The following is a 57,671-nucleotide window of genomic DNA, read 5'->3' on the forward strand; positions in this document are numbered from 1 at the left end:
ACATATGACTTGTCATCGTCCATTATGACAGACTTTCTGCCGCGACCCGGATTGTCACTAAGCGCAGTCTCCAAGCCTGATTCAAGATATTTGTCGAGGCATAGTTCAACCGACTTACGGTTGAGGTCAAGCTTATCTGCTATGGCAGTAACTGAAATACCTTCTGCTGTAAGTAGTATAATCTTTGCCCTTTGAACAGTGCGCACCATTTCTGTTCTTGAGCTTGTTATATCGGTCAATCTGCTGACCTCATCGGCACTGAGATTGATACAGGAATATTTTGATGGTCTTGCCATAACTTGCACCTCCAACGTTTATGGTACAAGTATAGCACAAAAAGTCATGTTTTACCAGCTAATTTGAAAACGATATACTAGTAATTATATTATTATAAAACCAATTGCCTTTCAGTCAATGTGTTTATGTAAATACATTGATTTATTTTTATTATAATCCATCTAAGAGGTCTTAATTTGAAAAAAAATTTATTAATTACATTATTTTTACTGATATTAGCTTTTAGTATATCAGGATGTAGTAATGAAAATAAAAAAAGTTCAGTCTATAAATATGGAATTCAACCACCTATGGAAAAACTTTATTGGGGTATGACAGTCTCTGAAGTTGAGAAAGCTCTATCAATTAAAGATGGGGTCGATGGTGTCTCCTATAAGAAAGAAGGCTTGGGTACCATTATTATTTTACCCAATCAACTAGATTTATTCGGGTACCATGTATCAGCACGCTTAGAAATAAATGATCCACCTCAACAAGATTGGATGCCATTTAAAACTGAATCTTTGTATTCAATAAAATTATTATTTACAGATATAAGCAAACAAGATTTAAAAGATAAATTAAATGATAAATTCGAAATCCAAGGACGTGACTGGACCAGTTTAAAAAATAATTCTTGCACAACTTGGGAAAGTAAGGATAAAGTAAGCGACCTCAGCTCAAATGAATTGGATAAATTAAAAAGCTATTGGAATACATTATCAGAGCATACTGACAAATTCTCTCCTGCAAAAGAAAACTCAGTTGATGATAGTATTAATTCAGTAGTTTTGTCAATTAATCCAGCTGGAACAGATGCTAGTTTAACTTATAATGCTGATACTGCTTTAATCATAAATAAATTATGTTTATCTAAGAATTATAATTAATGTGAATTTTCTAATTTAACAACAAGGTAACCGGTATAACTCTACCTGTTACCTTATCTTTCTATTAATGAGCGTTTTTACAAACATATTTTACCAGTATTTAGATATACTGTGCCCTAAGCAATCTTAAGGATTTTAAAAACATCCTCAAGTGTACAGCCTCTCCTGGATCGCCAGGCCAGGTCCCTGAAGCATCCGTCGCTGTACAGTATGACAGGTGAGCCGGATAATACAACTTCCAAATATTTTCATCAATACTTTCGTAAAAAAGGAGCCCCTCCATATACCATGAGGCCCCTTTTCATATTCAACAAACAGCTTTTATAAGCTGCTATACTTTTTAATCCCACTGGGCATCGTCAACAAAGGCAATTCCCTTCACAGAATTCATCTCAAAGGTCAGCTTCCCGTGTGCCTTATACCCTGCTAATGCTACTATTGTATCTCCTTTTGGCAGCTCGTATTCGTATTCACCTTTATTAACAGGAAGTTCAACTAATTTATCTCCATTTACAACCAATACTATTTTATAGGAAGCTGTATCCATTGTTGAATGATATTTGAAAGTTACTTTTCCTTTATTTTTGGCATGAATTACCTTGCTGTAGTCGACCCCTGTAAATTTACCGGAGTTTATTACAAAGCCATTGTCAGTCAGATTCGAACTATATCCAACTGCTTGAAAACCGGCTTCTTTCTTAAGTATCATTTTATCGGTGATATCTTTTAAGGAAGTAATGTCTTTTGTATCAGTGACGGCTTCCTCCTTATCCCATTCGGAATCATCTGTAAATTTCACTCCTTCTGCAGATTTCATCTGAAAAGTTAATTTACCATGTGCTTTATAACCTGCTAATGCAACCACGGTATCTCCCTTTGGAATTTCATAAGTAAATTTGCTTTTATCTGCCGGTATTTCGACCACCCTCTTATCATTCAGTAGTAATACCAGCCTGTATGCTCCATGCTCTATGGTAGAGTTATACCGAAAGGTCACCTTACTCCTTTGATCTGCATGTATTACTTTACTGTAATCTACGCCAGTAAATTTATCGGTATGAATGGTAAACCCATTCTCTTTATAATCAGAACTATAACCAATTGCCTGAAAACCGGCTTCTTTCTTTATAATCATCGTATCTGTTATATCCTTTAAAGAGGTAATATTCTGATTATCCAAAGAAATTTTTATTTTTGTGTTTTCAGCCTTTACATTATAATTTTTAGTGGATAATATAAATACTGTGAATATACTTGCAAAAATAATGATTACACCAATATACGTTTTTGTCCGTTTCATAATAATCCTCCACAAATTATTAAAGTAGCTGACATTGTATACAGCGGGACTGTATTGTCCAGAACCTATCAGCCCATTATCAGTCCCAATGACTTTACATTACAGCAATTTGTATCACAATTTGAGGATGCGAAAAAAAATATAACCATACCGGATTTTGTTGCTACTTTACTGGAACATGAAAAGGATGAGGCTCAGCGGATCGAAGAACTGGAAGCTTTATTGGAAGAACGCAAAAGAAAGCTGAAATCCAAAGAGAAATAGGAAAATATATACTATTTGATTATATGATTCTGGAAAGAGGTTACGATGGATTTCTCATTTACAGTATTATTGACCTTAACATTTTTTAGCGGTATCCTCATAATCCTGCTGTGGATTATGCTGCATAATAATCAAATTATACAAAAGGCCGGAATCAGCAGTTTATTTATTGGATTGCTTCTTGTTTTATTTCGGCTGCTGATGCCTGTTGAATTTCCTTTTGCCCGTAATGTACCTATTCGTCATATTCTTCCCGATATTACCCTGTTCATGGAAAATAAAATCCTATACATAGGCACATTAAAATTAAGTATCCTTCAACTTATGCATATTATCTGGGCACTTGGCATCATTATCCTGTTAATTAAATTTCTTTTTGAATACCTCTTATTTAAAAGAAAGGTTGGCCTTTTACCGCCTGCCGAAGATATCGAGTTACACTCTGCATTACAGGAAGTACTGGCCGATTTCAGATCTCATAAGAATTTCCGAATAGTTATTATGAAGAACGTAACAACACCAATGCTTTTTGGAATTCAAAAGCCTTATATCATTATACCATCACTTAATCTCACGAAGGATGAATGGTATTACGTGCTAAAACATGAAATCACTCATTATTGTAAGGGTGATTTATGGATTAAGCTGTTAGTGGAATACTTATGCATCTTCTATTGGTGGAACCCTTTTATCTATCTCCTTAAAAAACAGGCAGCCAAAGCAATTGAACTGCATACGGACTATAAAATAACGGACTCCTTTGATGACATCCGGAAAATTGAATATTTTGAGTGTATTTTAAAAATCGCTAAAAATCAGGCAAAGGATAAATCAAATAAAGCACTTTTGACATTAACCGGAAACAATGCCTCTGTACTTTCCCAGAGGCTGCATGTCACCCTTACAGATTACTCTGATATTTCTAAATTCACCTTTAAACACTTAGCAGTCTTTCTTACATTTTTATTTTTAACGGCATCTTCTTTTTTATTTGTATTTGAACCTTATGCCATATCTCCTTATGATGAATCAACTACCTTTGAATTAAATGAACAAAATGCTTATTTAGTGGTAAACCCTGACGGAGGCTATGATTTGTATTATAAAAAGAACTACTTTGTTACTGTTCATGAAATCGAGAACTCTTATTCAGGCTTACATATTTACAATAACATAGACGAGGTAAAGAATAATGAGAAAAACAAATAAGAAGACATTACTTTTGTTAATGCTTGCCTGCTTCTGCATTAATATGTCTATGACTGCCAAAGCTGCTGTTATCGAGGAGAATATGGATTCTTCCCCTTGCCAGTTACCAATGGTAAGCGGGCAGCAAAGCTTAGCTACCATTATATCCCCTTTATCTGACATTATTGACTGGCGTTATAAACGGGAAAATAATCAGCTATACAAACGCCAATATAATTATACGAAAAAGCAGTGGATTGGTGAATGGGAGCTATGCCGATGATATAAGCGAGTAAAAATTAATTTGGTATAAAAGCAAAGGTAACTGGCATGAACTCTGCCAGTTACCTTACTATTTATCGAAATATACTGTTGAATATAAGAAATAAACGCTTCTTTGTCAATGGGCAGCATAAATTCTACAAATTACTGTAGCCCATTAAATGTTCATCCACTGCCTGTGCTACTTCTCTGCCTTCCCGGATTGCCCATACAACCAGCGACTGTCCCCGGTGCATATCACCTGTAACAAAGACTTTCTCTGCGCTGGTCTGATATTTGCCTTCTTCCGTGGCTACATTGGTTCTGGCGTTCAGTTCCACGCCAAAGGCCTTTGCCACGTACTCTTGAGTTCCTAAGAAGCCTGCTGCAATAAAAACGTAATCGGCATCTACCACATATTCGCTTCCCGGAATTTCCTCCATCTGAAAGCGTTTCGTCTCAGCATTGAACTTACTGCAAAGCTTAACGATCTTAACCTTTGTGAGGTTGCCATCCTTATCTGCAATAAATTCCTTTACCGTAGATTCGTACACTCTGGGGTCATGGCCAAATACGGCAATCGCTTCCTCCTGGCCATAGTCTGTCTTTATGACCTTGGGCCATTCGGGCCAGGGATTGTCTTCGGTTCTGTTTTCCGGAGGCTTTGGCATCATTTCAATCTGAAGGACGGATTTTGCTCCCTGCCTTATACTGGTGCCGACACAGTCATTTCCCGTATCACCGCCGCCAATTACGATGACGTTCTTACCCTTTGTGTTCACGCAGGCGCCGTCTTCAAAGTCAGAGTCAAGGAGGCTCTTGGTAACACCCTTCAAGAAATCCACTGCAAAATAGATTCCCTTGGCTTCCCTGCCGGGTGCTTTAATATCTCTTGGCTTTGAGGCTCCGCAGGCAAGGATGATACTGTCAAATTCCTTCCTGATGTCAGATACCTTATAATTTTTGCCCACATCCGCTTTCGTTATAAAGGTCACTCCTTCTTCCTTCATAAGCTCCACTCTGCGGTTTATGATATGCTTCTCCAGCTTCATGTTCGGAATGCCATACATCAATAGCCCGCCGATGCGGTCAGAGCGTTCGAATACCGTTACCTGATGACCTCTTTTATTTAACTGGTCCGCTGCCGCAAGACCGGAAGGACCGGAGCCTATGACAGCGACCTTTTTACCGGTTCTTACCTTGGGAGGCTGTGCTGTTACAAAGCCTGCTTTATATCCGTTTTCGATGATGCTTAATTCATTTTCCTTTATTGCCACCGGATTGGTCGCCACGTTACAGGTACAGGCCGGTTCGCAGGGTGCGGGACATACACGTCCTGTAAATTCCGGAAAATTATTCGTCCGAAACAGGCGCTTTAAGGCCTGATTCATATTTCCATTGTATAACAGGTCATTCCATTCCGGCACCAGGTTGTTCAAAGGACAGCCCGAAGTCATACCATTTAAGATAACGCCTGACTGGCAAAAAGGTACGCCGCAGTCCATACATCTTGCTCCCTGAATCTTTTGCTCTTCCTTCGGCAGAGGAATGTGAAATTCATTAAAGTTCTTTATACGTTCAAGAGGAGCCAGCCCTTTGCTTAACTTCCTGTCATATTCCATAAATCCTGTTGGTTTTCCCATTGCTTCTTACCTCCTAGTCTTCATCCTTCCTCTACACACCTCAAGCTTGTGCCGAGGATTTCACAGGCACATTTTGTGAATTATGCTTCTCAATAATTCACATTATCTCCATGCCCTCCCAACGCGCCGCAAGATTGTGCCGAGGATTTCGCAGGCACAATCTTGTGTATGAAAATTGCCTTTTAATTTTCATACTATCCTCTAGTGTTAGCAAAGAATGCCTCTATCTGTGCCTGCTCGCTGCTTAAGCCTTTTTCCTCCATCTGGACGATGGTCATAAGCATACGGCTGTAATCATAGGGTATGATTTTCTTAAACTTCGGCAGATAATCCATGAAGTTCTCCAGGATATCCTTACCCTTTACGGAACCGGTCAGCTTAACATGCTCGGTAATCATACTCTTTAATTCCAGTACATCATACTTCTCCGACACAGACTCCATGGATACCATTTCCTTATTCAGCTTCTTATAAAGGTTACTGCCATCATCCAGTACATAAGCAATACCGCCGCTCATACCTGCTGCAAAGTTCTTTCCTGTGGTACCGAGAACTACAACTCTTCCGCCTGTCATATACTCACAGCCGTGGTCGCCTACGCCTTCCACCACCGCGCTGGCACCGGAGTTACGTACGCAGAAGCGTTCTCCTGCCACACCGTTTATGAATACCTTGCCGCTGGTAGCGCCGTAAAGGGCAACATTTCCGATAATGATGTTCTTATCCGCTTCGAATTTCGTACCCTTGGGAGGATATACCACCAGCTTTCCGCCGGAAAGACCTTTTCCGAAGTAGTCATTGCTGTCACCGGAAAGGGTGAGGGTAAGTCCCTTGGGAATAAAAGCACCAAAGCTCTGTCCGCCGCTTCCATGGCATTTGATGACATAGGTATCATCCTCCAGGGATGTGCCGTGAGCCTTTGTAATTTCAGAACCCAGGATAGTTCCAAAGGTACGGTCGATATTGGATACCTCTGTCTCGATAGTCTTAGACTGGCCGGAAGCGATGGAGCCCTTCAGTTTCTTTAACAATATCTTTTCATCAATGGTATTTTCCAATTCGAAATTATAGATTTTCTTGGGGTCAAAATGAGCTTCTTCGGTATTTCCGGCAAAAGGATTGTTAAGAATCTTTGAAAGGTCGATTCGTGCGGCCCTTCCTGCCTTTGAAGCTTCCTTTGCCTTTAACAGGTCGCTTCTTCCTACTAAATCCTCAAGCTTTCTGATACCAAGCTTCGCCATATATTCTCTTACTTCTTCCGCAATAAAGCGCATGAAGTTTACTACATATTCCGGTTTTCCTTTAAAATTCTTTCTCAGCTCCGGATTCTGGGTGGCAACACCTACCGGACAGGTATCCAGGTTGCACACACGCATCATGACGCAGCCTAAGGTTACCAGGGGAGCTGTTGCAAAACCAAATTCCTCCGCTCCAAGGAGCGCTGCAATTACAACATCCCTGCCTGTCATCAGCTTACCATCCGTCTCCACCATTACCCTGGAACGCAGACCGTTCATAATAAGGGTCTGATGGGTTTCCGCAAGGCCCAGTTCCCAGGGAAGTCCGGCATTGTGAATGGAATTTCTGGGTGCCGCACCGGTACCGCCGTCAAAGCCTGATATCAGGATAACCTGTGCTCCGGCCTTTGCCACACCGGCAGCAACGGTACCAACACCTGCTTCCGATACCAGCTTTACCGATATCCTGGCATCTGTATTGGAATTCTTAAGGTCATAGATCAGCTGCGCCAAATCCTCTATGGAGTAGATATCATGATGAGGCGGCGGAGAGATTAAGCCTACACCAGGAGTCGAATGTCTTGTTTTGGCTACCCAGGGATAAACCTTTCCCGCAGGCAGCTGGCCTCCTTCACCGGGCTTTGCTCCCTGTGCCATCTTAATCTGGATTTCCTTGGCACTCACCAGGTACTGGCTGGTAACACCGAAACGTCCGGAAGCTACCTGCTTGATAGCGGAACATCTATTAAAGCCGTCTTTTCCAACTGTAAGACGCTCCAGGCTTTCACCGCCTTCCCCGCTGTTGGACTTACCGCCCAGCATATTCATGGCAAGGGCAAGGGTCTCATGTGCTTCCTGTGAGATGGAACCATAGGACATGGCCCCAGTCTTAAAGCGCTTTACAAGGGAGTCCACACTTTCTACTTCTTCAATGGGGATACCGGCTTCCGGGAAGTCAAATTCAAGAAGGCCTCTTAAATTAATGCCCTCCTCTTCCTTTTCAATAAGCTTCGTATATTCCTTAAAGGCTTCATAATCCCCTGTTCTGGCAGCCTTTTGCAGCTGATGGATGGTCTGGGGATTGTAAAGGTGCTCGTCTTTTCCGCTTCTTAGCTTATGATTGCCGCTGTTTTCAAGGGTCAGATCCGTATTGAGGCCCAGAGGGTCAAAAGCCTTGGAATGAAGCTCATCCACCTGCTTTTCAATATCCTTGATGGTAACGCCGCCGATACGGCTTACGGTATCGGTAAAGTATTTTTCAATCACCTGGGTGTTGATACCGATGGCTTCAAAAATCTTGGAGCCCTGATAGGACTGTATCGTTGAAATACCCATCTTGGAAGCAATCTTTACGATTCCCTTTAAAATAGCCTTATTATAATCGTTTACCGCCGCATAATAATCCTTATCCAGCATATCGTTTACAATCAGCTGTTTGATGGATTCCTGGGCAAGATATGGATTTACGGCACAGGCACCATAGCCTAAAAGAGTTGCAAAATGGTGTACTTCTCTGGGTTCCGCGCTCTCTAATATCATTGCCACTGCTGTTCTTTTCTTGGTTCTTACCAAATGCTGCTGCATAGCGGATACGGCAAGGAGGGAAGGAATTGCTACGTGGTTTTCGTCCACTCCCCTGTCAGAAAGAATCAGGATATTGGCTCCTTCCTTATAGGCACGGTCCGCCTCTACAAATATATGGTCAATTGCCCTTTCCAGGGAGGTGTTCTTATAATATATAATTGAAATTGTCTCCACCTTAAAGCCCGGTATCTTCATGGACTTTATCTTTAACAGGTCCGTACTGGTAAGGATGGGGTTGTGTATTTTAAGTACTTTACAGTTCTCCGCACATTCCTCCAGAAGATTTCCGTCCTCTCCGATATAGACATCGGTGGAGGTAACGATTTCTTCCCTGATGGCATCAATAGGAGGATTGGTTACCTGGGCAAAAAGCTGTCTGAAATAGCTGAAAAGAGGAGGATTGCTCTTTGACAGGATGGGAAGGGGACTGTCGGCACCCATGGCTGCAACGGGCTCTGCTCCGGTTCTTGCCATAGGAAGAATCGTGGTTCTGTAATCCTCGTAGGTATAACCAAAGGCCTTTTGAAGCCTTGCTCTTTCCTCATCGTTGTATTCCACTACCTTCTTATTGGGAATATGAAGGTCCTTCAGCTTCACCAGGTTGCTGTCCAGCCATTCGCCGTAAGGACTGCGGTCAGCATAGCTGTTCTTCAGGTCTTCATCATCAATAACACGGCCCTTTACGGTATCTACTAAAAGCATCTTACCGGGACGGAGCCTTTCCTTCTTCACGATCTTTTCGGGTGCAATATCAAGTACTCCGACCTCGGAAGAGAGGATTACATGGTCATCGTCGGTTATATAATAGCGGGAAGGTCTTAAGCCGTTACGGTCAAGCACCGCTCCCATAATATCGCCGTCACTGAAGAGAATGGAAGCCGGGCCGTCCCAGGGCTCCATCATCGTTGCATAATACTGGTAGAAATCCTTCTTCTCCTGGCTCATATTCTGGTCATTGCTCCAGGGCTCCGGTATGGTTATCATAACGGCAAGAGGCAAAGCCATTCCGCTCATGATCAGGAATTCCAATGCATTGTCCAGCATGGCAGAATCAGAGCCTTCCGTATTGACAACCGGAAGAATCTTATGAAGCTCTTTGTTCAGATACTTGGACTGCATGGTCTCTTCTCTGGCAAGCATCTTATCCACATTGCCCCGGATGGTATTGATTTCACCGTTGTGCACGATCAGCCTGTTAGGATGGGCTCTCTGCCAGCTGGGATTGGTATTGGTACTGAAACGGGAGTGGACAATGGCAATGGCAGATTCATAGGCTTCATCCTGAAGGTCCATGAAAAACCTGCGAAGCTGCTTGACTAAGAACATACCCTTATATACAATGGTACGGCTGGATAAGGATACCACATAGGTGTTATCATTGCTCTGCTCAAATACTCTTCTGGCAATGTAGAGCTTGCGGTCAAATTCAAGTCCCTTCTTCACATCATGGGGTCTCTTCACAAAGCCCTGCATGATATAGGGCATACATTCTACCGCTTTATGACCAAGAATATCGGGAACGATAGGAACCTCTCTCCAACCGAGGAACTCCATTCCTTCCTTTTCTACGATAATCTCAAACATCTTCTTTGCCTGGTTCCTGCAAAGCTCTTCCTGAGGAAAGAAGAACATACCGATTCCGTAGTCTCTCTCTCCGCCAAGGCTGATGTTAAGAGCCTCCGCCTCCTTGGAAAAAAACTTATGGGATATCTGAAGCAGGATTCCAACGCCGTCTCCGGTCTTTCCCTCCGCATCCTTTCCGGCACGGTGTTCCAGATTCTCAACAATCTTTAACGCATTGGCTACTGTTTCATGGGTTTTTACACCTTTGATATTGACAACTGCTCCGATACCGCAGTTATCATGTTCAAATCTTGGGTCATATAAGCCCGTCTGGGTACGTTTTGTCTCTTCTACGCCATATCTGTCCATTCGCACGCCTCTCTTCTTCTTAATTTGCCTGTTTTCAAAACAAAATGCCTGTTTAAATTAACTCCTGTCTTGTTTAAAAAGGAGCTATTCACAATTCTGCATACAAAAAAGGCATTCTTGAAATTGATTTTCTTCAAGAACACCTTCGTTCTGAAACCGATTATAATATATACTGCAAAAAAAAGCAATCTTTTTTTAAAAAATAATTTATATTATAAGTTTTTTTATCGATATAACATTATTTTATTAAGTGGTGTTTGGAATGCAAGGGTATCATCCGATATAAATAGAGAATAATTCACACTAACTGCTATGCCTTCCCAGCACGCCGCAAGATTGGGCTGAGGATTTCGCAGGCACAATCTTGTATGTGAATTATGCTTTTCAATAATTCACACTAACTGCCATGCCTTCCCAGCACGCCGCAAGATTGGGCTGAGGATTTCGCAGGCACAATCTTGTATGTGAATTATGCTTTTCAATAATTCACACTAACTGCTTTAATAGGAAGTAAAAATTGCTTTATCATTTTTACTTCACCACCCGGAAGATAAAAGGAGGCTTTCCATGCTCAGTAATAATAATATAACCAATACCAACATCCCAAACAATATTACACAAACAAATTCCCAGTCAAATTCCGTATCCTCCTCTTCTTCCTCCCATGCCTCCCAGAGTGTTTCCGGCTCCAATTCCCAGACCGGTATCGTTTCCCCTTATGGGCTGGAAAAAGGCCAGGTGGTAAAAGGAGAAATTATCGATTTAAAGAACAACGAAGTCAGCGTTAAATTAGATGACGGCCAAGTAATCAGGGGAAGACTCGCAGCGGATGTAAATGAACTATCCATTGGGAGCAAGGTAACCCTGCGTGTGGAGAATGCCTCCTCTCAGAACCTGACTCTTAAGCTCATCCCCTCTGATTCCTCCGCCTATCTGGAATCCACCATTGACCATGCACTGGAGGCAGCTAACTTAAGTAAGACCGGCAGGAACAAAAGCCTGGTAGCGGAACTGTTAAATGCCAACATGTCCATTGATAAAAATACTCTGACAAGCCTGTCAAAGCAGATGCTGCAATTTCCGGACATTTCTTTAAAGACCCTGGTATTTTTAAACCGCAATAACCTCCCGGTAAACACTGCCAACGTGACCTTTATGGAAAACTTCTTAAATTCCACCGGAAAGGTCCTCTCCCAGCTTACCTCCCTTTCAGACAGTATCTCCCAGGCTCTGCAAAATGGAGATGACACGTCTGCAAAGTATAAGCTCCTGTCCCTTCTCCTTCCTTCCGGTGATGCCGCGGCGGCTTCCTCAAGCAGTCAGGCTGCCGCTGCTGCAGATTCAAAAGCCGCATTTGCGCTTTCCGGTATTCTGAGCCAGGAAGAAAGAAATGCGCTTGTTGAAAATATGAAAACTTCAAACCTTTATGCAGCGGCTTCTACGAATATGGAGGGTATCCTGACGGGTACGGCAAGTCTTTCGGAAACACTGAACCTCCTTGGGGGCAATTCTGCACTGCTAAAGGGTACTGATTTACCTGCACAGACAGCAGCCCTTACCTCACCCGAAGCAGGCGGGCTGCCTGACGGGCAGGCTGCTGCCGGGCAAACCGGGCTGCTGCCAGAGGCAATCCAGAGTAAGCTTCCTGCTCTTAACCCTTCCATTCTCCAAAAGCTGCTTGCCGCCGCTGAAGGATCTGTGGATGGGGCTGTAAACATCCCCGACAGTGTCGATAAGCTTCTCACCCCTGAGGAGAGACTTCAATTCCTGAGCCTGCTAAAGGAGAATTTATCACCAAAAGAACTGCCGGAGACCATAACCCGGGGACTGACCCAGGGAGACATTTCCTCCACTGAACTGCTTGCCGGACTAAAGCCCTTCTTGTCAGAGACTTTTGAATTTTCAAAGGGCAGCGCTGAAAAAATTATTTCCTCCAGGGAGTTCAACCGCCTCCTTTCCTCTTCCCTTTTATCCCAGTGGTCCTTATCACCGGAGGATTTGGAAAAGCCTTCTTCTATAAGTGCACATTATGAAAGCCTGTTAAAGCAATTAAATGATATCAGAGCGCTTACGGAAAGCACTCCCTTTAAGGATGCTCCTGCCCTGCAGAGCCAGGCAGCCCAGGTAACAGATACCCTGAATTTCATGAACACCTTGAACCACCTCTTTACTTACCTGCAGGTTCCTGTAAAGCTGAAGAACCAGTATACGGACAGCGAGCTTTATATTTACTCCAATAAGAAATCGGAGCTGGACATTACCGAGGGTGTACGGGTTGTCCTTCATCTTAAAATGGATAGCTTAGGTCCCTTGGATGTAGCAATAGACTTAAGACAGAACCAGCTTAAGAATTCCTTCTATCTGGAGAACAGGGAAATAAAGGACCTTCTCTCCTCCCATATGGAAAACCTTGAAGCAAGGCTTGAGAACCTGGGATATCAGGTAAAGACAGAATTCTACGACAGGCAGAAGGAAATCAACAATCCAGCCGATGCAGCCAGAGACCACCTTCTGTCATTAAATCATGGTCCTTCTGTCCATCCTATGGAAAAGAAACGCTACCACTTTGATATCCGGGCATAAAATAACCGCAGTAATACACAGGTAATTACTCCTTTGTATTACTGCGGTTTTTATTAAAAAATCAATTACATTTTTAAACTTTCTAATAGGAGCATTACAGGCAAATCCGCTATATGTACGGGTAACGGGTATTTGCAATCAAATAGACAGCTCTTTTCTATTTATATAATATTCATCGCCCTGCATATCAGATAGAGTATAAACAAATGAACCGGATAGAAGGCATAAAATATGTATTTCAGCCTGAGTCCTCTTTCACCATTATAAAGACCTATGGGTATAATGGCAAATATCGCTGTCAGCTCCGATAAAGACATGATATTTAATACAAGGTAGCCTCCAAGCCCCGACAGTGCCGGCTTTCTCCTAAGAGCATACATAACTGCTATGGTAAGGACTCCAAAGCCCGAATAATCCGTAATCAAAAGGTTAGCGAGAAGGATTCCGGCGACCAGTACCGTACAGTCTGCCAGGAAAATTTCTAATTCTCTATCCTCCTTGTTCTTTTTCAGATAGGCAATCAAAAGTACGATGCCGGCAACAACTGCCATTCCGATAAACAGCAATCTCTGATAGGGCACTGCCGGTGTAATATCCCTGCCCGTAAAACCTAACAAAATGCTATTCACCGTAAACATAATACTCTGAGCAGAAGTAAAGACGATAAAACCAACTCCGGCGGCTCCGGCAATGGAAAGTATGGGAAGCCATTTTTTATCCTTTAATCGTTCACCGACCAGCTGAAAGCCCCACATCACCAGAAAGCCTATCAGCAGAGTAAAGAATACATTCTGATATCCAAAATTAAAAACCTTTCCGCTAAAAGCAAGGTCAAAGGGTATTTCCGAGATTAATGCAAATATCCCCAGCCTTATAGCATATTTTCTCTTATTGCTTGTATGAACAAAGCCCTCGACCAGCAAAAAGCAAAAGAGCGGAAATCCAAGCCTGCCAATCATTCTCATAATACCATCAATCATATTTAATAGATTGCTTGCTGCAGCGTTTCCTTCTGTTCCCATGCCCATATTGTAAAACCCTCTGGTTATCAGAGTCCGGTCCAATATAGTCGCAGCAATATGATCAATCAGCATAACAAATATTGCAATCAGCTTTAAAGTGCTTCCCGGTATTCCTCTTTTCTTAATCCTTTCCTCCGGGAAAGAAGGTACTGCTGTGATATCTTCCATAATTCCTCCCAATCAGGTTAATGTTGCAGAATGCCATGGCAAACTGCATTTCCTAAATTATACCATTTTTGAAAGTAAATAACAATGCCTTAGCTGCTATATAAGATGAATTAAGCTTTCTGACCTTTTCCAGATATAAATATGCCATATATCCCAGCCTTTTTACACCCTGAAATGAGACAACCTGATACATCACGTTGTTTCTTTTAATATTCAGTTGTAAATGAATTTACCCTTGTGAAGTGAATCTACTTGATTATAACCTATTTAGAAAAATTCCAGGGGCTTATTCCCCTTTAGAATGGATTTAATAAGCCCCTGTTCAAATAGTCTTATTCCCTGCTCCTATGCCATTAATTCCTTCAGAAGCTTATTAATCATGCCCGGATCTGCTTTTCCCTTCATTTCCTTCATGGTCTGCCCCACTAAGAAGCCAATCGCTTTCTCCTTACCGCTTCGGTAATCATTTACCGAGGCAGGGTTTTCCGCAAGGATTCTCTCTATGGTAGACTTTAGCACCCCTTCGTCGCTAACCATGGAAAGCCCTTTTTCCTCCACGTATTTAACAGGGTCTGCGTTATCCTTGAATATCTTTTCAAACACTTCCTTGGCAACCGTTCTGTTAATCTTATTGTCTCCGATAAGCTTTATAAGTCCTGCAAGGTGCTCTGCGCTGAAGGCGATATCCTCTGCTTCCTTTTCCTCTTCCTTTAACAGGCGCATGGTTTCTACCATCAGCCAGTTGGATACTTCCTTGGGCTTTTCGCAGAGGGCAACGGTTTCTTCAAAAAGGTCTGCCAGGTGCTTGGAGCCTGTTATGATTCCCGCATCATAGGCAGGTATATCATATTCCTTCTCATAACGAATCATCTTCTCATCCCGAAGCTCCGGCTGGCGGTTTTTGATTTTCACCAGCCATTCATCACTGATTACGATTGGAACCAGGTCCGGTTCCGGGAAATAGCGGTAATCCTGGGCATCCTCCTTGGAACGCATGGCAAAGCTGTTATCCTTATTATCATCCCAGCGTCTGGTTTCCTGAATGACTGCCTTGCCGTATTCCAATACCTCTATCTGACGTTTTCTCTCTCCTTCAATGGCTCTTGCAATAGCCTTAAAGGAGTTCATGTTCTTCATTTCCGTTCTGGTACCGAACTCCTTTGCTCCCATTTCCCTGATGGAAAGATTGATATCCGCTCTCAGGGAACCCTCCTGCATCTTACAGTCAGAGACTCCAAGGTACTGCAGGATAAGCTTAAGCTTCTCCAGATAGGCAATGACCTCTTCGGCACTTCTCATATCCGGCTCGCTTACAATTTCAATAAGGGGCACGCCGCAGCGGTTGTAATCCACCAGGGTACAGTCTTCCCACGGGTCATGTATCAGCTTTCCGGCATCCTCTTCCATGTGGATTTCATGGATTCCGACCACCTTCCTGCCCGATGAGGTCTCAATCTCAATTCCTCCGTCATGGCAAATGGGAAGGTACAGCTGTGATACCTGATAGGCCTTTGGAAGATCGGGATAGAAATAATTCTTACGGTCAAATTTACAGTTCTGATTTATTTCACAGTTCATGGCAAGTCCTGCCGCAATGGCATATTCCACGACCTTTCCGTTTAATACGGGCAGGGTTCCCGGCATACCGGTACACACCGGACAGCAATGGGTATTGGGCTCTCCTCCGAACTGGGTGGTGCAGCCGCAGAATATTTTCGTCTTCGTCGCCAGCTCTACATGGACTTCCAGACCAATGACGGTTTCGTATGTTTTCATAGTAACTCCTTTCGTGAATATCAGGTCATTCATTTGATATTCCTGAATACCTAGTAGAAAAATCTATCTTGTTTGTTCAAAGCGATAAGCCGCTTTTAAGATATCCTTTTCCCCAAAGTGCTTTCCGATTAACTGAAGGCCGATGGGAAGCCCCTGCTTATCCACTCCGCAGGGAAGGCTGATAGCCGGAAGCCCTGTCAGGTTAACGGATACGGTATAGATATCTCCCAGATACATCTGCAGGGGGTCGGACAGGCTCTCTCCGATTTTCGGAGCCGTTGCCGGCGCAGTCGGTCCAAGGATAATGTCAAATTTATCAAAGGCCCTGTCAAAGCCCTCTTTTATCAGAGCTTTTACTCTTAAGGCCTTATTATAGTAAGCGTCATAATAGCCGGAGCTGAGAACGAAAGCACCAATCATCATTCTGCGTTTTACCTCATTACCAAAGCCCTCGCTTCTGGTCTTCTTATAGACCTCCTGAAGCCCTTCAAAATCCTCCGTACGGTATCCGTATTTGATGCCGTCATATCTGGACAGGTTGGAACTGGCTTCTGCAGATGCGATAACATAATAAGCAGGTATGGCATATTCCACTGCATCCAGGTCAAATTCTTCTATTGAGGCACCCTGTCTTTCCAGTACTCTGGCCGCCTCTAAAATACTTGTCTTGATTTCCTCTGACAGGCCGCTTCCCAGATACCCTTTGGGAATTCCTATCTTCATTCCCTTAACATCCCCGCCTAATGCCTTGCTGTAATCATAGCTTTCTGTCGGAACGCTGGTGGAATCCCTTTTATCATGGCCTGAGATAATATCAAGCGCTGCCGCACAATCTGCCACATTCCTTCCGATGGGACCTATCTGGTCCAGGGAAGAGGCATAGGCAACCAGTCCGTAGCGGGATACGGTGCCATAGGTAGGCTTTATGCCGGTTACTCCGCAGAAAGCACTTGGCTGTCGGATGGAACCGCCGGTGTCAGAGCCCAATGCATAAAAGGCTTCCTCCGCCGCAACTGCAGCTGCGGAACCACCGCTGGAACCACCCGGCACACGCTCTGTGTTTCTGGGGTTTTTCGTAATTCCAAAATAGGAAGTCTCTGTAGTACTTCCCATGGCGAACTCATCCATGTTTGTCTTTCCGATGATAACAGCACCCTGGGCTCTCAATCTCTCCACTACCGTAGCATTGTAGGGGGGTATGAAGTTATGCAATATTTTAGAGCCGCAGGTGGTCTTTATTCCTTTGGTGCAGATATTATCCTTCACTGCAACGGGCACCCCTGCTAAAGGAGCATCTGCCAGCTCACCGCTGTCGATTCTTTTCTGCACTTCTTCTGCTTCCGACAGTGCGCTCTCTTCCAGAACTGAGATATAGCAGTTATACTCTCCATCCCGTTCCTTGATTTTATCTATCTGAAGGCTGACTGCTTCTGCAACTGATATTTCTTTCTCTTTGATTTTTTTCCCCAATTCCAGGGCTGATAATTTGGTTATATCCATGCTGACCTCTTTTCTTTCAACATCTTCCGATGGTTTGTAATCCAGGACAGGCATTTTGCCGCATTATGCCGCATTTTACCGCTTTCTGCTTATGTCCAGTTTACTTATCCGTTACTCAACCGTTTTAGGTACCATAAAGCACCCATCCTTTTTAGCCGGTGCATTCTGTAAAAGAATATCCCTGTCAGGGCCGTTTTCCACCACATCTTCCCTAAATACATTATGGATGGGGAAAACATGGGACATAGGCTTTACTCCCTCCGTATCCAGTTCATTCATCGTTGTGATATATCCCAAGATGCTTCCCATGTCGGTCTTGGCCTTTTCTTTTTCCTCTTCCGTCAGCTCAAGCTTTGCAAGGGCTGCTACATACTCAATGGTCTTATCTGTAATCTCCACTCTTTTCCTCCTGTCCGTCCCAAAGTACATTATCAGGACTTTTTTTCTCTATTTCTGCCTATAACCAGATTTTTGATTTTATAACTTTTATTTGGGCTACCCCTATCTATTGGGACAGCTTATCAAGTAAATTTGCAAAATGAATGGGATTAAAATATGTCAGCTCCGTGAAAATCGCTTCACTGTATTTTTATACCCCATATATACAAAGCCGAAAACTAAAATTAACTTATGACACCCGAATCAACTATCTAATCTCACTTGTAAGCTTTATTTCTTTCCAATACTCTCTGTATACCTTATATCTTTCCTTAAGGCTCCAGTCTTGATACGTCTCTAGGAAAGAGAGTTGTTTCCCTTACGTTCTGTTCATCCAATATCTTCATGGTCAGACGTTCCAGTCCGATTCCAAGTCCGCCGTGAGGAGGCATGCCATGCTTGAATATCATAAGATAGTCTGTAAAATCTGCCGGGTCCATTCCCTTTTTCAGCATCTTTTCCACCTGCTCCTCGTAGCTATGAAGTCTCTGTCCTCCCGTGGTTACTTCCATCCCCTTAAATAACAGGTCAAAGCTTAAGGTGAATTTATTATCTGCCGGGTCATCCATGGCATAAAAGGGCCTCTTCTTGGATGGATAATGGGTTACGAATACAAAATCGCTGCCGTATTCCTCTTTAAAATACCTTCCAATCAGAATTTCTTCCTCCGGCTCCAAATCATAGGGGTTTTTAATCTTACGGTTGTATTTTTCAGCTACCAGCTGCTTTGCTTCGTCAAATCTTACTGCCGGTATATTTTCCGTAGAAGAAAGTTCTACGTTTAAGAGCTTAAGCTCTTTCTGGTATTCCTTTTTCAGTAGGGCAAAGGTATGGGTGAGCATTGCCGCTTCCATATTCATTATGTCTTCAAAGCCGTCAATATATCCCATTTCAAAATCAAGGCTGGTATATTCATTCAGATGCCTGGTAGTATTGTGCTTTTCCGCACGGAATACCGGGGCCGCTTCAAATACCCTGTCATATACTCCTACCATGGTCTGCTTGTAGAACTGTGGACTCTGGGCTAAGAAGGCCTTCTTTCCAAAATACTCAAGCTTGAATACATTGGCCCCGCCCTCTGCATTTCCGGCTACTATCTTAGGAGTTCTGATTTCGGTAAAATGATTCTGAAAGAGGAAATCCCGAAAGCCTCTTACAATTCCCTCCTGAATCTTAAAAATAGCTCTTTCCCTTATATTTCTTAAAGCTATGGGACGCAGGGAAAGCTTTGTCTCCAATGAGGTATTCAGCTTCCATTTACTGATGGGAATGGGCATTACGGAATCCTTTGCAGGCTCTGAAAGCACCTTGACTTCAGAAACCCTTAATTCAAATCCACCGGGAGCCCTTTCTTCCTTGGAGACGGTTCCTTTTACTTCAATGGTCATTCCCTCTCTTAAGGATTTATCTTCCATTCCTTTTACCTTGCCGTCCTCAAAAACGCACTGCACCAGGCCTTCATATTTACGAAGAACTACAAAGGAGAATTCCCCCATATCCCTAACCGTATGAACGGCACCTTTTACAGCTACCTCCCTGTCAAATAAGCCGCCGGCAAGTATATCACTGATTTCTATTGCTGTGTTTTCCTTGATTCCTTTTACGAACTCCATTGTGTTCCTCCTTCTTATTCATTTGCCAGGCAGTTGTCCTCCGCTGCAAATTCCGTTTTAATAAAAAAATAAGTCCCGGATATTTATGTGAAAAAACACATAAATATCCGGGACGGGAATTCAACAGCAACTGCAAAAGGCAATCGTCTTACGTTAAGAGAATAACCCGCGGTACCACCCGCGTTGAAAGCCGAAGCTTTCCTCTCATAGCACATAACGCGTGCCGCGCATAAACCTACTTTGTCCCTGCCGCAGCTTTTCAGTAAATACTGCTGTCTGCATGGGGATGAAAACCTCTTCAGCTTACGGGCTCCGGAGTGTTCCTTCCAATGGCTATCATCCAAGGTATGCTCTCAGTCGGTGGCACACCATTCCTGTCAATCAATGAAATCCCCAAAGGTCAGTCTCTTTCTCAGCCTTTATAAATATACAATTATTACTTTTAAGCTATATTATCACAGAAAATATTATATGGCAAGAGGTATTTTATTATTTATAGTTTAAACCTGTTTATTAAGGAATGCAGTTTAATCGCAATTTCCGATAAATCATCACTGGCACTTGCGATTTCTTCCACTGATGCGGTCTGCTCTTCGGTGGATGCCGATGCTTCCTCAGATGCAGCCGCATTTTCCTCTGCGATGGCAGACAGGTTCTCCAGCACTTCCAGAATGCCCTGCCTCATAGCATCCATTTCCACTCCGGAAGAGCTTAATTTGTTAACGGCTTCTGCCGCTAATTTCATTGATTCTGCTATCATTTCATATTTCTTTTTGCTGCTGTCCACATTCCCCGACTGCTCTTTCGAAATACCGTATACCTTCTTGATTGTCTCTACGGCATCCTCCGTATTATTCTGAAGCTCCTGGACCATATCATTAATCACCCGTGTTGAACCGGAGGACTGCTCTGCAAGCTTTCTGATTTCTTCTGCCACAACAGCAAAGCCCTTTCCGGCTTCACCGGCTCTTGCCGCCTCTATGGCTGCATTCAGTGACAGCAGATTGGTCTGTGCCGCAATAGCCTCGATCATATTGCTGGCTTCTCCGATTTTACCGGAGCTTTCATTAGTCTGCATGATAACCTGGTATACCTTCTCTATTTCCGATGTGCTTTCCTTCGTTATCCGGCTCAATGCTTCTATTTCCAGCAATCCTGTTTCCACTACCTCTGTTACCTTTCCGGAGGATTCGCTGACGCCTGCAATATATCCGCTTACTTTTTCTATGGTTTCCCCAATACGGAAAGCCTCATGAGAGCCAGACTCCGTTTGCTTTGCCTGCTCCGATGCCCCCTGGGCAATTTCTTCAATTGTTTTTGCAATTTCCTCGGAGGATATGGAGGTCTGCTGTGCCACCGTCGTCAGACTCTTAGAAGCCTCCGTCATTTGCTTTGAGGAGTCACTGATTTCACTAATGATCGTACGGACTCCATTTTTGATGCTAAGTAACGCATTAGCCAGTTCTCCGGTTTCATCCTTTTTCGCCAGGAACCTGCTGTCAATATCCTCTGATAAATCCAGGTCAGCTATCTTTCTGGCATAAATGCTTGTCCGTATAATGGGCTTTGCAATGGAATAGCCAATGATATAGGTGATAACTATGCTGACCAGCACTATAAAGGCTGCCGCAAAAATAACGGAGTACTGCAGGGATTTTATAGGCTTCAGTATTTCACTTCTGTCAGCTGCCAAAACAAAGGACCAGTCCGTCCCGGGTATGGGAGCATAGCCCACGTACCGGTAACCCCCATTATAATAATAGTTTCCAAAGCCCTGTTTGCCCTCTGCCGCTTTTTTCAGTACATCTGCCAGGGGAAGGAGTGCCTTATCCTTTTTGGATTCTTCTATTGCATTATAGTGCTGGTTTACCAGGTCTAAATTTTTATGTCCTATTACAGTTCCCTCACTGTTAACTATGAAACCGTATCCGTCTTCACCGTAACCTGTATCAGCCGCCATATCACTTAGCGCTTTTCCATCCATGCGCCCCAGCAATGCTGCCACAATCTTACCATCACTTTTTATGGGTACTGCCTGTACCAGCACCAACTTCTTTGTTGCCGGACTAAGAGCAAAATTCACAACATCCCCCTTATCCTCAAAGACCTTCCTTAAGGGGTCCGTATCCGGAAGCTGGAGGGAGGTGCCATCAGAATAGGTAATACTCCCATCCTCTTTCATAATTCCAAATTCCAAAAAGTCTGTGCTTCCTAACATATTCTTTAAAATAGGCTGCTGGATTCCCCAATCCATGCTTTGAATTTCCTTAAGCTTTGCAAGAGTCCCTAAGGTTCCCTTTTGTGTCTCAAGCCGGCTCTGTTCCAGCTTGGAAGCATCCTCCGCCAAGGATGCCAGTGTCTTTTCCGCGTCCTTGATCATAAGATTGCTGGCGATTTTTATACTGATAAAACCTAAAATAACAGAAGCCAATAAAACGATAGCTGTAAAAGCAAAAATCAATTTGGTCCTAATACTTTTATGTCCTCTTTTTTCTTCTTTCATCCTATTATCCATCCTCTCTTGTATTAAGTCCTATAACCGTTTTCTTACTTGGTTTCTTTATCTCTTCCTCCTTGTATTTACCATATTTTATGTTAATTATGGTATTTTTTTTTACTGGTGCTGTTTCTATTGTTGATTATAGGAGAAATAGGAGGAGTTTTAAATATTTATGTCGTATTTGTCATTGACATTGACATGACAAAATACTATTGTAAAATAGCATGTAGTATATTGGGCCGATTAACTGCAAAGTGTACCTGCTAATAAGGAAATCAAAGGAGCATAAACTTGTATACGAATATTACTTTTGGCGAATGTCTCAAACTTCTTTTGACCACGTTGAATTTAAAGATGAGTCAGTTAGCTAAGGCCATAAATGTCGACAGCTCCCTCGTAAACCGCTGGGTGAACGGGAAAAGGCTGCCCTCTGCTGCCTATATCGGGGATATCGTGGAATATCTTGCAAAGAATACGGTTACTCCTTTGCAGGATAAATTAATCAATGAAATATTCCTGAACTTTGATAACGATACAAATGATTCCTGCTCCTGTTCCAAGGAAAAGCTTCTATTCATGCTGCATCTTGCTTTGGATAACTCCAAAAATGGTAAACCCGTGAAAAAAGAAATCCCGGAGAATTCTTCCGGGGATAATGCAATCAAAAAGGAAGAGGCCGATTTTCTTCATTCCATCTCCCTGTCCTCCAATGATAAGCTGCTGTATGGTATCCGCTGCATCTATTCCACACTGGTCACCCTTTTGGATGGGGCGGCAGAATATCAATCCAGAAGCACCGATAAAACCATTTATCTGACCTTTCTGAACAGCCTGGACAAAACCTTTTTTACAGAACAGAAACTGGCACAATTCCAGGATAAACTGCTGAAGGCAGTAAACAGAAACTGGCAGGTTACCTTTTTATTCCGGCTGGATTTCAGTATAGATACGATTATCCGTTTTATTCACTTTCTTTTACCGCTGATAAAAACCGGAAAGGTAAACCTCTATTATCTAAAAAATAGTGAGACCTTTTCCATTCGTAAGGAGTTATATATAGTTCCGGCAATCGGTGCATTATCCTGCTTTCCCACTGATATTTCCTCCGGAATTTCATCTGCCTTTTACCTGAAGAACACCTCCGCTGTCAGCATATTACATAATTATGTGAAGCTTTTACTGAGAAATAATGCCAATAACCTGATAAATTATTACAAAGAGGAAATGAATGAGTCATACTTCCTGAATCTGGCTGAAACAAGTGAGCGTCCGGGAGAACAGCTATACTACAACAGTAATTTTATCAATCTCCTTATTCCGGCTGAAATTTACGAAAAGCTTTTAGATAAAACCGACCTGACAGCATATGAGAAGTCGCTTTCCCTGCGGTATTATCAAAAGCAGCTGAACGGCTTTTATAAGAATCTGAAGCGCTATAATTCCAAGACCATATACTTTTCGACCTTTCTGGACCAGCTGTGTGAGGATAAAATTCTCTATTTGTATACCTATACGGGCATCAAAATAGTTTCGACCGACACCAGTAATGCCATCGATTGCCTGGAATATGTTATTGGTGTTATAAAAGAATATGACAACTATTCCATTGCCATTGTTTATAACTCCATAGACGATTTAATCACGAACACTCCTTTATTTATCAAGGAGAGGACTGCTGTCTTCCTGCATGTTTACAAATGGGGCAAGGCAGAAGATGTGCGCTTGTCCATCAACGATCCCGTTATTGTGAAAGCCTTTACGGAGTACTTTGATTTACTGTGGAATAAAATTCCATTATTTAACAAAGATAAACAGGAAGTCATTTTAATACTGGAAAACCGTATCAGAATATTAAGAAATGAATTATCAGAACAAAGAAACGATATGATTTCATAAAAAGCTTTTTCTTCTTTTCTCCCGGGGCAGGGAAATAGCCGCTGCTGCTGCAGCGGCTATTTCCTGCTCTAATAATATATTTAACGGTATTCCATTACAAGGCGTCCCCTGCCTTCCTTACATACAAAACTCCCCTTACTGCCATTAACTACCGTTATACTGGGAGCCTTGTGTCCGATATCCGCATTTAATATAATGGGAACGTCCTTTAAAACCGACATGACGGCTTCTTCATAGGAAATACCGTAATTCTCTTCATAAAAGGCGGGACGTCCGAATATAAAGCCTTTGGCATACTGAAACCATCCAGCCTCCTTCAGCTGCCACAGGCCCCTGATAAGGCTGTCGCTGCCCAGTGCAAAGCTTTCCAAATACCAGAGGATGCCTTCTTCTTTGTACTTCTCTATAAAAGAACGGGTACAATCAAAGCGGGTGCCGCAAAGATTTAGTAGTACATCAAGACAGCCGCCAAGAAGCCGCCCTTCAACAGGGATTCCTTCCTTTCCGGCTGCTTGCTTTAAATTTACCGGCTGTGTCAGGACATAGCCTTCCAGCCCGGTAATCCTGTCATAATAGCCGTCTTCATATAAATCAAAGCTATCCTGTGTGATATTTTCTCCTGAAAGGATTTTCAGGTTATTTTCTAAGGCAGGGTGCCATTCACTCATTCCAAAGTCATTGAAATTGCTGCCGTATATAGTGGCTATATCGCAATGGGTGGTTATGGTATAGGTAAGCCCTGTATTATCTGAGAAGCCCTGATACCATACAGGATGCCTGCTGATAGCTTCAAAGTCAAAGTAAGGGAGCATTTCCACCAGAAAATCACCGCCCTTTGCTCCGACAATCCACCGGACCTCTTTCTTTTCCAATAGCTTATTTAATTCTTCGCCTCTGTCTTTTCCGCTGCCGCTCCGTCCTTTATCACTTTTCCGCACCAGAGGACCCTCTATCACCTGGTACCCTCTGCTCTTAAGGCTGGCTATTGCGTTATCAAGCCTGTTAAAGTCCGTTTCCTTCTGATTGCCTTCAGAAGGTGCGGCTACGCCTATGAGGCTGTTCTTTGTAAGAAACTCCGGGTAAATCATAGCTTCTTGATGCGCTCAATGGCGTCTACCGTATTTTCATAGGTTCCAAAGGCTGTCAGTCTGAAATAACCTTCTCCGCTGGGTCCAAAGCCTGAGCCGGGCGTACCGACAACATTTGCCTCCTTTAACAGGTAATCAAAATACTCCCAGGAGGTCATCTTATCCGGTGTCTTTAACCAGATATAAGGCGCATTCACACCGCCGGATACCGTATAGCCGGCGCTCTCCAATCCCTCTTTGATGACACGGGCATTGTTCATGTAATATGCAATCTGCTCTCTTGTCTGCTTCTTTCCTTCCTCACTGTATACAGCCGCTCCTGCTGCCTGAATAATATAGGGCGCTCCGTTGAACTTGGTACCGTGGCGTCTTGCCCATAAGCTGTTCAGGGAGACCTCCCCTGCCTTTAATTCCCTGGGTATTACGGTAAAGCCAAGTCTGGTTCCGGTAAAGCCTGCATTCTTTGAAAAGCTGCGAAGCTCTATGGCACAGGTCTTTGCTCCTTCACACTCATAAATTGTATGAGGAACATCCTCCTCGGAGATATAAGCCTCATAGGCAGCATCATAAATAATAACTGCCCCGACCTTATTGGCATAATCCACCCACTGCTGCAGCATTGCTTTATTGATTGTGGAACCGGTAGGATTATTGGGAAAGCACAGGTAAATCAAATCCGGCTCTTCCTTGGGGAATTCCGGTGCAAAATTTGTTTCGCTGGTGCAGGGCATATAGATTACTTTGGTCCATTTTCCTGTTTCAGGGAGATAGTCCCCTGTTCTTCCTGCCATAACGTTGGAATCCACATATACAGGATATACCGGGTCACATACGGCAATTTTATTATCCCCTCCGAAGATTTCCTGAATGTTGGCGGAATCACTCTTGGCACCGTCACTGATAAAGATTTCATCCAATGCAAGCTCAACACCTCTGGCCTTATAATCATGTTCTGCAATCAGGCTTCTTAAGAACTCGTAGCCAAGGTCCGGTGAATAGCCCTTAAAGGTTTCCTTTACAGCCATCTCATCCGTTGCTTTGTGAAGGGCAGCTATTACAGCAGGTGCAAGGGGGAGGGTTACATCACCGATACCTAAACGAATGACTTTCTTATCCGGGTTCGCATCTCCAAAGGCCTTTACTTTTTTTGCTATATCGGAAAACAGATAGCTTCCCGGCAATTTCAGATAATTTTCATTGATTTTAAACATAGTTTATCTCCTTTATGGTATATTCTTTTTCTCAAAGCAGCTCGCCGTCAAATACGGTAACAGCAGGTCCGGTCATAAAAATCAGGTCCTTTTCCCTGTCATAGCGTACGATAAGCTCTCCTCCAAGAAGCTTAACTTTCACTTCATCCTCTGTAAGACCATTTAAAATACAGGCATAAACACTGGCACAGGCGCCGGTACCGCAGGCCAGGGTCTCTCCTGAGCCACGCTCCCATACTCTCATATCAATATTATTTCTGTCCACCACATGAATGAATTCCGTATTGGTCCTTTCCGGGAACCATTCATGATGCTCAAAAAGGGGACCTGTCTTTTCTATCTCAACCTTCTTTGTATCTTCCACAAACACAACTGCGTGAGGATTTCCCATGGATACACAGGTTACCTTATATTCTTCGCCGCCAACCTTTATTGGCTTTGCAATAATTCTTTCTTCCTCCCCTTTTACAGGAATCAGGGCAGGCCTGGTTATGGGGTGGCCCATATCAACGGTTACCTCCGCAACCCTTCCGTCCTCTACGGCCAACTTCAGATATTTGATTCCGGCACCTGTTTCAATGCTGATATTCTTTTCTTTTGTCAAGCCATAGTCATAGACATATTTTGCAACACAGCGTATCCCATTTCCGCACATGGCAGAGGAAGAGCCGTCTGCATTATACATATCCATCATAAAATCCGCCTTATCGGAAGCCTTTATCAAAATCAATCCGTCGGAACCGATTCCAAAATGCCTGTCACTGACTGCTATTGCCAGTTCCGGTGGATTATCTACCTTTTCTCTCAAACAATTCACATAAACATAATCATTTCCACAGCCTTGCATTTTTGTAAACTTCATAGATACCTCCGCTTATAAACATATTTTAATTTACCCAATGAATTTTCTTCTGATGTTTACCAATATTGTAAATAACATTTTAATGCAAAAATACTGTAAAAATGCTTTATGTATTGCATATAGTGCTATTCAATAAGGGCTATGGAAAAAAGTATCGGACATAGAATCCCTACCCATTTTACCATAGCCCTTATCCTACATCAAGCTTAGAATCATTTCTGCCATTTCTACCATATTTGTGCCGCTGTCCATGCTGTTCTTCTGAATATAACGGTGCGCTTCCTCTTCTGTCATATTATTACGTTCCATGAGCACCAGCTTTGCCTTGCTGATAATTGCTTTCTCTTCTTCTGTTCTGGGCTTGGGCTTATCCTTTTCCCTTTTCCTGCGGCGTGATATATTATAGTGCATCATCTGCAGCGTATTGAGCAAGTCTGACATTTTAATCGGCATGCTAAGACAGACAATGTTATTATCCGTACATTCCTCCAGCTTTGTGGCTGAGGCTATCAGGAGCATCTCAAACCCCTTGGGAAGGTATCCGTTTAATTGGCTGTAATGCATATCGGAAAAACGGTAACCGCATATTATGATGCCGTCATCCAATTCATTTGCAATGGTTACAACCTGTGCCCCTGTTGTGCAGGTTGCGTTTACCTCGTATCCGTTTCTCACCAGAACATTCTTTATGTTTACTGCATCTTCTATTTTAGGAAAAGCTATTATTATACTGGGCACATTTGATCACCTCCACACTCTTCTGGCATAACAAATTCTAATTATATGCGGTGCAAGTATTGATCAAGCTCCCATTTCGATACCTGAATGACGTATTGCTCCCATTCCTGGTATTTTGCTTCCAGGTACTTTTTCGTGGTATGTTCTCCTAAAACTCCCTTTACCAATTCATCCTTTTTTAAAGCCTCCAGAGCTTCCTTTAAGTTCGTGGGAAGGCTCTTGATATTCTTAGCCTCTTTATCGGCTTCACTCATCTCGAAAATATTCTGATCCACACTTTCCGGAGGAGTCAGTTTATTTTTAATTCCGTCCAGGCCGGCTGCCAGGCAGACAGCAAGTGCAAGATAGGGATTGGCGGCGGAATCGGGACATCGAAGCTCGACTCTGGCACTGGTACCTCTTGCGGCAGGGATTCTGATCAGGGGACTTCTGTTGGTAGCGCTCCAGGCAATATAAACCGGTGCTTCATAGCCCGGAACCAGTCTCTTATAGGAATTTACCAGTGGATTGGTTATGGCTGTCATGCCCTCCATATGCTTCATAATTCCTGCGATAAAGCTGTATGCTTCACCACTGAGTCCAAGCTTGCCCTTATCATCATCAAAAATATTTTTTCCATCCTTGTTGAGGGACATGTTGATATGCATACCGGAACCATTTATTCCGAATTTCGGCTTCGGCATAAAGGTAGCATGCATTCCGTGCCGTTTTGCAACTGTCCTTACCACCAGCTTAAAGGTCATGATATTATCTGCCGTCCTTAAGGCGTGGTCATATTTAAAATCTATCTCATGCTGGGCAGGAGCAACCTCATGATGGGATGCTTCAATGGTAAAGCCCATGTCCTCCAGTGTCAGGACCATCTCACGTCTGGCATTTTCCCCGTTATCCAAAGGTCCCACATCAAAGTAACCGCCTTTTTCCATGGTATCAATGCTTGGTTCTCCGTTATCCAGCGTATTGAAGAGGAAGAATTCGCATTCAGGACCTACCTGCAGGGTATATCCCATTTCCTTTGCTTCCTCCACCACTTTCTTTAGAATATACCGGGGATCGCCCTCAAAGGGGGTGCCGTCAGGCCTGTAAACATCACAAATAAATCTGGCTACCTTTCCCTGCTGAGGCCTCCAGGGGAATATCTCAAAGGTATCAAGGTCCGGATACAGATACATATCGGATTCTTCAATTCTTACAAAGCCTTCAATGGAAGAACCGTCAAACATGCATTTATTGTCCAATACCTTATCCAGCTGGCTGGTAGTAACCGCTACATTCTTTAAATTACCAAAGATATCCGTAAATTGAAGCCTGATAAATTCTATATCTTCCTCCTTCACCATCCTGATAATATCCTGCTTTGAAAAATGATTCATATAATCCTCTCCCTTAATAAATTAAAATTCAACAGCTGCTTCCTTAATATGAAAAATAAGCGAAAATGTCCTTGAAAGAACATCTTCGCCTTTTGCTTCTATCATGATAGCAGTCCTGTTATTGTTTGTCAATATGATAAAATTATACATATTACAATAATAGGCCCTGCACTATATAACGAGTTTCGTAATACACAGGTTCAAATATCTGGTATCGTTTTTTAAATCAATCATTTCTTTGCTTTCGATTGTCCTTAGCAAGGGCCTGAGAACACAGTCCTGATAGTTCATCACTACAACGGCCCTGACGCCGTTATTAAGCTCCACACAGGAGCCAAGGGGATAAATAGTCACGCACCTGACAAAGGCGTCTATTACAAGATTGTCATAAAGCTGATCACCATTTCCCATTAAATACTCCACTGCTTCCGAGGGCGCATATGCATCCCTGTAAGCCCTGTCAGAGGTCATGGCATCATAAGTATCAGCCACCGCAAGTATTCTGGCATATAAAGTGATTTCGTTCCCCTTTAAGCCTCTTGGATAACCGGAACCGTCATACCTTTCATGATGCTGAAGCACTCCCGCTCTGGTTACACTGTTCAATTCCTGGGCACTGGTCAGCATATCATAGCCGAACTCCGGATGCTTTTTCAAAATACCAAATTCCTCGTCGGAAAGCTTTCCCTTTTTGTCCAAAAGAGAGGACGGAATCTTATTCTTGCCGATATCATGCAGCATACCGGCAGTTCCCAGATAAATCAGGTCATCCTCCGGCAGGTTCATCTTAATCCCCACGCTCACTGCCAGAATAGCAACATTAACACAATGCAGATAGGTATATTCATGGTGCCCCCACAAATTTCTCATGGAAAGCTCAACATCCTTATTCGTAATAATGCTGCTGACGATATCCTGAATCATTGGAAACATTTCCGCTATATTCCCGTTGCCGTTGATAATCTCCTCCAGCCTTGAAGCCGTACGGAGCTTAAGTCCTTCCGCAACCACATCTTCAATGACTATCCCTTCTGAAATTTCATCTTCAATATACAAACCTGTATATCCCATTGCCTTCAGCCTTGACAGAATATTTTCCGTCAAAACCACATTTTCCCTTAATAAAATAACCCCCTGATTGCCATAAAGCGGTTTTGCAAGTACAGTACCGGGTTCCACCTTATTTATGGAAAGAAATCTCATACTCCATATCCTCCAATTATATTCCTAAACATGGCAGCCATTACGAAAATCAGGCTGCTGCTTAAAAACAAACTACAATTTATAATTATAACATATTTTGTCGAATATGGTATATTAATTTATGAGATATTGCTTTCAATTTTCTATGTTTTTCAGAATTGCTGCCGTTGCATACCGCAGACCTGTCACACCTCTACTTTAAGACAACAGCATTCTGTCATTAGCGAACTCACTTCCGCTCACGCTTTCGAACTTATCAAGCAAATCCTTTACGTGAAGGTTTTTCTTTTCTTCTCCGGAAACATCATAGATTATCTTTCCTTCGTGCATCATGACTAACCGGTTGCCGTACTGAATTGCATGCTTCATATTATGGGTTATCATAATAGCTGTTAAAGAATTTTCTGCAACAATTTTTTCGGTAAGCTCCAGCACCTTTTGTGCTGTCTTTGGGTCCAGGGCAGCCGTATGCTCATCTAATAAGAGCAGCTTTGGATTCTTTAAAACTGACATCAGCAAAGTCAATGCCTGCCTCTGCCCGCCGGAAAGAAGCCCCACCTTGGTGGAGAGCCTGTTCTCAAGGCCCAGGTCCAGCTTCCGGAGCTGTTCCACATACAGCTCTTTCTCCGCTTTTGTAATTCCCCAGCCAAAGCCCCTTCTTTTTCCTCTGCGGAAAGCAAGGGCCAGATTTTCTTCTATTTCCATACCGGCCGCCGTTCCCATCATAGGGTCCTGAAAGACTCTTCCTAAATAGCTTGCCCGCTTAAATTCCGGCATTCTGGTTATATCCATTCCATCCAGCCTGATGCTGCCACTGTCCGGGTAATGTACTCCTGCAATCATATTCAGCATGGTGGATTTTCCGGCTCCGTTTCCTCCGATGACCGTGACAAAATCCGATTCCGCCAGGGTAAGGTTCAACCCCTTTAAAACCCTTTTTTCATTGATGGTATATGCGTTAAAGGTCTTGTATAACTCCTCGATGTCAAGCATTAGTCTTCCTCCCTTTCAATTCTTACCTTATCCTTCTTAAAGACAGGTATGGATAAAGCCGCAGCTACCATGACAGCAGTCAACAGTTTCAGATTATTGGAATTAAAGCCCATATACAGAACAGAAGCTATTATAATACGGTAAATAATAGAGCCCACAACAATAGAAATCAGTCTGGTGGCAAAGGATATTGCGCGCCGGAAGATAACCTCACCGATTACGATGGAGGCCAGACCGATTACAATAGCACCTACACCCATTGATACATCCGCATAGCCCTGTGTCTGGGCTACCAGGCCGCCGGAAAGGGCAATAAGGCCGTTACCCACCATAAGCCCTATTATCTTCATGACATCCGTATTGGCTCCCTGTGCCCGCACCATGTTTTCATTATTACCTGTAGCCCTTATGGCACAGCCAACCTCCGTCCCCAGGAACCAATATAGCAAAACAGTGACCAGTACCGTAAATATAATACCCAGGCTCATGGTAATAAGGATCTGAAGAAGATTATCCCCAATTCCCAGAGCCGCTCCGGAAGGGAACAGGCTCTTAGCCATGGATAATACCGTCTTCTGGGCCAGCAGGGGCGTATTGGATTTACCCATGATACCAAGATTTACGGAGTAAAGTGCAATCATGGTAAGAATACCTGCAAGTATGGGCGGGATTCGAAGCTTTGTATGAAGAAAGCCTGTGACCGCCCCTGCCGCCATACCTGCCAGGGCTGATATCAGGAGGCAGAGTACAGGATTCAATCCAAGTCCTGCTATGCAGTAAGCACTGACACTTCCTCCCAGGGCAAAGCTTCCTTCACTTGTCATATCCGGAAAATCCAGAATACGAAAGGAGACGTAAACACCAATTGCCAGGATAGCCCAGGCAAATCCCTGGGAGGTCGCTCCCAGTACGGAATTTAAATAATGTATAATAGCCATGTAAATTTCCTAACCTTCCCTTTATAAGTTAAATTCAGTTTTTCTAATTATTCCAACCTTTTCAGACCAAAATTCAGCTTATTTGAATGAATATTTTAAATAACAAAAGACTGTCCCATTCCCCGCAAAGGTTACGGGTATGGGACAGACCTGCAATTAAATTACTTACTCTGGTAAAATCACTTGCTCTGCTGTAATTCTTCCGGAATTGTGATTCCCAGTTCCTTTGCCACATCAGCATTTACCTTAAGAGTACATTTCTCATCGGGCAGATATTCAATGGGCATATCAGCAGTTTTAGCAGTACCTTCCAGGATTTTGACAGCCTGTTTTCCTGTTAATTTTCCAAGTTCATAATAATCGATTCCGAAGGTCGCAAGACCGCCGTTATCTACCATACCGCCTTCCCCGCATATAACAGGCAATTTATTGGCATTGGCTACCTGTGCTACGGTAGGCATGGATTCCGCTATCATATTATCGGTGGGTGCATAGATTGCCTCTACTTTACCAACCAGGGACTGTACCACCTGCTGGATTTCATTGGAGTTGGAAACCGTAGCGTCGGTGCTTTCCATTCCGGCCTCCTTAAGAGCAGCCTTGGCGGCATCCGCCTGAATAACGGAATTACTTTCTGCAGAGGAATAAAGAATAGCTACTTTCTTCGCTCCCGGTACTAACTGCTTCAATAATTCTATCTGCTTCTTTACCGGTGTAAGGTCAGAGGTACCTGACACATTCCCTCCCGGTGCGTCATTAGAAGCTACCAGCTGGGAGCCTGCCGGATCTGTAACAGCTGTGACCAGAATCGGTATATCCTTTGTTGCATTGGCCAATGCCTGTGCGGACGGTGTGGCAATGCCAAGAATGAGGTCCGGAGCTTCATTTACTAATTTCGTAGCGATTGTCTGGGCCGTTGACATATCTCCCTGAGCCACCTGATAATCAAGCTTTAAGTTCTTTCCTTCCACATAGCCTGCCTCCGCAAGTGCATCTACAAATCCCTTGTAGGAGGCATCCAGTGCCGCATGTTCAACATACTGGTTAATACCGATATGATATACTTTCCCTTCCTCTCCGCCGCTGCTGCCGGAAGTACTGGCATCCTTGGTACCGCAGCCAGTAAGCGATAATACAACCAGCGAAGCTGTCAGCATGCCCGCTAATAATCTTTTCTTCATATTTTACCTCGCTATCTCTAACACTTTAAAGTTATGTAGTTTAACACTTTTACTTGTTAAAGTGTACAATGAAAACAGGATTTTGTCAATATGATTTTCATATGGCAAAAACTCCCGGAATCATTATAAATGATTTCCGGGAGCTTCATTTTATGTACTATTCTGTTGTGTTCTTATCCGTACTGCCGTCATTGTTAAACAGGATTGTTATACTGATGCGCCTGTTCTTTTCTTTTCCTTTTTCCGTGCTGTTCGATGCAATGGGGTCATACTCTCCATATCCGCTTGGTTTGAGCCTCTCAGGTGCAATACCGTACTCCTTTTGCAGATATTCCACCACATTAGCGGCTCTAAGGGCCGACAGCTGCCAGTTGGAGGTAAACACGCCCCTGTTTATCGGCACGTTATCCGTATGCCCGCCTATCTCTATCTTGTTGTCCACCTGTTTCAGAAGCTTGGCAATAACATCCAGATTTTTTTTCATATCTTCTTTGATTTCAGTCTGTCCGCTGCTAAAGAGCACATCATTGGACAGGGTGATGACAATACCGCTCTCCTGTACGCTGATATCCAGATTATCCTTGAACTTACCGCTTCCAACAGCATTGTAGAGCCAGTCCTTCAGCTGAAGGAACTCCTCCTTGCTGACCTCGGTGATATCTGCTATCTCCGCATCACTGCCTTCACCTGTGCCGGTGCCGGTACTGTTACCAGGGCCGGAGGCATTGCCGCTTCCTTTATAGTTTCCCTCATTCAGCGCATTTTTACCGCTCTTTAAAATACCGCTGCCCTTGGGGATAATAGAGCCTCCCTGGGCGTTGCTTCCAGCTCCGAAAGCGCTGCTAAAGGATTCTGCCAGTTCATCATATTTCTGCTGATTCACATTACTGATTGAGTATAGCATAATGAAGAAAATCATTAGCAGTGTTATCATGTCGGAATATGTAAAAAGCCATCTCTCACTGTTCTCTGATTTCTTCTCCTTTTTTTTCATCATCCAAGTATCCCTTAAGCCTTTCTACAATTAATGCCGGATTTCCGCCTTCCTGTATCATCAGAATACCGTCCATCATCATGTTTTTTGTTACCAGTTCGTCTGTATCCAATTCCTTCAGCTTATTAGCAATGGGAAGCCACATTAAGTTCGCTGTACCAATACCGTAAAGGGTAGCGATGAAAGCTACCGCAATGGACTCTGCAAGGGCTGCCGTGTCACCACCGCCCAGAGCACCAAGTACGTGAACAAGACCCATAACCGTACCGATGATACCCAGAGTGGGTGCATAACCACCGGCAGCTTCAAACACTGCAATTCCCTTGGAGTGGCGGTACTCCATATTATCAAGCTTCGTTTCCAGAATCTTCTTAATAATCTCAGGATCGGTTCCATCCATAACGAGCTGAAGCCCATCCTTAATAAAAGGATCATAATCATTGCTCTGTAATTCGGTCTCCAAGGATAACAATCCATTGGTTCTGGCAAGGTTTGCTATTTTATAAAAGACCTCTATGATTTCCTGCCTGTCCTCTTTATGCTTACGGAAAGCTATGCCCAAAACCTTCGGCACATTCTTAATAACTGACAAAGGAAAAGACATACCTACAACGCCAATGGTACCACCGATAACGATCATTGCGGCAGTAGGCGAGAGTAATGCAGTCACATGTCCCTTATCCAAAACAAATGCCATAATCAACATAGCAAAAGCAAAAATCATACTGATTATCATACTAAAATCCATAATTTAACTCCTTCTCTTCCCTTTTGATATAATTTCCATCAGCTTATGACCTTTTTCTCCTCCCATCATTCCAACAAATCCTATTAGCGTATCATTAAGAACTGTTTTTTGATATTCATGAGGTAATTATACCACCTTTTTTATACAAAATATAACGTAAATCGAGCCGCTTTGTCAAGCTAATTTTTAGTCGCAAATCCTTGTAACATCAGTAATTTCCTTGATTTCTGCGGTATTGCAAACTTTATTAGTATTAATTGACTATATGATAATAAGGAAGTTTTTTCATTTTTTTAAATCTGCATTAAAAATAGATTAAATTTACAAAATTCTTCTTGATTATTAGAATGAAAAGGTATATGCTTATGAAGATTTTCTGCAAAGCTTGAATATGAAATAAGCTTGCAATTAGTATGATAGCTTTCCATTTATAGCCTATTATATTAACCGTGAAAAAATTTGAATTAACTTGGAAAAGGTGAAACTAATGTATGACAATTTAAAAAGGGTGTTGATAGGCAAGCCCCTTAAAAACGAAGAATCGGATGGTCAGAGATACGGTATATTGTGGGGGCTTCCTATATTAGCCAGTGATGCAATATCCTCCGTAGCCTATGCAGGTCAGGAAATGCTTCTTGTAATGCTTCCGGTAGCAGGTGCCTTGGCCTATGACCAGCTGTCCCTCGTTTCCGGCGCTATTATCGTTCTTCTTTTGATTTTGACGCTTTCCTACCGTCAGACTATTGAGCATTATCCCAATGGCGGTGGTGCCTATATTGTTGCAAAGGATAACTTAGGAACCAAAGCCGGCGTTACTGCCGGTGCCGCTCTTTGTATTGATTACATACTAACCGTTGCAGTCAGCATCTCATCCGGTGTTGAACAGATTACTTCCGCTTTTACCGTATTAAAGCCCTACACCGTGATTATCTGTATTGCAATGGTCCTTTTCCTTATGATAGGAAACTTAAGAGGTATCCGGGAAGCCTCCAAGCTGTTCGGCCTTCCCGCTTATGCCTTTATGATAGCGCTCTTATTACTGCTTATCTTCGGTTTTGCCAAAATTAAGGGTGGTTATGTAGCCCCTGAGCCTACGATTAAATCTTTGGGCGAGCCCATAACCCTTATCCTTCTCCTCCGTGCATTTTCAAGCGGATGTACTGCTTTAACCGGTGTGGAGGCCGTAAGTAACGCTGTGCCGAATTTTAAGTCCCCCTCAGTTAAATATGCCAAAACCGTACTTTTATTATTATCCATTATTATATTGGTACTTTTTGGAGGTACTTCCGTTTTAGCTAATATGTACCATGTTGTTCCCGGCGAAAGAGCCATGCTGGTGCTTATTGCTGAGCAGGTATTCGGCCACGGCTTTATGTACTATTATGTAACCATAACCACCTTCATCATATTGATCATGGCAGCGAATACCGCTTATTCCGGTTTTCCTCTTCTTCTGGCCGTTATGGCAAAGGAAGGCTTTGTGCCAAGACAGCTTAGTATGAAGGGTGACAGGTTAAGCTATTCCAATGGTATTTTATTTCTTTCTGCTGTAGCAAGTGGTTTGATTATTCTATTTAAAGCAAATGTTACTTCCCTGATTGGCCTATACGCTATCGGAGTATTTATTTCCTTTACCCTGTCACAGGCAGGTATGTTAAGAAGATGGCTGAAAACCAGAGGAAAGAACTGGGTTCCCAAGGCAATTGTCAATGGACTGGGAGCATTAGCAACGACCTTAGCCGTAATAATTATTGCTTTTACCAAGTTCCATCAGGGTGCCTGGGTCGTAATTGTCCTTATCCCGATTCTGATTGTATTAATGTTCCGGGTCAAGAGACACTATGAGAACATCCGAAAGCAGCTGAAGGTATCCCAAAAAACCCTGGACCGTGCGGATATCAACAATAAAGTATATACCAACCGTGTTATCGTTCCCCTTTCCAGTGTGAATAAGTCCAGTATCCGTGCATTAAAGTATGGAAAGACCATTTCACCAAATGTAACTGCCTTCTGTGTGGCGACCGATGAGGAAAGTGCGGCTAAAGTACAGGAAAAATATAATGAGCTTGGTACCCCAATCCCTTTGATTATTAAATATAACCCCTACCGTAAGGTGGTTGAACCTTTACTGGAATTTATAGAATCTGCCGAATATGAATACAAAAAGGGCGATATAATAACCGTCATCCTGCCTCAATTTGTTGTAAAGCGCTGGTGGCAGCGGCTGCTGCACAACCAGACGGGAAGATACGTCGAGCGTAAGCTGTTAAAGCATAAGCACATCGTCGTAGCTGTAATGCCACTTCAATTAAATGATTAAAGTAACGAAATGCATAAAATTAATAATTAAAAAAGCAGTACCACAACACTTTATAATTGTGTGATACTGCTGCCTATAAGGGGCTTTCGCAAAATACTAAAGTTCAACTAGATATGATTCCTTGCCAATTGGCCAGCATCAATATTTTGTTTGAAAAATTTATTTTGCGACAGCCTCTTATTTTTTATACCTAAAATCATAGTTATAGCTTTGTATCCCATCTTCCGACGAACGCATCAACCGGACTGCTTCCCTTGAATTCAGAGCGTCCCACTAATTTATCGATCACAGCCTGAAGGGTGCTGTCTTTTAATTTGTATGCATTTACAAATGTCCGGATTCTTGGTACGTCCAGCAAATGATAAGGATTTGCAAAGGAAATAAATATGGTGGGTATAGCTGCCTGAAAATTCGGGCAGTTTGCTCCCATGGGCTGAGCCCATTCTATACGTACGGTAGTCTGATTGCTCTTTGTTATCAGATTGGAAACATACACCAATAAATCATATTTATCTACCATATCCTTGTAGGAGACGGAGAAGCCTTCCTGAAAGCTGGCTGCCGGCTGGTAAATACTCACCTCAAAGCCCTCTTTTTCAAAAGCCTCCTTTATCTTTTCAAGGTCCTCATTGCCGCCGCCCATATAGGCGTTATCTCCGGTAAACATCGGATAAAGAAGAATTCTCTTATATTGCTTGACATCTATAGGAACAATACCCTGTAAATTTTTAACCAGGGTCGCGGAGCAATCGGCGACCTGGAGATCAATCTCCCTGTGCTCTTTGCAGCCGACAATCTTCTTCGCTTCTTCTATATCGGGAAGCAGTGTTCCCTTTTCTTTCTTCTCCGGCAATTGAAGAGCTGCTTTTGTAGCAAGAATTCTCATAACTGCTTCATCCAGTCTCTCAGGAGTGATAGTCCCATTTCTGACACCCTCTGCCATAAACTGATAATCCTCTTCCAGGTTCTTGGTAAACAGGAACATATCGCATCCGGCTGCAATGGTATAGGGAACTGCTTTATCACGGGCCATGGGAATGCACATACCGGCCATGGTGGTAGCATCTGTTATAATTAAGCCGTTAAAACCTAATTTACCTCTTAATAATCCCTTCAGCAATTCCGGTGCCAGGGTCGCAGGCATGATATCCTCCTCTTTTATTCCGGGAACTAATTTTCTGGAATAGGCCGGCTGCATAATGTGTCCAACCATAACAGTAAGGGCACCTGCATCAATGCATGCCTGGTATGCAGCACCAAAGGATTCATCCCATTCCTCACAGGAAAGTGAATTGATACTGGTTACCAGATGCTGATCCCTTTCGTCTACCCCATCACCGGGAAAATGTTTGATGGAAACTGCCATTCCCTGCTCCTGGACAGCCTTTGTATAGGCAACACCGCAGTCACGGACCAGCTTCGGATCGGAACCATACAGCCTGGTTGCCATAATCGGGTTGCGGAAATTGTAATCAATATCAATAACCGGAGCAAATGCATAATTAGCTCCTACGGCAAGTCCTTCTCTTGCGCAGACATAGCCCTGCTTCCCTGCAAATTCAGGATTACCGGCGGCACCAATCTGCATATTGGGTCCGATATTCGTCCCTTCTGTAATCATTCCGTCTCCGCCGGCTTCAAAGTTAGCGGAAATCAGCATGGGAATCCTGGATTCCTTCTGCAGATAGGTAATCGCTTTGCAGCATTCCTCCAATGGCATCGGCCGTCCCATAATGCCGCCGATTTTATACTTGTGCACCAGTTCACCTAAATATTCTTCCTCACTGCTGTACATAATCAGATGGAACAGCTGCCCGATTTTTTCTTCCTCTGTCATTCCTTCCAAGGTGCTCTTCACCCAATCCGCCTGTTTATCGTTGAGCTTAAATGGATTCTTCCTTAACACATCATAATTAATCATTTTTAACTCCTTTCTACCTCCTGTAATTTTTTCACAATATCTTCAATGGTTATGTTATTCAGACCTGGTAATATAATATCTGCTTCCGGTAAATTTTCCTCCGTGCCAATGCCTACAGCGTACATTCCCGCATTATGGGCCGCTTCAATTCCGGCAGCCGCATCCTCAAATACGGCACAGCTGTCAGAAGGCAGCTTCAAAAGCTCAGCTCCCTTAAGAAATATTTCCGGATCCGGTTTTGCATTTGATACTATTGTACCGTCAGCAATTTCATCAAATAAATCCGTAATCCCCAGCTTTTCCAGGATGAGCTTTGCATTCCTGCTGGCGGAGCCTAAAGCAAGCCTGTACCCTCCTGCTCTTGCATCCTCTAAGAATTTTCTTACTCCCGGAAGAATTTCATCCGATTTCAGCTGATAAATATATTCCAGATAAATATCATTTTTTTTCGTACAGTTCTTTTCTTTTTCTTCCTCCGGCATGGTTACTCCGCCGATTTCCAGAATAATTTCAAAAGAACGCATACGGCTGACCCCTTTTAATCTTTCATTATCTTTCTCCGTAAAATTAATATCCAGGTCATCCGCCAGCTTTTTCCACGCCAGATAGTGATATTTTGCCGTGTCGACAATAACACCGTCCAAATCAAACAGCAAGCCTTTTATTTCTTTCACATTTTACCTCCTTTATCCGTGTTTACCCCCAGATGTAATCAGAAAATCAGAAAGCATTTTCCATCAAGTTTTTATGTCATAATTCTTTACTTTATACCTGTACTTTATAATATTTTTACCTTTGAAACAAGGCTTTAAATTATGTAATTTCCTGCATTTTTTTATTTTTACGGCATCTTATCACAGATTATTCCGCTAATAAAATCTTAAATATTTACAGTTGTATTTGAGTCGTGTTCAAAAATTTAGTATAATAGTGTTATCAATCGAAAGAAGAGGATAACCTTATGGCAGAGAAATTTCAGGATACCCATGAAACCATTGAATACGGCAAAGACCTGCCCATCAAACTGTTCTGTCAGCGGATCGGTATCATAGAAAAGCACTGGCATAGAAGCATTGAGCTGCTTCTGGTATTGTCAGGCACACTTGTGGTCCGGGTGGAAAACCGGAAATATGTGCTGCAGGAAGATGATATTCTGTTAATAAATTCTGACCAGGTCCATGATACCAGCAGTGAGGATTGTGTTCTGGTCCTTCTGCAGATGAGTCTGTCCCGGTTTCATTTGGACTGGCTCACTCCCGAATCCGTGCATTTTGACTGCAATTCAACAGTGCAAATAAACAGCAAAGCCTTTGACCAGATTCGTGAGATCATAGCCAGACTAATAAAATTAAATTCGAGTACCTCTCCTTCCTCCCAGCTGCTCCAGCTATCCTATGCCTATCATATGATATACCTGCTATTGTTTCATTTTGTCAGCCATAACCCTGATAAGAGCCGCCCGCCAAAACAGCTGGAACGGTTGAAACATATCATCCGCTATGTGGAGGAAAACTATCAGAAAAATATTACCTTAACGGAAATTGCAGAAAGAGAAGCTTTGACACCGCCTTATCTGTCTTTCTTTTTTGAAAAAAATATGAACATCTCCCTTATGGGTTACATTGCTAAGATTCGTTTGAATCATTCCTTTCCTTATCTGCTGGATACGGATAAATCCATTGAAGAGATTGCGGAAATCTGCGGCTTTCCGAACCAGCGCTCCTTCACCGCCCTCTTTAAAAAACAGTACGGCATGCTTCCCAGCCAATACCGGAAAATACATCTTAGCTCTGACACAAAAATGAATTCCATCCCCATGAATACTATTTCCCAGTATCTGAGCCTGGAAAAATATGATTTTTATGAAAAGCTCACCTCCTATTTACAGACGCCTAATGCAGCACCGGCTGCAGAGCCTGCTCTGAAAGTAAATTATTCTATAGGTGCCATAAAGGCTGGAAGTACAGGGAAGCCTCTGAAGAAAAATTATTTAAACTTCTGTTCCGTGGGACGGGCAAAGGAAATCCTCCTGGGCAGCGTACAGGCTATGTTAAAGACCCAGCAGAAGGAAATCGGCTTCCGGTATATTAAATTTCATGACATTTTCAGTGATGAGCTCATGGTCTATAAAGAAGATGCCAAGGGGCAGCCTATTCTTAATTTTAATATGGCCGATGAAGTATTTGACTATTTATTAAGTATTCAGCTAAAACCGCTGGTACAACTGTCCTTTATGCCAAGGTCCCTGGCAAAGGACCCGAATTCCACCATATTTGCCCTGCCTTTCTGTATCAGTGAACCAAAGGATGATAAAAAATGGGCTTATCTGGTCACCAGCTTTATTGACCATTTATTGGAGCGGTACGGCTTCGTCGAGGTTTCTCAGTGGATATTTACCTTCTGGAACGAAACCATGACAGGTCATCCTTTTGACTTTAAGGACGTACAGACCTTCCTCCGATTGTACAAAGTTACTTATGAGAGTGTAAAAAGCTGCAATTCTTCCCTTTTATTTGCATCCACCTCCTATATAAGTAACACCTTTCCTTCCGAAAATTACGACCTTTTTATGAATTTTGCCGCACAAAACAGCTGTAAGCCGGACGCATACCTTTTTCATTTTTATCCTCTTCCCTCCCATGCTTCCGGTATGGAATCCCAAATGGGCCTTCACAGCCTTTCCCTCAATTTAAGTGGTATGGTCTCCCATGATCCGAATAGCTTCGGTAATTATCTGAAGATGCTGAACCGTCATTTGCCGGATAGGAACAGGCTTCCCCTATATATTACGGAATGGAATTTAAGTTCCTCCCACAGGGAATGGCTGAATGATACCTGCTATGCCTCTGCCTATATTGTAAGGAATATCTGCAGGAACCACGATTTGTCGGATGGCTTCTGTCACTGGACTCTCTCGGATTGGATAGAGGAATTGGATTTTCCGGAGGAATTATTTCATGGGGGAGTCGGACATTTTACGAAGAATGGTATAAAGAAACCGGTATACTACGCTTACCGTTTCTTATCCGAATTAGGGGAAGAGCTGCTGGCAGAAGGCGAAGGATATTTTATAACAAAAGGCAGTGACGATTACCGTATTCTTTTATACAATTACTTTGATGTTTCCCCGGCTTACCGGGAAGGCTTTAACTTTAACATGAGCTTTACGGAACGCTATGACATATTTGCGGATACAGCAAACAAAGAATTTCAACTGGATCTGGAAGAAATAGCAGAAGGCAGCTACCAGATAACTGAAAAAATTGTAAACAGGCAATATGGAAGCTGTTATGACAAATGGATTGAAATGGGAGCCCATCCCTTGAACAGCCAGGAGGAAATCGACACCTTACGGGATTTGTCCAGGCCTCTTATTAAAAAGTCAAAATTCACTTCCGATAATTGTGTACTGCATTATCACGGGAATCTGGCTCCCCATGAAATACGGCTTGTCCTTATTCGGAAAATATCAGGATAGGTATTTTTATGTAATTTATAGCAGAGCTTTTTCCAATGGTATACCGGGAGAAAATGACCTCCTTTTAGTGATATTTTTTGACAGGATATTTATAGTATCTTTTCCTTAAACGTTATATAATAATAAAAACATATAGAATGGGGGATTTTATGGAGAATCTTAGGTATACAGCATCCGTAGAAAAATGGGACACCTTCGAAGCAGTCCTGCCAGGATTTCAGGACGGAAATCCTTTTAAGGACTATACTATTTACGGTGTCTTTGTTTCTGGCAATGAAAGAAAAACAGTGGATGGATTTTACGACGGAAACGGGAGATATATTGTACGTTTTATGCCCTCCTTTGAAGAAGAATATGAATTTACCATTAAAGGAACTTTTTCATCGGAAGAATACAGGGGGAATTTTAAAGTAACACCTTCCTCCGAAATTAATCACGGCCCGGTAAGAGTGGGCTCCCATCTTCACCTGGCTTATGAGGATGGAACTCCCTTCCACTGCCTTGGCACCACCTGCTATGTTTGGACTCATCAATCCACTTCATTACAGGAGGAAACCTTGAAAACCTTGTCGGAGAATGCCTTTAATAAGCTGCGCTTTTGCATTTTCCCCAAACACTACATTTATAATTTTCATGAACCAATCTCTTACCCCTATGAAGGTACACCCTGTGATTCCTCAGGGTTAAATGAAGATAATATTGTCTTATTCGGCGACAATGCCATTCCGGAAGGGAACCATTGGGACTTTCAGCGCTTTAATCCTGTACATTTTCAGAATTTTGAAGAGCGCATTAAAGATTTAAGGGCTCTCGGAATAGAAGCGGATATTATACTGATGCACCCCTACGACCGGTGGGGTTTCAGCCACATGTCCCCAGAGGAGGAAGCCTTTTATCTTCGCTATGTAATGGCCAGATTCAGCGCTTACCGAAATGTATGGTGGTCCCTGGCAAACGAATATGATCTGTTCTTCCATAAGTCAGTTGCCGACTGGGAAGCAAATGCCAGGGAAGTATATACCCACGACCCTTACGGGCATCTGCGCTCCATACATAACTGCCTGGAGTTCTATGATTATAGCAGGCCCTGGATAACCCACAGCAGTATCCAGCGTATCGATTTATATAAATCTTCGGAGCTGACGGATGAATGGCGGCTACGGTACAACAAGCCGGTCGTACTGGACGAAATCGCATATGAAGGTAATATCAACCAGGCATGGGGCAATATCAGCGGGCAGGAAATGACAAGACGCTTCTGGGAAGGATTTGTCCGAGGCGGATATCCCGGCCACGGCGAAACCTACCAGCATCCGGAGAACATCCTCTGGTGGTCCCATGGAGGCAGTCTCCACGGAGAAAGCCCGGCCCGTATAAAGTTTTTAGCAGAAATTATGCAGCAGACTCCCGGAAGCGGCCTGATTCCCGTTAAAGGTGAATGGGATGAGGTTGTCGGTATTGCTGACAACGGCGCCTATGCCATCCATTATTACAGCGGCTTCCGTCCCGGCTTCCGTACCTTCTCTTTTAAGGATAACCACAGCTATGAGGTAGAAATAATTGATACCTGGAATATGACAGTGGAAAATGCCGGTACCTTCCAGGGTAAGTTTAAAATAACTCTTCCCGGAAGAGAATTTATGGCAATACGTATTATCAGAAAATAGTATAAAAGGACTGTTTCATTTTAGCTTCTGTTGCTTAAGCGATAATGAAACAGTCCTTTTAAATTTACCCAACCTCTATCTGGTTTTCTAAACAGTCTTCCTTTTCTTCCTCCTCAAAGCTGATTGTCCTTCTCTTCCACTTTCCGGATAAAAAGAAGCATAAACTGATTATAACGGCACTTAGCTGTGCGGCGGGAGCTGCTAATCCTACTCCGAATAATTCTTTATTCAGAAGTATATACAGGAGATAAGCTGTGGGAATTCTTACTATAATTCCGGACAGCATGTTATTAATCAAAGTAAATCCGGTATGCCCAGCCCCGTTAAATAGTCCGTTCATACTAAAAGTAATGGGTATCAGCAAATAATCCAGGCTGTAGGCTTTCATATAAGGGATTCCCATGCGGATCAGATTCTCATCCTTTGAAAAGATACTTAATATTTCTCTTGGAAACATTACAGTCAAAATAAAGATCATATAAGACATGATGCAGGATATGCCCATTCCGTATAACCAGGTCTTCTTCGCCCGGTCTACTTTTCCGGCGCCAAAGTTTTGAGCACACATGGTGGATATGGCAGCGCTCATTGCTATGGCCGGCAGTATTGCAAAGCCGTTGAATTTCCCTACGGCACCTACTGCTGCGGAGGCTGTTACGCCGATGGAATTAACCAATGCCGTCATAAAAAGAAAAGAAAGATTTGTTATAAAATTCTGAACGGACATTGGTATTCCAATCTTCAAAATGGCCTTTAGCTGTATTTTACGAATGGCAAAGGAACTTAGCTTAAAGTCAAATACAAATTTCCTCTTAATCAAATATACAACACACAATAACAGGCTGATTCCCTGGGATATTACAGTAGCAATCCCTGCCCCTTTTGCACCCAGGCGCAATCCTCCGACAAGGATAAAGTCAAGGATAATATTAATAACGCAGGAAATGGTAACGAAATACAGCGGGCTCTTGCTATCTCCCATGCCTCTCATAATGGCGCTTAAAGCATTATATCCGAAGATAAACAGGATGCCGAGTGCGGTAACTATCAGAAAGCTCCTGGCTTCCGAAAATGCTTCTGCCGGTGTGTTTATCAGTTTCAGGATAGGGTCTGCGAACACAAGGATCAAACCTGTCATAACCACCGAAACAATGCATAGGGAGGTAAATAAGGTTCCAATAATCTCCTGCAGCTGCTTTGTTTTTCCAGCCCCCACTGACTGGGCAATTAATATCGTTGCTCCTGCACACAATCCAACTGCGACATTCATTACCAGGTTCGTCACCTGCCCGCCGATATTCACTCCGGACATGCTGTTCGTCCCGCAGAATTGTCCGACAATGACCATGTCAACAACACTGTATAATGTCTGAATAATGTTGGAGATGATAAAAGGAAATGCAAAAGTGATTAATTGTCTTACAACATTCCCATCTGACAAATTATTATATTTATACATATTTAGTTTATCCTGGCTTTTCCGATTATGTAACCGTTCATCTCCTCTCCGCTACCAATAACCAGTCTCCCTTCTCTTTCTTCACAGGTAATTCCCACTCCCCATCGATGGCTATCATATCTTCCAAGTATGCCGAATATTCTCCGGTACGGGGATTGAACCACATTGCCTGATACAATCCTTTCTGCAGGCCGTTAATTTTTGCCCCGGCTGTAAAATCCTCATAATAAACAAGGACTCTGTCATGGTTCTCACTGACTGTGACCAGCGGGGACAGCTTTACAAAAATATTTGCATTCTGGTTATTACCATCGTCTGCGTAGGGCAGGAATTCCTCAAAACGAACCTTCTCATAAAAAGCTTTCATATGGCCCATCTGCTCTGCGCCGATTCCATCAATTGCTTCATACCAGGTGATATCAAACCGGTTAAAAATATTGCCAAAGGGGCTTGCCTGTTCTTTTTCCAAGACGTTATCCCAGATTCCCTGTGCTCCGTAGGTATAACCGCAGCCTCCCAGCTGAATGGACATATAGGCTGCCCTTCTCAGCATATCCGCCGTACACAGGCGCGTCCCGTTTTCCTCTAAGGTCGAGCAAAATTCATAAAAGCATTCCCCTTCTATAAAGGGCTTTTTGGAGTACTTTTCAAGGAAATCCTGATAATCCTTTCTGCCGACCGTGAAGTCTCCATGTCCGGCCTGGTTGAGGGTAAAATCGAACCAAGCTTCCTCCTGATAATAATCCGCAAAAGGACGTTCATTGGTATAGTGGGCTGTCTGCAGGGTCCCATAACCATCTAATTTTTCCACATATTCCGCTACTTCACGCCATCCGTCTATGCACAATTTTCTCTCTTCGCCCCCATTATAGCCGGCGACCTCGCCTGCCAGGGTCCAGACGACCGGCAGGGCTCCGTACCTGGCTACAATATACCTGGCCAGTATTTTTTGCTGTTCGATATTATTCAGAATTGACATAGACCATGCAAAGCCTAAGGCATTTACAAGCCCCAGGTCCGCAAGGTAATACATGCGCCGGTCTAATTCCTGCTGATAAAATTCAATATTGGGAAGGCTTCCGTCTTTACCTTCCGTCCAGTAATATTGACTGCCCCCCATAAGGCGGTCACTTCTCAGATTTGTCTGATAGACATTAAAGCCCTGAGATACTCTTCTTTCAGCCATCCCTTTAAACATGCTTTTCATGTCCGGATGATTTGACCAGTCCCACCGTTCCTTATAAGCAAATTCCCAATGGGTATCCCCCAGCCAGAAAAAGGGAGTTCCGTCATCATGTATCAGATATCTTCCCGAAGGATGGACCTTTAGGAAACCGTGGCGGTAGATTTCTAAATCACCCTGATAATCCACACACTCTATTTCATCCTCCAGACCGTTTAAGCCGGAGGGTTCATCTGCCGTCAATTTATATTTCCATACCCCGGTCTCTGTAGGTGCAAAAGATATCTTATAAACATTATCTCCGTCCCAATATGCCTCTCTCCTAATCTGGCAGCCTGACGGAGCCGTAAATACGGCTGAAATATCCACATCCAGAAATGGATTGTTATAAGCGGCCTTGCTTTTGAATTCTAAAATAATCTGCCGCCACTTCTCAGTCTTCTTATTTGCAGCTTTCACTTTATAACCCCCTTTTTCCTGCCAGTTCTACAGCCATTTCAATTAATTCCTCCGCATCTTCACTGCAAATGAACCCTTTTGATATCTGTTCCCCGGTATCCTGTGTAACCAGTTTTCTGTAATTTTCAATGGTACCGTATAATTCCTTCAGCATGGAGGCTGAAAATGCTTCCTGATAGCCAAACAGACCGTCCTTGTCCGAGTCGGGATTTAACATACTCATACCGGGTTCTATCGTACTTGTACTGCAATAGCGTCCTGACGGGTAACCCAGCAGACACGTCCTGAGACCTCCAATTGTATTTCCAAAGGCATCCTTACAGTTCTCGCCCTCAGCGTCCACTTTAATACGTTCGCAATGACCGGGAGCAGCTCCTGTTCTGACCCAGTGAAATAGATTTCGAAAGGCTGCCGCATAAAGGAATTGTGAGGGATAATTATTTCCTTCCTTCTGTTTTCCCAGGTATTCGGGCAAATGATTTATACGGATTAAATCCGGGTCCTTTTGATAATAGTCCACATAGCTGTACACGGTGTCATGGCTCGCTCCGGTCACTTCATATAATCTGTATTTGAATTCCGTACTGTCACTGTCAGGCCGCATGGTCCTCCAGCTTTCAAATCTTCCGTTTTCACTTTCAGTCTGAACTTCTATAAAGGGCTGCCTGATCTTTTCAATTCTGGATAATCTGTAATTGTATTCCTGCAGCACCTCATACTGGTTGACCGGTATAACAAAGGAATGTACACCGCCGCCGGCCAGATATCCGTCAAAAACTGCCTGCTCCCTGGCAACTTCCGGCCGGTAGGCAAAGCTGTTTACATACCTGTATAGATAGCAGGCTGATTGGGACCAGCCTGTCAGGTAAAGATATTTCCTGGCGTATTGAAGCAAGGGGTTTTTCTTATCCTCCGAACGGATCAGCCAGGCCAAATCGGTAAGCATATCCCAAAACAAGCCTGTCTCGTAGGAAAAATCAACGTCGGATGCTGCCTTCCGGCCTTTTTGAAATTCTTCTATCTCACGGGAGGCCGGGTTTTCAGGATTGGGATTATTCCATGATAACCGCCCATACCTTTCTTTATCAAATTCCACCATTTTCTCTATGGTATTGGGCTTACTGGTAATACCGATATAAATATCACCCTTTCGCAGGAATTCTCTATGTCCTAAAATCCACATACGGTCAATTTCCATAAAGGAGGTAGGATTGATAATTTCTATAATGACATTACCGCTGGCTTTAGACGGGTCCTTGGGTGCACGAAGGACGAACCGGTTAACATAGGGGGCATCCTTTACAGCTATTTCTACGTTTCCATTTTGATCAGTTGACTGATATACATTGGCTGTGCCGTACATATAATATTCTGTTTCTTCATAGCCCTTCTGAGACAGCCCGCAATACTTTTCCGCACTGGCAAAGGGGTAACTGCTATTTGTAACAGGTATTTTCTCGATTTTTGTTATCATTTCCCTTATATTCCTTTCGATATATTCTGATTTTAAACTCCAGGTATTCATTCAATAAACATGACCTTGACTTATGATACCCGAATCACTTATTCTATTTTAAGCAGCAGGATTCTGCTAGCCCTTTACTCCTCCCAATGTAATTCCCTTAACAAAGTTCTTTTGAATAAAAGGATAGATAGCAACCACCGGCAAGATGCCAAGTGTCGCCATAGCCATACGTACAGTTGCCGTTGGTATCTGGGCCAGGCCCTGGCTTGCATTTGTCAGGCTGGATGCATTCTGGGATAATGCCTGAATATTTTGCATCAACCGGTTCAAGAGGTTCTGTATACTATATAAATCCGTGTTTTTTACCAAATAAATATAACCGTTATTCCAGTCATTCCAATATGCAATGCCCACAAACATACCGATGGTAGCAATAATTGGCTTTGCCATTGGAAGCGCAACGGAATACATTGTTTTAAATTCTCCAGCCCCGTCAATGTAGGCTGCCTCAAGAATTTCGTCCGGAACACCGGTAACAAAATAGCTTTTCATAAGAAGCACATTAAAGGCATTCATTAAAAGCCCCGGTACCAGCAGACCGGCAAAAGTATCCTTCACATGGAAGATATTTGTATAATTAATATAGGTGGGTACCAGTCCTCCGTTAAACAGCATGGTGAAAAACACCAGAAAAGTCAGGAGTCCGCGGAGAGGAAGGCCCTTTTTCGATAAGCCATAGGCCAGTAATGTGGTTATGACCAGACTGGAGGTTACTCCCACTGCCGTCAGCAGAAACGACATTCCATAGGCACGCATCACCACACTGCTGTTGGACTTAAAGACCCACTCATAGGCAAAAAGGCTCCATTTTTCAGGAAAAAAGGAATAGCCGTTCTGCAAGAGAGAAGCATTGTCTGTCGCAGAAGATATCACCATTAATATAATGGGTATAATCGCCAGCAAGGATAGAATTGTCATGATCAAATGACCAAATGTGTCATATATTCTAGCTTCTTTCGTTTTCATATTCACCTCCAACTAATCTCCTTAGATCAATGCGCTGTCTTTATCAACTCTGCGCACCAGCATATTTGCACCTAACACCAGGATAAATCCGATAACAGACTGATACAGGCCGGCTGCTGCGGACATGGATATATTGCCAAGCTGTAACAGACCGCGGTACACATAGGTATCAATGGTATTGGTGGTAGAATACAAGGCCCCCTGATTCATAGGCACCTGATAAAACAGCCCGAAATCGGAATAGAATATCCTGCCGACTGCCATTAACGTAAGCATAATTATCGTTGGTTTCAGCAGCGGTAGAGTGATATATTTAAATTGCTTCCACCTGTTCGCGCCATCCACCAAAGCCGATTCATAATAGGCCCTGTCAAAGCCCAGGATAGTTGCCAGATACACGATACAATTGTAACCGACACTTTTCCATGCACTTACAAAAATAATGATGAAAGGCCAGTACTTCGGTTCACTATACCAGTCAATCGATTTCATACCGAAAGCAGGCAGAAGTGAGTTATTTACAAAACCATTTTCAACACTAAAGAAGGAAAATACAAGGTATCCTATGATAACGGTAGATATTAAATTCGGCAGAAGAATCACGCTCTGGTATACTTTTTTCCTTTTTCCGTTAAGTTCACTTAATATAACTGCAACTAAAACAGCCATGATGGTATTAACAATGATAAACGCAACGTTATATAATATCGTGTTGCGGGTTATGACCCAGGCATCACTTGTTTTAAATAAATATTCAAAGTTTTTAAAGCCAATCCAATTGCTCCCAAAGATGCCTTTTCGGGCATTATACTGTTTAAATGCGATAACCAGACCCGGAAGCGGCATATAATTATTAATAAACAAATATAGAAAACCAGGCAGCATCATGATATAAATCGGAATAAAACGCTTCCATTTTCCCCACTTTATATGTAAAGGGTTTTTATTTAAATATGTTCTTTTGTTTTCTTTCACATCAGTCAAGCCATCATCTCCTTCTGTCTGTCAGGCTAATAATTGACAATGGTGGAATTCACCCCATCCCGGCCATTGTCAATTATTAATCATAATCCCAATAGTATTACTTGTTTTTTGCCGCAGCCCACGCATCAAGCTGCTTCTGCTTTTCGGCAATGATTTTATCAATGCCGGCCTTCTTCATTTTGGCATTCATTTCATCAATACCGGTTGCCGGATTCACAAAACCGTACTCAAGACTCTTTTGGAATTCATCATAGACATTTTGAACACTGGTCATTTCTGTAGCAACATTTGTCGTATCAAAGCTAAATCCTAGAGCAGCTGATTTTTTAGCATTCTCATTAAAGTTTTTCATATTCTCCCATAAATTAGGATCATTTCCGTTCCATATGTGAGTTATAAACTGGTTCGGCATTAACCAACCCACTGAATGGCTCCAGCCGGAATTTGTTGCATCCACACCATCGGCAAAATCAATCAGACCGCTGTCTAAAACTTTATAATGCTGTCCTTCAATTCCCCAGGCAAGAAGATTTGCCAAATCCGCATCCGTATAAAAAGCATTAAGTAAACGCATGGAAGCTTCCGCATTAACCGTATTGATGGAGATTGCCCAAGGGAAGGAGGCAACAGAAGAGGAGCTTATAAAGTCATCCATCGTCTGAAAAATCGTCATTGGCCTTCCGCATAAATTACTTTCCTGTGCCTTAATACCGGGTTTGCCGGTGGTATTATAGCTTATTAAGGTTCCGGCTTTTACAAGCTCACCTACGGCGGTAGTATCCGTTATTGCATCCTTACTGATATAACCTTTTTGATTGTAACCATAAATGCGGTTACATAGTTCCTTATAGAAATCACTGGTAAATACATTTTCAACCTTAAGCTCTTTTCCCCAATTCATTAATACACCGAATGCATTACCGCCAAGTAAATCAGCCTCTGTCAACTGAGCTATTGCCAAAGTCGTTGGTCTGTACAATTCAATATTAGGGTATTTTTCGTGAAGTTTTGTATAAATATCATCCAATTCTGCCTGGGTCACTTTCACAGTTTCTTTGCTTTCATCAACCGGATATCCGATACCTTTCAGATATTCCGTAGCAACTGCCGTGCTGCCACGGCCCCCAGCCATATCACGGTTATTCGGTACACCATACAGCTTGCCGTTTATGCGGCATGCGTCAACATATTCCTTTCCTACGGCATCTACAATTCCGGACCCATAGTTCTTTAACAGGTCATTATCTTCAAGATCCAGCAGATATCCCTGCTGAACCATTGAATTATAGCCACTTAATATGGTACTGATAATATCAACCTGCTCTCCGCCGGATAAGGCAAGGGTCATATTTTGTTTATAAGAGCTGCTGTCAGAAATCTGAAATTCCACTTCAATTCCATATCGCTCCTTTGTTATTGCATTAATTGCATCCTGAACTTTCTGTGTATCAGCCGGAGCACCTGTCCATGTCATAAAACTCATAACAAGATGTGTAATCTCCCCATTGCCTTTTTGATCCTCAGGCTTCTGTGTTGCTTCGTTTTTGCTGCCACCGGAAGTCTGGTCGTTCCCGGAATTTCCATTATTGGTCTTGCTGCATGCAGCCAAACTAAAAATCATAATAACCGTTAATAATAAAGCCAGTCCTTTTTTCATAACTATCCTCTCCTTAAAGATTATTTTTGTCATAGATGTTCAGTTGTTCTTCTGTGACAAATTCATTATAGATTAAACAACCTATGTAACAAAAGAATTATGCTGTTGTGAATTTGCACAATTATGCTATGATTTATCACCATTCTTTGACATCTTTGCAAACAGTTGCATAGCATTTTTCTATATGATATCATTATGAATAGGCAATATCCACAATACTCTACTGTAGGGGGTAATCAAATGAGCCATATCCGAATCCGCTCCTTGCGTGTTCGTCTGGGAGCCTTTATTATCTTAATTTTTATACTGCTCATTGCCCTGATGGCTGCAAATAATATCATTGCCTTCAGGGAAATCCAGAGTAAAATTTATGATTCCATGAAGGAGACTCTTACTATATATCAGAACAGACTCAATGCAAGTTTCAGTACAACCGAAAAATATTTGAAAAATTATGCCTATGACGATGGTGATATCCGCATCATAGATAAAAGCGACTTATCTTCCGAACAATACTTTTCTTCCGTTTACCATGTACAGAAAAGCTTCCGGTCGGCTTTATCCATTTATGCCATGGACGGCTTCTTCCTCTACTCTTTAGGAGGAGATACCTTTATAGAAGAGACACAATCCGATTCGGCATATAATACCTATAAGAATATCCAGAATGAAATATGCCGTAAATTAAAGCTTAATACATTCCTGACAAAGGAGAATAATGGCAAATGGTTCCCGGTAAAAATTAACGGTAAATATTATCTGTTTCGTGTTATACAGATACACAACAGTTATATCGGGGCCTGGATCAGTGTCAAAAATGCCCTGCAGCCATTAGTAGGCAAGGAATTGAACCAGAGCATCCTTCTGATAAATGACAAGGGAGTGGTGGTCAGCGATAAGCCTCCCATAAAAACACTTCCCATGGAGGGGCTTTCAGAAAACAACGGATATCAGTATACGGTTGTGAATAGCGTAAAGAATTTAATTGTTTCCTGTCAAATGGATTTTGGAAGGCTCTATATCGTATCGCTCATTCCTGAAAATCAGTTTTTTATGGATATCAATAAATATATTCCTTTTTTAATGGTGGTCTTTCTTATTGTAATATGCCTGATGGCACTGACTGCCTATATCATCAACCGGTGGGTGATTCATCCGCTTAACTATTTAAATACTGCCATATACTCCCTTAAAAGCGGAAATTTAGAGGCTCAAATCAAGGCCAATGGCGTATGTATCGAGTTTGAGGAGGTCAATAACGCCTTCAACGAAATGGTAAGTGAGATTAAAACCTTAAAAATCGATGTTTATGAGGAAAGCTTATCTAAACAGCAAATTCATATCCAATATCTGATGCAGCAGATTGCTCCCCACTTTTTGATCAATTGCTTGAATATGGCATACCAGCTGGCAGAAATCAACCGGACCGATTTGATGAAAATGATGCTAAAGGATCTGAGCCAGTACCTGCGCTACACCCTTTCCTCCGGACAAACCGTGTCCCTTAAGCAGGAAATAATGCATGTGGAAAATTATATCGAGCTGTCAAAAATACGGTATCCCAACAGTATAACCCTATATACGGACTTCATTCCTGAAACCATGCATGCAACGGTCATACCATTATTAATCCAGAACTTTGTGGAAAACACTGTTAAATATGAAGTTATGCTGGGAAAAGAGATAGCTGTTCACATCAGTTCTTCCCTTATCCAAAAGGAAAGCGGAACCTTCATAGCCTTTACAATCTGGGACACCGGCTGCGGCTTCAATAAGGAATTATTAGAGCGTTTAGAGGATATTGAGCAATATTCAAAGGATCCCTCCACAAAGCATATAGGAATCAGTAATGTGCTGCAGCGCGCTTCCCTGATATTCGGTCCTGAGAACTGCTCCTTCCATTTTTCCAACCGCCCGGAAGCAGGTGCTCAAATTGATATTGAATTACCCTTTATCCCGTTTTTTATTAAGGAGGAATTATTTTGAACTTACTATTAGTAGATGATGAGTATTACAGCACCGAAGCTTTACACGCTTCTATCGACAGCCTGCAGCTTGGAATCGATCATATTTATTGTGCTTATAACATGCAGCAGGCCCAGGATTTTTATCAGTCCTGTAAAATTGATATCATGATCAGTGATATTGAAATGCCTAAAGGAAGCGGATTGGATTTGTTGAAATGGGCTCGTGACAAAGGCTATCATACCGTAACCATATTCCTGACCTCCTTTGCCAACTTTGACTATGCCAGCAATGCCATAAGGCTGGAAAGCACCGATTACTTATTAAAGCCCATTGATAAAAATCAATTGTATGAGTGCATGATAATGGCGATAAATAAAGCAAAACAATTGGAGGCCCAGGAATCCTACAGGGAAAAATCCAGGTACTGGGACAGCAGTAAAAAGAAATTGGAAGAACAGTTCTGGAGTGATTTGTGTACACAGATAATCCCTCCGGAATCCGGGCAGATAGCAAAGGAGCTAACGCAATACCATCTGCCTCAGACATTGCTGTCCGAAAGCTTTTACATTACATTGCTCCATGCATATATCAAAAAACCGGAGGAACGGTGGGAAATCAATTTATATGAATATGCAATCAAAAATGTAATCAGCGAAGTACTGGATACTGACGGTATTTCACCCTATCTGGCACGTATCAGCGAGAAGCAGTTTGTTATTATCCTAAAAAAAGCGGATATCGCCAACCGTTCCCGGTACATACAGGTATGCGCTCAGATAATTCCTGCTCTTACAACATCTTTGCCCGGCCTGTTTCAATTATATATCGGCAGTGAGAACTCCCTGGAAGATTCCGGCCATTCCTTTAAAAGCTTATACGACTTTGCACGTAACAATATCAGCGAGGATTGCAAGGTCCTTGATATCACGAAAGCCCCGGCAATGAAATACTATGCCAATACCGCCTTCCTGAATGAATGGACCAATATGCTGATGCAGCATAAAAAATCGGAAGTAAAGGAACAGGCGCTGCATTTTTTAAGTGGGCTGCAAAAATCCGGCATGGCAAACCGGAGTGATTTAATTCGATTTAACCATGATTTTCTGCAGGTCATTTATTCAATATTGGAAAAGAATGGTGAATCAGCCCACCAATTATTTGATAACAGTACCTCCGAGCAAATATTTGAGCAGGCTTGTAATTCCGTAGAGTCCCTGGAGACCTGGTTATCCCATGTAATAGATGTATTTGACAGCTGCCTGTCTGCAATAAATCAGTCCGATTCGTCCATCGAGCTTATTAAGAAATATATCCGGGAGCATTTGGAGGATGATTTAAACCGTAAAAAACTGGCCTCCCTTGTCTATCTGAGCCCGGACTATCTGTCCCATGTATTCAGTGAGAGAACGGGAGAATCCCTATCCACCTTCATACTGAATGAAAGGATTAAAAAAGCAAAAGAGTTATTATTATTAAGCCAGAAAAGCATAAGAGACATTGCCCTGTTAAGCGGGTTCCCCAATATATCCTACTTTTCGAGGCAGTTTAAAAGCTTAACCGGGAAAACGCCGCAGGAATTCAGGAAAAAATAACCTAAAATTAAAAAGAGCAATTTGATTTTCTTCTACACACCGGCTGCCAGACACATACAAATCTGGTAACATATCATTCAAACGGTATATTACAGTAAAATCAAATTGCTCCCTCTATAAGCTAAGTTATTTGCAGCTGCCTCTTTTTGAGATTATTCTTCGCTACTCATTCAATACAATTGCCACAGCCTTTTTCCATGCCTCATACTTCATACCCCTATCCCGGGAGGACATTTCAGGCTTGTAACTCTGATAGGATAAATTCTGAAACACTTCTTCCTTATTATATAATCCCACAGCAATTCCTGCCATATAACCGGCTCCGATTGCCGATAATTCCTCACTGCTTGCCACGCAAACAGTCGTATCCGCCAGATCACTTTGAAACTGCATCAAATATTTATTCCGGGTTGGCCCGCCGTCCACCCGCAGCTCTTTGATTTCTGTATTACTTGCCAGTTCCATGACCTTTAGAACATCGGTAATCTGGTATGCAATGCTTTCAACGGATGCTTTTATGACTTCAGCCCTTCCTGTGGAGCGGGTCATTCCATATAACAGGGCCTTGGCATCCCCTCTCCAGTAAGGAGCCGATAATCCCGTAAAGGCAGGGACCAGTATGGTCGAGTCTTCCTTGTTTGCCGTCTTAAGCTGCTCTTCCAGTTCTTTTGGGTTCTCAATCATATGCATGTCATTCTGCAGCCAGGTAACTACAGCACCGGTATAATTGATATTTCCCTCTAACACATATTCTGCCTTTCCATCAATGCGCCATGCCAGGGAAACAGCCAATCCGGAACTGGTTTCCAAAGGCTCTCCGCCAATATTCATCATAATGGACGAGCCTGTTCCATATGTGGTCTTAACCATTCCCTTTGTATGGCATCCCTGTCCGAATAAGGCCCCATGGGAATCCCCAAGGACTGCATAAATGGGTATTTTTTCGTTCAAATAGCCCTCAAAATCCGTATATCCAAAGCAGGAATTGCTATCGCAGATTTCCGGCAGGGCTTTTAATGGAATTCCAAACATCCCGCACAGCTCTTCGTCCCACTTAAGGGTATGCAGATTTAATAATTGTGTCCTGGAGG

At 42.7% G+C, this 57,671-nt stretch carries 41 protein-coding genes (1 of these 41 running past the window's edge); 11 read left to right on the top strand and 30 right to left on the bottom strand.

The genetic code is table 11. The annotated features are described in order from the left end of the window. Positions 1–296: helix-turn-helix domain-containing protein (locus BUB77_RS14260; RefSeq protein ID WP_139241192.1), on the bottom strand; the 296-nt coding region annotated here is incomplete at its 3' end. Between the two features lie 177 nt (positions 297–473). On the opposite strand from BUB77_RS14260, the gene BUB77_RS14265 reads away from it, so the two are divergent. Next, entirely contained in the window at positions 474–1,166 is a 693-nt protein-coding gene (locus BUB77_RS14265) for a hypothetical protein (RefSeq protein WP_073277060.1), read from the top strand. Between the two features lie 340 nt (positions 1,167–1,506). On the opposite strand, the gene BUB77_RS14270 is transcribed toward BUB77_RS14265, so the two are convergent. Continuing rightward, positions 1,507–2,466: a hypothetical protein gene (locus BUB77_RS14270; RefSeq protein ID WP_073277062.1), complete on the bottom strand. Its 960-nt coding sequence runs from the start codon at positions 2,464–2,466 to the stop codon at positions 1,507–1,509. A 54-nt stretch (positions 2,467–2,520) separates the two neighbouring features. On the opposite strand from BUB77_RS14270, the gene BUB77_RS14275 reads away from it, so the two are divergent. From BUB77_RS14275 to BUB77_RS14285, 3 genes are read left to right on the top strand one after another with little or no spacing between them, the layout of a single operon-like run. Beyond that, a complete protein-coding gene (locus BUB77_RS14275) occupies positions 2,521–2,730 on the top strand; it encodes a hypothetical protein (RefSeq protein WP_073277064.1) in 210 nt (69 codons plus the stop codon). 45 nt (positions 2,731–2,775) lie between these two features. Then, positions 2,776–3,939, top strand: a complete 1,164-nt coding sequence (locus BUB77_RS14280) for a M56 family metallopeptidase (RefSeq protein ID WP_073277066.1) — start codon at positions 2,776–2,778, stop codon at positions 3,937–3,939. Further along, a complete protein-coding gene (locus tag BUB77_RS14285; protein WP_073277068.1) occupies positions 3,923–4,201 on the top strand; it encodes a hypothetical protein in 279 nt (92 codons plus the stop codon). The genes BUB77_RS14280 and BUB77_RS14285 overlap by 17 nt, the downstream gene beginning before the upstream one ends. A 136-nt stretch (positions 4,202–4,337) precedes the next feature. Here the strand turns inward: BUB77_RS14285 and BUB77_RS14290 are convergent, their stop codons facing one another. Continuing rightward, entirely contained in the window at positions 4,338–5,822 is a 1,485-nt protein-coding gene (locus tag BUB77_RS14290; RefSeq protein ID WP_073277070.1) for a glutamate synthase subunit beta, read from the bottom strand. A 194-nt stretch (positions 5,823–6,016) separates the two neighbouring features. Continuing rightward, entirely contained in the window at positions 6,017–10,576 is a 4,560-nt protein-coding gene (gene gltB, locus BUB77_RS14295) for a glutamate synthase large subunit (RefSeq protein WP_073277072.1), read from the bottom strand. A gap of 567 nt (positions 10,577–11,143) precedes the next feature. On the opposite strand from gltB, the gene BUB77_RS14300 reads away from it, so the two are divergent. Further along, the gene (locus tag BUB77_RS14300) at positions 11,144–13,159 is read left to right on the top strand and encodes a flagellar hook-length control protein FliK (protein ID WP_073277074.1); all 2,016 of its coding nucleotides are present in this window, start codon (positions 11,144–11,146) and stop codon (positions 13,157–13,159) included. 161 nt (positions 13,160–13,320) lie between these two features. On the opposite strand, the gene BUB77_RS14305 is transcribed toward BUB77_RS14300, so the two are convergent. From BUB77_RS14305 to BUB77_RS14330, 6 genes are all read right to left on the bottom strand, one after another. Next, positions 13,321–14,349: a TraX family protein gene (locus BUB77_RS14305; RefSeq protein WP_073277076.1), complete on the bottom strand. Its 1,029-nt coding sequence runs from the start codon at positions 14,347–14,349 to the stop codon at positions 13,321–13,323. 345 nt (positions 14,350–14,694) lie between these two features. Then, positions 14,695–16,125 carry an Asp-tRNA(Asn)/Glu-tRNA(Gln) amidotransferase subunit GatB gene (gatB, locus tag BUB77_RS14310; protein ID WP_073277081.1) on the bottom strand — a complete coding sequence of 477 codons (1,431 nt, stop codon included), beginning with the start codon at positions 16,123–16,125 and terminating at the stop codon, positions 14,695–14,697. Positions 16,126–16,188: 63 nt separating this feature from the next. Continuing rightward, entirely contained in the window at positions 16,189–17,625 is a 1,437-nt protein-coding gene (gatA, locus tag BUB77_RS14315) for an Asp-tRNA(Asn)/Glu-tRNA(Gln) amidotransferase subunit GatA (RefSeq protein WP_073277330.1), read from the bottom strand. 111 nt (positions 17,626–17,736) lie between these two features. Beyond that, positions 17,737–18,024, bottom strand: coding sequence for an Asp-tRNA(Asn)/Glu-tRNA(Gln) amidotransferase subunit GatC (gatC, locus tag BUB77_RS14320; RefSeq protein WP_242962515.1), 288 nt, complete (start codon positions 18,022–18,024; stop codon positions 17,737–17,739). 311 nt (positions 18,025–18,335) lie between these two features. Further along, positions 18,336–19,676, bottom strand: a complete 1,341-nt coding sequence (gene aspS / locus BUB77_RS14325) for an aspartate--tRNA(Asn) ligase (protein ID WP_073277088.1) — start codon at positions 19,674–19,676, stop codon at positions 18,336–18,338. 493 nt (positions 19,677–20,169) lie between these two features. Next, on the bottom strand, positions 20,170–22,179 hold the full coding sequence (locus BUB77_RS14330) for a methyl-accepting chemotaxis protein (RefSeq protein WP_073277090.1): 2,010 nt from the start codon (positions 22,177–22,179) through the stop codon (positions 20,170–20,172). A gap of 288 nt (positions 22,180–22,467) precedes the next feature. Between BUB77_RS14330 and BUB77_RS14335 the strand changes: the two genes are divergently transcribed. Then, positions 22,468–24,072, top strand: coding sequence for a helix-turn-helix domain-containing protein (locus BUB77_RS14335; RefSeq protein ID WP_073277092.1), 1,605 nt, complete (start codon positions 22,468–22,470; stop codon positions 24,070–24,072). 80 nt (positions 24,073–24,152) lie between these two features. On the opposite strand, the gene BUB77_RS14340 is transcribed toward BUB77_RS14335, so the two are convergent. From BUB77_RS14340 to BUB77_RS14390, 11 genes are all read right to left on the bottom strand, one after another. Beyond that, positions 24,153–25,160 (bottom strand): S66 family peptidase, encoded by a 1,008-nt coding sequence (locus BUB77_RS14340; RefSeq protein ID WP_073277094.1) that lies wholly within the window; start codon positions 25,158–25,160, stop codon positions 24,153–24,155. Further along, positions 25,157–26,371, bottom strand: a complete 1,215-nt coding sequence (locus tag BUB77_RS14345; protein WP_073277096.1) for an LL-diaminopimelate aminotransferase — start codon at positions 26,369–26,371, stop codon at positions 25,157–25,159. Before BUB77_RS14345 ends, BUB77_RS14340 begins: the two co-directional genes overlap by 4 nt. Before the next feature lie 31 nt (positions 26,372–26,402). Further along, positions 26,403–27,233 (bottom strand): diaminopimelate epimerase, encoded by an 831-nt coding sequence (dapF, locus tag BUB77_RS14350; protein ID WP_073277098.1) that lies wholly within the window; start codon positions 27,231–27,233, stop codon positions 26,403–26,405. Between the two features lie 195 nt (positions 27,234–27,428). After that, positions 27,429–27,971 (bottom strand): ANTAR domain-containing response regulator, encoded by a 543-nt coding sequence (locus BUB77_RS14355; protein ID WP_073277100.1) that lies wholly within the window; start codon positions 27,969–27,971, stop codon positions 27,429–27,431. A gap of 41 nt (positions 27,972–28,012) precedes the next feature. Then, positions 28,013–29,344 carry a type I glutamate--ammonia ligase gene (glnA, locus tag BUB77_RS14360; protein WP_073277102.1) on the bottom strand — a complete coding sequence of 444 codons (1,332 nt, stop codon included), beginning with the start codon at positions 29,342–29,344 and terminating at the stop codon, positions 28,013–28,015. Positions 29,345–29,515: 171 nt separating this feature from the next. Beyond that, positions 29,516–30,547, bottom strand: a complete 1,032-nt coding sequence (locus BUB77_RS14365; RefSeq protein ID WP_073277104.1) for an HD-GYP domain-containing protein — start codon at positions 30,545–30,547, stop codon at positions 29,516–29,518. 198 nt (positions 30,548–30,745) lie between these two features. Further along, positions 30,746–31,540: an ABC transporter ATP-binding protein gene (locus BUB77_RS14370; protein WP_073277106.1), complete on the bottom strand. Its 795-nt coding sequence runs from the start codon at positions 31,538–31,540 to the stop codon at positions 30,746–30,748. Further along, complete coding sequence (locus tag BUB77_RS14375; RefSeq protein WP_073277108.1) at positions 31,540–32,478, bottom strand: ABC transporter permease; 939 nt, start codon at positions 32,476–32,478, stop codon at positions 31,540–31,542. The genes BUB77_RS14370 and BUB77_RS14375 overlap by 1 nt, the downstream gene beginning before the upstream one ends. Positions 32,479–32,657: 179 nt before the next feature. Continuing rightward, a complete protein-coding gene (locus BUB77_RS14380; RefSeq protein ID WP_073277110.1) occupies positions 32,658–33,659 on the bottom strand; it encodes an ABC transporter substrate-binding protein in 1,002 nt (333 codons plus the stop codon). Positions 33,660–33,816: 157 nt separating this feature from the next. After that, entirely contained in the window at positions 33,817–34,656 is an 840-nt protein-coding gene (locus tag BUB77_RS14385) for a flagellar motor protein MotB (RefSeq protein ID WP_084124257.1), read from the bottom strand. After that, on the bottom strand, positions 34,619–35,401 hold the full coding sequence (locus BUB77_RS14390; protein ID WP_073277112.1) for a flagellar motor protein: 783 nt from the start codon (positions 35,399–35,401) through the stop codon (positions 34,619–34,621). The genes BUB77_RS14385 and BUB77_RS14390 overlap by 38 nt, the downstream gene beginning before the upstream one ends. Positions 35,402–35,888: 487 nt before the next feature. On the opposite strand from BUB77_RS14390, the gene BUB77_RS14395 reads away from it, so the two are divergent. Continuing rightward, positions 35,889–37,721 (top strand): amino acid permease, encoded by a 1,833-nt coding sequence (locus BUB77_RS14395; RefSeq protein ID WP_073277114.1) that lies wholly within the window; start codon positions 35,889–35,891, stop codon positions 37,719–37,721. A 202-nt stretch (positions 37,722–37,923) separates the two neighbouring features. Here BUB77_RS14395 and BUB77_RS14400 read toward each other — a convergent pair whose 3' ends face one another. After that, positions 37,924–39,642 carry a glycoside hydrolase family 3 protein gene (locus BUB77_RS14400; RefSeq protein ID WP_073277115.1) on the bottom strand — a complete coding sequence of 573 codons (1,719 nt, stop codon included), beginning with the start codon at positions 39,640–39,642 and terminating at the stop codon, positions 37,924–37,926. Positions 39,643–39,644: 2 nt separating this feature from the next. Then, positions 39,645–40,316, bottom strand: a complete 672-nt coding sequence (pgmB, locus tag BUB77_RS14405) for a beta-phosphoglucomutase (RefSeq protein WP_073277117.1) — start codon at positions 40,314–40,316, stop codon at positions 39,645–39,647. 287 nt (positions 40,317–40,603) lie between these two features. Here pgmB and BUB77_RS14410 point away from each other — a divergent pair, with 287 nt between their 5' ends. Further along, the gene (locus BUB77_RS14410; RefSeq protein ID WP_073277119.1) at positions 40,604–43,120 is read left to right on the top strand and encodes a GH39 family glycosyl hydrolase; all 2,517 of its coding nucleotides are present in this window, start codon (positions 40,604–40,606) and stop codon (positions 43,118–43,120) included. Positions 43,121–43,269: 149 nt separating this feature from the next. After that, positions 43,270–44,787, top strand: coding sequence for a DUF5605 domain-containing protein (locus BUB77_RS14415; protein ID WP_073277121.1), 1,518 nt, complete (start codon positions 43,270–43,272; stop codon positions 44,785–44,787). A gap of 64 nt (positions 44,788–44,851) precedes the next feature. Here BUB77_RS14415 and BUB77_RS14420 read toward each other — a convergent pair whose 3' ends face one another. The 6 genes from BUB77_RS14420 to BUB77_RS14445 all read right to left on the bottom strand — a co-directional run bounded on the left by BUB77_RS14420 (position 44,852) and on the right by BUB77_RS14445 (position 53,020). After that, positions 44,852–46,246, bottom strand: a complete 1,395-nt coding sequence (locus BUB77_RS14420) for an MATE family efflux transporter (protein ID WP_073277123.1) — start codon at positions 46,244–46,246, stop codon at positions 44,852–44,854. A 37-nt stretch (positions 46,247–46,283) separates the two neighbouring features. Continuing rightward, positions 46,284–47,888, bottom strand: coding sequence for a glycoside hydrolase family 140 protein (locus tag BUB77_RS14425; protein ID WP_073277125.1), 1,605 nt, complete (start codon positions 47,886–47,888; stop codon positions 46,284–46,286). Position 47,889: 1 nt separating this feature from the next. Then, positions 47,890–49,362: an alpha/beta hydrolase domain-containing protein gene (locus BUB77_RS14430; RefSeq protein ID WP_073277334.1), complete on the bottom strand. Its 1,473-nt coding sequence runs from the start codon at positions 49,360–49,362 to the stop codon at positions 47,890–47,892. A gap of 117 nt (positions 49,363–49,479) precedes the next feature. Further along, positions 49,480–50,379, bottom strand: a complete 900-nt coding sequence (locus BUB77_RS14435) for a carbohydrate ABC transporter permease (protein ID WP_073277127.1) — start codon at positions 50,377–50,379, stop codon at positions 49,480–49,482. Positions 50,380–50,400: 21 nt separating this feature from the next. Then, on the bottom strand, positions 50,401–51,267 hold the full coding sequence (locus BUB77_RS14440) for an ABC transporter permease (protein WP_073277336.1): 867 nt from the start codon (positions 51,265–51,267) through the stop codon (positions 50,401–50,403). Between the two features lie 193 nt (positions 51,268–51,460). Further along, positions 51,461–53,020, bottom strand: coding sequence for an ABC transporter substrate-binding protein (locus BUB77_RS14445; protein WP_073277129.1), 1,560 nt, complete (start codon positions 53,018–53,020; stop codon positions 51,461–51,463). 240 nt (positions 53,021–53,260) lie between these two features. Here BUB77_RS14445 and BUB77_RS14450 point away from each other — a divergent pair, with 240 nt between their 5' ends. Then, positions 53,261–55,006 (top strand): sensor histidine kinase, encoded by a 1,746-nt coding sequence (locus BUB77_RS14450; protein WP_073277131.1) that lies wholly within the window; start codon positions 53,261–53,263, stop codon positions 55,004–55,006. After that, positions 55,003–56,580 carry a response regulator transcription factor gene (locus BUB77_RS14455; RefSeq protein WP_073277133.1) on the top strand — a complete coding sequence of 526 codons (1,578 nt, stop codon included), beginning with the start codon at positions 55,003–55,005 and terminating at the stop codon, positions 56,578–56,580. The genes BUB77_RS14450 and BUB77_RS14455 overlap by 4 nt, the downstream gene beginning before the upstream one ends. A 162-nt stretch (positions 56,581–56,742) precedes the next feature. Here BUB77_RS14455 and BUB77_RS14460 read toward each other — a convergent pair whose 3' ends face one another. Beyond that, a protein-coding gene (locus tag BUB77_RS14460) for an FGGY-family carbohydrate kinase (protein WP_073277135.1) crosses the window boundary here: on the bottom strand, positions 56,743–57,671 show its 3' portion. It continues 523 nt past the right edge of the window; 929 of the gene's 1,452 nt are visible here — the last part of the coding sequence; the start codon falls outside the window, past its right edge; its stop codon occupies positions 56,743–56,745.

The sequence above is a fragment of the Anaerocolumna jejuensis DSM 15929 genome (assembly GCF_900142215.1).
GTDB lineage: Bacteria > Bacillota > Clostridia > Lachnospirales > Lachnospiraceae > Anaerocolumna > Anaerocolumna jejuensis.

Bases quoted from the DNA above. Each gene is read 5' to 3' on its own strand.
- gatB (WP_073277081.1), bottom strand. From the start codon at position 16,125: ATGAAAACATACGAAACCGTCATTGGTCTGGAAGTCCATGTAGAGCTG.
- BUB77_RS14290 (WP_073277070.1), bottom strand. From the start codon at position 5,822: ATGGGAAAACCAACAGGATTTATGGAATATGACAGGAAGTTAAGCAAA.
- aspS (WP_073277088.1), bottom strand. From the start codon at position 19,676: ATGGAGTTCGTAAAAGGAATCAAGGAAAACACAGCAATAGAAATCAGT.
- BUB77_RS14435 (WP_073277127.1), bottom strand. From the start codon at position 50,379: ATGAAAACGAAAGAAGCTAGAATATATGACACATTTGGTCATTTGATC.
- BUB77_RS14270 (WP_073277062.1), bottom strand. From the start codon at position 2,466: ATGAAACGGACAAAAACGTATATTGGTGTAATCATTATTTTTGCAAGT.
- BUB77_RS14280 (WP_073277066.1), top strand. From the start codon at position 2,776: ATGGATTTCTCATTTACAGTATTATTGACCTTAACATTTTTTAGCGGT.
- BUB77_RS14400 (WP_073277115.1), bottom strand. From the start codon at position 39,642: ATGATTAATTATGATGTGTTAAGGAAGAATCCATTTAAGCTCAACGAT.
- BUB77_RS14285 (WP_073277068.1), top strand. From the start codon at position 3,923: ATGAGAAAAACAAATAAGAAGACATTACTTTTGTTAATGCTTGCCTGC.
- BUB77_RS14395 (WP_073277114.1), top strand. From the start codon at position 35,889: ATGTATGACAATTTAAAAAGGGTGTTGATAGGCAAGCCCCTTAAAAAC.
- BUB77_RS14440 (WP_073277336.1), bottom strand. From the start codon at position 51,267: ATGATGCTGCCTGGTTTTCTATATTTGTTTATTAATAATTATATGCCG.
- BUB77_RS14380 (WP_073277110.1), bottom strand. From the start codon at position 33,659: ATGAAGAAAAGATTATTAGCGGGCATGCTGACAGCTTCGCTGGTTGTA.
- glnA (WP_073277102.1), bottom strand. From the start codon at position 29,344: ATGAATCATTTTTCAAAGCAGGATATTATCAGGATGGTGAAGGAGGAA.
- BUB77_RS14420 (WP_073277123.1), bottom strand. From the start codon at position 46,246: ATGTATAAATATAATAATTTGTCAGATGGGAATGTTGTAAGACAATTA.
- BUB77_RS14370 (WP_073277106.1), bottom strand. From the start codon at position 31,540: ATGCTTGACATCGAGGAGTTATACAAGACCTTTAACGCATATACCATC.
- gltB (WP_073277072.1), bottom strand. From the start codon at position 10,576: ATGGACAGATATGGCGTAGAAGAGACAAAACGTACCCAGACGGGCTTA.
- BUB77_RS14365 (WP_073277104.1), bottom strand. From the start codon at position 30,547: ATGAGATTTCTTTCCATAAATAAGGTGGAACCCGGTACTGTACTTGCA.
- BUB77_RS14330 (WP_073277090.1), bottom strand. From the start codon at position 22,179: ATGAAAGAAGAAAAAAGAGGACATAAAAGTATTAGGACCAAATTGATT.
- BUB77_RS14445 (WP_073277129.1), bottom strand. From the start codon at position 53,020: ATGAAAAAAGGACTGGCTTTATTATTAACGGTTATTATGATTTTTAGT.
- BUB77_RS14305 (WP_073277076.1), bottom strand. From the start codon at position 14,349: ATGGAAGATATCACAGCAGTACCTTCTTTCCCGGAGGAAAGGATTAAG.
- BUB77_RS14410 (WP_073277119.1), top strand. From the start codon at position 40,604: ATGGCAGAGAAATTTCAGGATACCCATGAAACCATTGAATACGGCAAA.
- dapF (WP_073277098.1), bottom strand. From the start codon at position 27,233: ATGAAGTTTACAAAAATGCAAGGCTGTGGAAATGATTATGTTTATGTG.
- BUB77_RS14450 (WP_073277131.1), top strand. From the start codon at position 53,261: ATGAGCCATATCCGAATCCGCTCCTTGCGTGTTCGTCTGGGAGCCTTT.
- BUB77_RS14340 (WP_073277094.1), bottom strand. From the start codon at position 25,160: ATGATTTACCCGGAGTTTCTTACAAAGAACAGCCTCATAGGCGTAGCC.
- BUB77_RS14375 (WP_073277108.1), bottom strand. From the start codon at position 32,478: ATGGCTATTATACATTATTTAAATTCCGTACTGGGAGCGACCTCCCAG.
- BUB77_RS14385 (WP_084124257.1), bottom strand. From the start codon at position 34,656: ATGATGAAAAAAAAGGAGAAGAAATCAGAGAACAGTGAGAGATGGCTT.
- BUB77_RS14430 (WP_073277334.1), bottom strand. From the start codon at position 49,362: ATGATAACAAAAATCGAGAAAATACCTGTTACAAATAGCAGTTACCCC.
- BUB77_RS14415 (WP_073277121.1), top strand. From the start codon at position 43,270: ATGGAGAATCTTAGGTATACAGCATCCGTAGAAAAATGGGACACCTTC.
- BUB77_RS14345 (WP_073277096.1), bottom strand. From the start codon at position 26,371: ATGTTTAAAATCAATGAAAATTATCTGAAATTGCCGGGAAGCTATCTG.
- BUB77_RS14390 (WP_073277112.1), bottom strand. From the start codon at position 35,401: ATGGATTTTAGTATGATAATCAGTATGATTTTTGCTTTTGCTATGTTG.
- gatA (WP_073277330.1), bottom strand. From the start codon at position 17,625: ATGGATATAACCAAATTATCAGCCCTGGAATTGGGGAAAAAAATCAAA.
- BUB77_RS14300 (WP_073277074.1), top strand. From the start codon at position 11,144: ATGCTCAGTAATAATAATATAACCAATACCAACATCCCAAACAATATT.